Genomic DNA, 57,671 nt, shown 5'->3' with positions numbered 1-57,671 from the left:
TGTCATGAGACCTAATAGTGAAGCTAATAATCCAAGTAGATAGGAACTATTCTACTTCAATAAAAGGGGACAGCATCTTTTTAATTTGCGCCTTTCCAGTATTGGTTTGGTAGGTTTGTCCATCAACGATGTTTTGCGCCTCATTAAAAAACGGCATGAACATATAATTGTCATCCACTGTTTTATGGATAATTAAACTGTCATTTTCATCTATGGTTTTGCGCCAGACTTCTCTTACGTCCGACCAAAACGGCTCTGACTTTTGCCAATATTTGTCGCCCTCGCTAAAATCGTGGTCAATTATTCGTTCGTAACGAGCCAACCCTAACTCTTTAGCTAAATATGGCGTTTGCGCTGCAGCCTTGCCATCGGAATCTAATACAAGTTTAACGTTTTCCTCCTCTTGTACCCAACCGCTGGGTAAAATCGTATGTCGGTTTGTTCCTTCTAATACCTGATAATCATTTCTTACACTGCTTTCACGACGAGGTAATGGACGCCACGTTTTAGCACTCAACCAAGTGGAAAAATTATCGTTATGTTGCCATTTACCAAATGATTCGTATCGAGGTGAGTCATCGACCTGAAATACCGATTGTGACCATGTCCCCTTTACAGTTTTGCGATTATATTTTTTGTGTTGCCATTTATGATTACCCGCATAGACAAATAAATCACGCTTTTGGAATTGCCAATCTTGCCGCCAATGTTTCATTACCATAGGCTCAGAAATAGAACCATCATCTTGGATAAAGTACATCACCATGACGTGTTGCAAACTAATGAAATCCCCTTTGTCTTCGGCCACATATACATATTCGGTCCCCCATGATTGATATGGACGACTAGGTGAATAGTCAGGAGTAAAGCCAACAGTTTCAAGAAAGTCAAAACTGACTCGATAAGGCCCAGCCATCGCTAAAATAGCTCGACGATCTTTTTCATATTCACTGATACCTTCTTGTTGCAAAGATAACCAACCAGGATGAGGTTCAGGATCAAGCATTATAGGTACACCTTTGCTGGAACCACCTCGAGGTTTAAAATCACAATTTTCATTAAATGACCAACTAAAAGTAAACTGGCTCTGTAGGTCACAATTGGTATTTTTATCATCTTTACCAGAATCTGCATTAGCCTTAAAAGCCAACATTATAAAAACAAACAGCAACGCGAATTTATGGATAAAAGATGAGGTTTGACTATTTTTCATGAGTTTTCTCTTTTTCGATGATGTCTCTGATTACGGAATCTTTGTCTAAGATTTACATCAGATATTATTTTGACTATTGACTAAGTTGGTTAATATTCGAATATTTTTAAGTAAATCGTGACGATGAGGGTATTCTGCATGGGTGCGCTGCAATATATCTAAAGCGGCGTCATAGTCTAGCTGATCGATATATAACTGTGCTCTGCCTAATTTCGCTGGCAGCGCTACAGTATTTAATGTTTCCGCTCGCTGATAATAGAGATCCGCCTCTACAAAAGACGCGTTAGCAGCAGTTAACTTTGCCAACGCTAAAAGCGCGTCACCATTTCCTGGATCGGATTTAATTGCGTTTATCCAAACCTGTTTCGCAATCGATGTTTTTTGATTTTTCTGAGCAATGAGTCCTTGATAATAAAGCAATCGGCTGCGCTGGGTATTTGCTGGGTTTTTAACAAGTTCAGATACGCCATGAAGCAAAATATCAAGGTTGTCCCATTCATGTTGAGAAGCTAACCAATTAAGTAATTTATCAGTTTCATCAAAATTTAATTGTTGTTCTTGCAACATAATAAGGCTCAGATCGAGCGCACGTTTATAATTCTTCGACTTTATATTTAATTGCATTGCCATCTGACGGGCTTGCTTGCTGTTATCTCCTAACCTCAAGGCGACTTCTACACTACTAAGTGCTATGTTTTTATCACCGGAGTGCATTGCGAGATTCGCTCTATGCAACCAAAACTGACGATTTTCAGGCTGTTTATCTAGCATCCCTGAGAGTAAATTTCGAGCCGCCCCATGTTGGTCACTTTGTACCAAGGCAAATAATAGTCCTTGACGGATATCGTCGTTTTCAGGCGCTAACATAAGCGCTTGTTGATAAGCAGCGATCGCACTTTGCGGGTCGTTGTTCTGCATATTTAAATAACCTAGTTGGGCAAAGTGAGTTGCCCCTGAAGCCCCTAAACTAATAGCTTGGCTGAGAGATTTTTGAGCTTCTTTAGATTTATGTATTGATTGATAAACTGTCGCTAAGGCAAGGTGCCCACGTATTAAATCCGGCATTTGTTGCAACACCGTTTTTAATAGCCCTTCAGCTTCGTGAAATTGACTTTGTTGCATCCTCAACTGTGCCTCTAACAATAACAAAGCTGGACTCTTTGCCTCTTGATATTGTTCTAACAATCTTAGCGCAGCCCGATAGTCTTCATTTTGTAGGAAGGTTTTAAGGCTTTGTGCTAATGGGTACTCTTGTGCCGTTATTTTTGCTTCGCGTTGCAAAAAGGGGAGATTGATAGAAGGCAGTACAACAGGTATTTGACTAACATCAATCGGTTGGGCATGAAGGTTATTATGAAAGATTCCCCAACTCGTCAACAATACTAAATAGCGCTGCAGTAATTTCATGAATCAGCAAACTCCAGAGGCCAATTGAAACTCGCGCGCACTGCTACCCCATCCTTTTTAGGAATACTAAAACGCGCTTGCTTGACTAATTTCCTAATTGCAATATCAAGCTCAGGATATTGATTTTGCGTTATATTTTTGAGTAACACACTACCACGTTCATCAATGAGAACGGCTAATTTAACTGCGGCGCTGGTAACCCCTTTGCGCTTTAAACTATCGGGAAATTTTATTTTAAGGTCAGTTAATAACCTTGGCATTTCATCCAAATCTGACAATCCAAAGGCTTGCCAATCAAAGCTGAGCATATCCAAAAGGTTACTTTGACTATTTTGAATCTCGACCTCTGGTAATTCAGAAACCTGTAAATCTTGCAACATATCTGTGTACTGAAATTCCATATTTGCCCCTCCCCCATCAACCTTTAGTTGTATGTTGGGGGCACTATTAACATAGGATTTTAGCTGTTGATGCTTAGGGGGTGGTGGTGGCGGCAAAACAGCTAAATTAATTTTTCGAATGGTTAACTCTGTTTGCTGGGCGGTATCTTGTTGCAACACACTTAACGCAAGACTAACTAAACTCGCGATTAATAAAGAAGCTAACAATGGCGCTATCAAAAAGCGTTTAAACAAACTTTTCATAATCATTTCAATCTCCCTGGGTCGCTATATTGACCTGTGTTGCACCAGCTAACTTAGCCTGATCGATAACCTTAACTAGCAGTTCAGTAGTTACCCTTTTATCAGCCTGAATAACCACCGACTTTTGCTTTTTTTGGAGTAATTGAGAAACCGTTGCTCTTACCCCGGTCACGCCAATATTTGCATTGTCATACATCACCTCACTATTGTCGGTAATCGCAATTAAGATCACATTTTGTTTAAGCTGTTGGCTGGAAACAGCTTGCGGTTTATCTACTTCAACTCCGGTTTCACGGACGAAAACTGTTGTGACAATAAAAAAGATCAACAATATAAACACCACATCTAAAAGCGGTGATAGATCGATACTTTGCTGCGGCTGAGCTAATTGTTGTTCTAACTTACTGCGCATTATGCAATTCCATTTGCTGTTGTTTACGTTGCAAAGCAGATAACATTATCCATCCAGGAATAACCATTAACAGACCCACTTCAGTTGTCAGCATGGCATCTGCTATAGAGCCACTCAGCAACTGTTGAATATCCATGTCGCCAGTTGCCATTTGTGCAAATGTTTGCAGCAATCCGATGATAGTCCCAAGCAAACCAAGCAGCGGCAAAGCGCTCAACATTGCTGGTAATGTGTGCAACCAGCTCGCTGTTTTAGATAACCAATCGGGTGTTGTGCCCTTAGCGATGATTAATTGCATCAAAATGCTGTAACACACCAATGCTAACCCTAGAATCAGCCAAATTACCGGGTTGCTTAAAACCTGTTGTGTGGCATTCATGTTCGGCTCCTGTCCATATCAAGCGGCTTGTTCTGTAAACTCAGTTGCATTGCTTTTACCCATTGATAATTTGCCAAGTCGGATAGCCGTCGTATCCAGTTGGGTATTGTGATTACGTATAAAGCGACTGAGTAATGCATGAATAACCAATGCGGGTATTGCAACAACCAAACCTAATTCTGTTGTAATCAAAGCTTTGGAGATACCACCGGAAACAATGGCGGGGTCACCGGTACCAAATAAGCTCATCATTTTAAAGGTTTCAATCATTCCTGACACAGTTCCGAGCAAACCAATCAGTGGAGCAACTGCTGCGGTGATTGCAACTGCGCCTAAGTTTGACTGTAGTTTTTGTCGATATTCCAGTAAAAATGCTAGTAACTTGTTGTCACGTTCTTCACCGGAGGGGCAAGATAATGCGATCTTCACTAATTGCTTTTGAGCACCTTGTAATTCTGCGGATAAGTTTGTCAATTGTGCAGAGGGCTCATTAGATGCTTGCAGTAACTCTATTCGCTCCGCCAACATAGGCTGCAATTTTGGTAAACGATACAATTGAACACTTTTGAAAATACCAATAATTAGCGCAAATAAGCCGAACCCAACAATCGGTATCACCCATATCCCCCCACGCATTAAGTGCTGACTGGGAGTTTCTTGTTGCAGTTGTTTTTTAACCACAGAACCGAGCGTCGGATCGAAGGTAACAATGCCACTTTGCGACTCATGAAGTGCCAATATCTGTGCGGCATTGTCTGCTTCAAAATACAGCTGCACTTTATTTTCTTCGTCTAGCAAACCCGCTTGTTGAGTGTCTTTTATTAAGAACCATTTTACTGGACCGGCTTGCAACACATTGGCGCTACGATATTGTCCACTGGGTAGTAGAATTTGCTGCTCTAACCAATGCAAATTGAGTGAGTCAGCCTGTTGTTGTGCTAAAGTGAGTAAGTAGCCTTGAGAATTCGCTAAACCTGAACTCATTGAAGTCAATTGTTCTGCAGCTAGGCCGTTTCTCTGCGCCACATCCATCAACATGTTATGTTGATAATTTTCTTGTCGTTGCCACTCATCTAGCCGAGACTCGATTTTCGACATTGCTAATGTCTGATCGTCTAGTACTCTGCGTTTTGCCGCAGTTTGTCGCCTTAGCGTTAATACCTGCTTTTGCTGTTTTTGAATTTCTGCAGCCAAAGCTTGTGATTCTCTGGCGATATTCGACTCTAATACCGAGAGTCGTTGTTGTGCGTTCTGGATATCTTTTATTAAACTGTTTGCAACAGATTCTTGTGCAACCACGGCCTGCCCCAACAAAACTGAAAGCAACAACAAACAACTACAAAATCTAATTTTCATTTTGTCTAATACCTGTTGTTAGTGGCAAACGAATAAGCTGTGCTTGACTGACATTTTTAATTGCTTTGACTAAGTCGAGTAAAATAGAAGGAGACAAATCTTTCTCTTGATGTTGCCATTGCCAACCGCCTGGACTGCTGTGTCCACTACCCCAATATTGTCCATCCTGACTAACATACCAACCCTTAGATGTGCCTAAGAACACCTGCTCTACTTGCACTTCAACTTGGTTGGCAAATGTCATACTCGTTTGATGGGTTACGATTCTATGATTGTACTTTTGCATGCTATCAAGCAGATAAAGCTGTTTTCCAACCCGCTCGCTGTTATCTGTCATTGACGTTAACAAAGCCAATTCCGTATCCCATTGTTGCTTGAGTGGTGGCGGAAGTTGAGGGTGAATACGCAAAAGTATTTGCTCAACTTTTTGCAATTGGCTGGAAATTGTATTTTGGGTTTGCTCCAGTTCTGTTTGTTGCCTGAGTAAAGCTAAACGCCGCTTATCAAGCTCATCTGTATCTGCAGTATCTTCAACTAAAAAAGCACTGAGGGATTGATTCTCTGCTTTTAATAACTGTAACTGTTGATTTAACAATGGTTTGCGTTCTCGCCAACTAGCCTTAACATTATTGATCTGTTGTTCTAACTGTACCCATTGCTGTACCAGTTTATCCAGATCTGTGGGGGTTGCGACAACAGCGCAACAAACAAACCAACAGCCTACAAATATAAAGACTCGCATACCGCCCCATTTGTCATTATGAAATTAAGATATTTAGATAGGAATATACTACATGTTAATGATAACGATTACTATTTAGATTTACAATTATTCTATTTATTTTTGCGCACATATAAAACCAAAGCATCCTGCACAATATGACAATCGTAGTCCCTTTCGATTTCTAACTTTAGGTGTTTCCACTGTGGATGATTGAACTCGATGATATCGCCTGTTTCCGAATCGATTATGTGACCATGAGTACCTTGATCCGTTAACTCATAAATTAATGAACTGTCATCAAAATGATGTTTAATTGCTAGGCCACTATCACAAAATTGCGCCAAAATTCTATGTACTGACGCCAAGCTAATTGAGTTATCGTGTCTAACAAGATAGCGAAATATTTGTTCTGCAGACAAGTGGGAGTCTTTATGTTTTTGAAACACTTCTAGTATCACCAAGCGTTGGTTAGTGATCTTTAACCCAACTTTCTTTAACAAAGACTGGTTAGCTCGATTAGATTCGGTTTTTACTGGCATTTTTGTCACATCCCAATATTGAGTTTAGGCTTCCTTGCCCACTAGCTTCCATTTCTCTGTCGTTATAAATGGTGCAACCTTAACTTAAACTTAGAATGCATAACTCAGGTTAACGGCAAATTCCCTACCTGGTTCATTAAAGCGTTGAATTCCATTGTCTGACACACCGCCAAAGAAGCCACCAGTGCCTTCACGGACTAATCTCACCCGCTGCCAAGTTGTGTATTCTTCATTGAATAAATTAGTAACATTTGCGCGTATTACTAGGTTGTCGGTTATTTCGTAAAAGCCACTCAAATCTAAGACGATTGCACTTTCACTGTAAAAAGTAGCGGAAAAATATTCTTGTTCATCTTTACCATCAATGAACCTAGCAAATACTGACCCACCCCAATTTCCTGCTGGTAAGCGATAATTCAGTCCTAACACAGTTGTATCTGGCGCAATACTTTCTAGTTCATCGCCCTTTGAAAACGAAGCGTCTACGTTGCTTTCACTAGAACCTTCCACCGAGTTTCTGTATTCCCCACTTGTGTGGGAGTGGGATAAAGTCACTAACAGACCTTGGGAAAGTTGATAACCAACATCAAGTTCATAACCCGTCACTTTTACTTTGCCAACATTAGTTGGCACTCCCCAAGTGTCTTCGGTAATCTGAGAAACTGTCCAGCATGAGTCGTCGACTACAGCTTCAGCACATTGCGCCAACCACCAATTAGAACTAGCTTGAGTAATGGGTTCATCGAAACTACGTGATTGATTTAAATTGATAATAAAATCATCATAATCTGCACGAAATACTGAAAAGTTTAGGTAGCCATTATCACCTTGCCATTGATAAGCTAATTCGTAATTGGTGGCGGTTTCTGCATCGAGATTAGGATTGGTAACAGTATCTAAGTCAGTTTCCGTACGGCCATTACTCACATAACTTACGCTTCCGTTTTCGTCTACGACACGTTCACTGTCTTCAAACACACTGGTGGCATTGGTATTCAGATACAACTGCTGAGTAGTTGGCGCTTTAAAGCCTGTACCTATACTGGCGGTTATACTGTGATTTGGATTAAACTCGTAACCTAAGTTTAAAGCCCAAGTAAGCGCGCTAAATTCTGCGTTAGCGACGCTATTGCCGGTTTGATCAATAAAGTCATCATCGGTTTTAGGAGTATAGCGAACGTTGTCATAGCGAATTCCACCTTGCAAAGTGAGTTGCTCATTCAATTCAACTTTGTCAGTGACATAAAGCGACCAAATATCACTTTCTGTATTAGGAACCCATGAGGGATCGACTATAGGGTAACCATCACGAAACCCACTATCTTCAGTTTCGCCAATATAACGTTTATCGAATAGTTGGTTATCAACTTCCTTTGTTTCTATTGCGATGCCATAGGCGATAAAATGGTTGGTCTGAGATACAAACGCATCTTTACTGAAATCTAGAGTAAAACTTTCCATTTCCTGATCATAATAACGATCTTCATTCCGTAAATATCCACTGTACAAGAACTTAGTTGAGCCATGAGTATCAACTTCTTGATGATTAATTTTTAGTGCTGCAGTATCAAATAAGAAAGTGTTTCCTTGATAATCATAGAACATGCCTAATCTTGTTCGATTAGATTCATCAAATGTAGAAAAGCTATAATAGCTGGCAGACTCACGAGATAGTGGCGTACCTGAACGTGCACTTTCAAAGTTTTCAAAAACTAAACCAATTTGGTGATTTTGATTTATTTGATAACCGAACTTTGCCAATAGGTTAGTTTTGTCAGAATCCATCGGATCTGCCTGCCCCCTGGCTGATCCCTCCACATCGTCACCATTTTCATGAGTTTTGGTTTCACTGCCATCTCGTTTAGTGACAATTAACAACCCTTCGAAATCACCAATGCGTTTGGCTAACGCTAGGCTAGATAATGTTTCATTGCTACGACCATCAAAACCTAATTTGAAACTCCCCGCGAAATCATCGCCACTGGATTTTAGAAAGTCATCGGCATCTTTAGTGGTGTACATTACAGCACCACCTAGCGCCCCGCTTCCAGCCAAAACTGAATTTGCCCCCTTGATGATTTCAATACTTTTAACACTTTCAGGCTCAATCGCATTGCGAGTAGAACTAAACATACCGTAACGGCTAAAAGTGGTTGGATTGAGACTCTCGCCTTGGGATAAACCATCAATTGTGATAGCAACAGCATCGCCTTCCATACCCCGAATATTAAAGCCATTGTCGCCAAAGCGATTACCGGTGTTATTCACATTTACACCGGGAATATATCTTACAGTGTCATATACATCCTGAATCATTTCTGCATCGATTTGCTGAGCATCAATAACCTTTACAGACGCATCTTGTTGCGCTTCAGATTCATTCCCAACCTTAGTGGTATCAAGTGTCTCTTGCGCAAATAAGGTCGGTGATAAAGCCAGAGTGACGGCAACGGCAACTAACTTAGGGGTAACTTTCATCTTCTCTCCATATTTAAATACTAATGCAAATGATTTTTATTTCATTTATTGGCTATTTTTCTACTCGGTTATTGTTATTTTGTAATTGTTTAATTTTAGATAATTGTAATTTGAGGTCTTACTAATATTATAAATTCGCGGATAATAGGTTTCCGGCGCTTTGACTTATGGTTATTTGACCTAACTCACCTTTTGGCCGTAACTGTATTACATGCTCCATGTTACGGGTATCAAAGCGTACCTTTTGATAATCATGTCCACCACCTTCTCGTGCGGCTTCAATATGCAGAATATATTCACCAGACTTAACCGATTTGCCCTGATCATCTAACCCGTCCCAGCTAAGATGGTATTTTCCTGGTAAACGGGTAGGTCTGGCCACCGCATCGAGTAAACCTGGGAGTTTACGGCCTACTCTTCGCCACCAGCGATTATTTTCTTTCGCCCAACGTTCACTTTCACCTAATAACAATAGTTGGCGAACAGTATTGTTATTTAGATCTGAAATCCACAGAGCTAAATAAGGTCGATGATATTTAGCAGTATCTATACTGGGAATTTGATACTCAATATATACATTTTCCTCATGCTGATAATCCTGCTGCGAGGAGCTAGGTACAAAACGATGCCATCCATCTGACATCACTGCGATACCAGAGCTTCGCACTAAGGCTTCTACACCAGGTAAACTATTCACCCATTCAATACCTTTGCTGGCCTTTTGCGTACTGAGCGCCGTGGCAACAGCATCTGCAGTCGTGGCATCGTTGGCGATAACTATTGCACTAGGGGCACTATCCATTGGCCAACCTTCATTGGGGTCAAGGATATGACTGAATTTTCTGCGCTCTATTTGATAAAAGCGACTCAGATGACCGCTTGCCGCAACCGCATGATTTGAAATTTCAATATAACTATTTGAGTGACTGTCAGTCGAATCAATATAATTGCCTAACCCAACTTTCCAATGGGTTTTGTTCTCAGGTATCCCCCAAAAAGAAATGTCTCCACCAATATCCAACTTGATACCTGTAGCCGAAGGTAATAACTCACGTAAAGTGCGCATGCCAATATCGATAATGTAACCTTTAGCTAATCCTGCCGGATCCATTTGTATGTTTTTAGCTAAATGCAATTCTTCAGCCGTTAATGAAATAGGATTTTCCCGTTTTTGAATGTCTCTAGCAAAATGACGCATTTCAATCCTATCGGGCAGCGTTTGGGTATTCTCAGCCTCAAGCCAACGTTGTCGAATCAGCCCCATTCGACAACTGAATTTACCACCAGACTGTTTATGCCAATTCTCACATAAGTGCAAAACTTCGGTGAGCTCTTTTGACTGATTCGGAATAACCAAGTTTTGATTTAACTGGTTGATAGTGCTATCTAATTGCCACGTCGACAATGTTCCCTCTAGGACCTGAATCTTATTTGACAGTACACCTACGGCGGTATCAATTTGCTCATCTTCAGCACCATAAATAGTGATATCCATTGAAGTGCCCAATACATTTTCAAAGTGATATTGATGGTTGGCTAAACTAGCAAAGCTGCTTAACCCTAAACTCAGAAGCAACGGAGTTCTAACGCTGCATAGCGCATTTTTCAACCGACTAATCACGAGCTGAAGCAACTGTTAAGTTATTTTTGTTTGTCTCGTCACCCCGCTGGCGAGGCTCAGGCATTGCCTCCTCCATACTTACAATATCATCTTGATTTGTATCCCAGCGAGCAAAGCTGCGATGACCTGAGGCTTGATATTCTGCGATCGTCATTTTGCCATCTTCGTTTATATCTAATACTTTGAAACGCACATGGGTCTGTTTAATAGCTGCAGTTCTAGTTTTGGCTATTTGCGTATCTAAGCGGTTTTGATATTCAAAAAGATACTCGTCTTCGCTGATCCACCCGTCTGCATTTTCGTCGGTGAGATTATAGGTAGCTTGGCGCTGTTGATTGTGCTCCTGTAAGGTGACTGTTCCGTCTTGATTGCTATCGTATTTAGCGAGCATCCCTTCTTTATCATGAGTGGTAGGCATTTTTAATATGCGTTGAGCAAAACGCAATTGGCTTTCTCTTTTTTGCTCTTTTTCAGCTTCGGTTAACACCTCTTTTTGTTTATTCTTCCAAGTACTTTTATATTCAGGATCTTGCTCATTTATTCGATTGTCGTTGTTGCTATCGTAACGACTAAAATTACGCTCGCCAGATGCTTTATATTCGTCCCACTCCAAACGCTCGTTTTGATTTTTATCTAACGCTTTAAAGCGTACTTTTGTTTGCCGAATTTGAGATTTCCGGTCATCTTCAAGCTGCTTATCCAGTTTATTTTGATATTCAAATACGTACTCATCTTCACTAACAAATTTATCTTTATTTTCATCGGTCTTATCAAATCTCAACAGTCTTGCTTCATTAAATTCACCTTTAAATAGCTGCCAGTTGCCGTCTAAATCATACTGCTGAACAAACACCATTTTATGATGCGAAGCCGCGCTACTGAATGGATGAAAAAGCATTAACGAAAGCGCTATTGATATTATTAATTTGTTCACGAGATTATTTCCTTAAATAAGTAAATGATTAGGTTTATTCAAAAGCTTCAACAACTAGGGTATAAGTGTTACTTATCTGCTTGGCTTGGGATGAAACGGGCGCCTCACTGCGATGTCGCGCTAGTAGCAGATAAGTACCGGCAGTCTCAGGAGTGAAGATAAACTTTCCGTTTGCGTCTGAATGCAGTTCAACAGTGGCCTTTTCTTGCGTAAATTGGTCTTTGGCTAGAAATACATCTACTTTCAAATCTGCTAGGGGTTGACCATTAAATAAGCTTAACAAGGCTAAGGGTTCACCAACAAACAACTCATTAGGGTGTGAGGTAGCCACAAATTCTAAGCCTTCGCCATGGGGTTGCAGAGCGGCGTTGTTAGGCCCACCTTTACTAACATAGGTTTCTGCTAAGGTTAAAGACTGAAAAAATGAAAGCAACTTTGCGCCTTCAGGAATCGCTTGAGTTGGGTCCTTCATTGCTTTGCGCTTACCATCAAGTTCGTAAAATTTAAATAGGCGCCCTAATCGACGGCCAGTGCTAAATCTGTAGGTTCCATCTTGCTTTAATGCATGCTCTACCACTACTCGCGATTTGAATTGAGCTAACGAATCTGGGGTAGAAGTCTTTCCATCTGGAGCCGTAACGAGATAAATACTGTTGGCAAATGCCACTTCTGGTACAAAAAATTTTTCGGCAAAAGCAGCATCAAGAGTAATTAGGTCGCCTCTCACAGGTTCGAAAGAATGGGGTTTAAAGTAAGGGGTATGTCCAGCAGCCTGCAAACTTAACAAATACAAAAATAAACAGGCCACGCATAAAAGGTATTTCATTGAATTTCCAACATCACAAAGAGTAAATTAAGTCGATGAAATTTATTATATACAAATGATAATGATTCGCAATAGCATTTGCATCTTTTTACAAACAATGGGATACTCGAGTCATGGTATGTAATAGGAGAATTATCTTTGCGAAATCTGGTTAAAGAGCAAGTGACCCACGTTCATCATTGGAACGACAGTTTATTTACGTTTAAAACAACCCGTCAGAAATCCTTAACCTTTGAAAACGGACAATTCATCATGATTGGCTTAGAGGTAGAAGGTAAACCCTTGATGCGTGCATATAGTATTGCCAGTGCAAATTATGAAGATGAGTTAGAGTTTTTCAGTATTAAAGTACCTGACGGTGCACTGACATCTAAACTGCAAATGATACAAACTGGTGACGAAGTAATGTTAAGTACAAGACCCACAGGCACCTTAGTCAGTGGTTATTTGATGCCTGGCAAACACCTTTATTTGCTCTGTACAGGCACAGGATTAGCGCCTTTTATGAGTATTATTCGAGATCCAGACATTTACGAACAATTTGATAAAATCATTTTGGTCCATGGTGTGCGCGAAGTTTCCGAGTTGGCCTATCAAACTGAAATTGAATATGACTTACCTAACAACCCGTATTTTGGTGATTTAGTGAAGCAAAAGTTACTTTACTACCCTACTGTTACCCGCGAAAAGTACCAATACAACAGTTTGAAAACTGAAGATGGGCTCAAACCACATCAGGGCAGAATTACCCATTTATTAGCGACCAATGAACTCACCCAAAACCTAAATATGCCTAACGTCAACCCAGACAATGATCGATTCATGATGTGCGGTAATGATGCTATGTTGCAGGACTTAATGCAGATGTTAAATCAACAAGGTTTTACAAAAGCCACGTCCCGCAAGCAAGGTCATTATGTTATTGAGCAAGCGTTTATTGAAAAATAAGCCTTGTTATTTTTACTTTCATGGGATCGCAAGACAATACAAGTAACCACCAGCACTAGACTTTTCTTGTCGTGCTGGCTTTTTACTATGATTCATTTTTGGTAAGTTTCATAGGATCAAGTAATTCGCTTAATTTGGCTCTTGGAATATCGGTATTTTCCGCTGCTACATCAATGATCGGCCGTTTTTCTTTGTATGCTTGCTTCGCTATTTCAGCGGCTTTTGAGTAGCCGATAATAGGGTTTAAAGCTGTGACTAAAATCGGGTTTTTGTGTAATGGCTTTTCTAGGTTCTCGTGATTCACTTCGAAATCACGAATCGCATTATCGGCCAGAGACATTGCCGCATTGGATAATAACTCTATGCTAGACAACAGATTTAGCGCAATCATAGGCAACATTACATTCAATTCAAAATTCCCTGATTGACCTCCAACCGTTATTGCTGCGTCATTGCCTATTACCTGTGCAGATACCATGGCAACAGCTTCAGGTATAACCGGATTGACTTTACCTGGCATAATTGAAGAGCCAGGTTGCAATGCAGGTAACGCAATCTCGCCAAGCCCAGCTAAAGGTCCGGAGTTCATCCAGCGTAAATCGTTAGCAATTTTCATAAAAGTAACGGCTATAGATTTGCTTAAACCCGACAAACTCACGGCGGTATCTTGAGCAGCTATACCAGCAAAAAAATTGTCTGTTTTAACAAAGGAAATTCCCGTATCTTGGCTTAAAATTTTCGAAAATTCGTCGGCGAAACCGGAATGGGAATTGATTCCAGTACCAACCGCAGTGCCACCTAGCACAAGGGATTGAATAGCATTTTGTAGACTATTTAAATGGCTAATTTGTTGCCTAATCTGCGCTGACCAAGCAGACATGCTCTGGTCCATTCGAATTGGCATCGCATCCATCAAATGGGTACGGCCTGTTTTACAATAACCGCTTAATGTTGCCGACTTTTCATCTATGCTTTTAGCTAAATGAATTAAAGAAGGTTTTAACTTTTTGTGAATCGCCAAAGAAGCGCTGACATGGATACAAGTAGGGATCACATCATTGCTGCTTTGACCAAAGTTAACGTGATCATTGGGATGAATCCGCAGGTCAGATTGCTTCGACGCTAGGTTGGCAATAACTTCATTGGCATTCATGTTAGTGCTGGTGCCTGATCCAGTTTGATACACATCAACAGGAAAATGCAGCATAAGATTGTTGTCTTTTAATAAGTTAGCGCATGCTTGCTTAATTGCATCCGCAGTCTCCTGCTCGATACCGTTAAGATTCGCGTTTGCAGTTGCTGCAGCTGATTTTATTTGGATAAGTGAGCGGATAAATGCTTCAGGCATAGGAGTGTGACTTATCTTAAAGTTATTAACCGCTCTTTGAGTTTGCGCGCCGTACAGGGCATTTTGAGGAACTTCAAGCTCGCCCATGCTATCTTTTTCGATTCGAAACTTAGTCATCTTAATCCCCTACTTCTATAAAAAATACGTTCCTAACAAAGACAGTTCATACTTGAAGTGTCGCGTTTGCGCTTTTTGTTGTTCATTATGATCATATCGCTCCACTTTATTCAGTGGTTGATAAATATTATCTAAACACAAATAACGCCATTGAAAACTTATATTAGTATCACAAATTGTATCTAATAAGGTGCGAAGAACCCGATTTAAAATAGCTCTCTTTATTGTATCATTTTGTTCATCTTCTAAACGCTGGTTGGCCATATCTAAATATTGATAAAGTGCATGAGGGTTATTCGGTTGTAAACCATGGCGAATGGTTAACTCAAGCGATCCGAATGCTAATGTTTGATTCACAGAGCCCCCTAAACAATGAAATTTCAATGTAACAACCCAAATGATAATAATTCCCATTATCATTATGCTATGAGTACTTGTCAACCTTGTTAAACGGTATGGTCAATTCAACCTGCAAAAGGATGTTTTGATACATAAGCGAATTAATCAGTAAATTAGAAAACTAAAAAAGCCCAAATGCTATTGATAATGATTTTCATTTGATATATTGTGGTTCTGCCTGGAATCGTTAAGTTTCACTGGTCCTGGCTTAACGCTACCACACGGGTAGGCATTTTCTCCAAGGTGCCTACCCACCTCCCTATAGCTCGTGAGCGCTAAGAACTGCGCGGTCAGAACAGTTGAAACAGTTTGTTAGCGTCCAAATCGAATTAGCTGAATATTCCGAGAAAATCACGCCATTGTTTTACACGTTTATTTTTGAAAATAGATGGCCAAGCAAATATATCAATAAACGATGTAGAAGGTTTTAGAAGGCAATGCATGGAATCGGCTTAGTCAGAGGTGTAAATTGTGAGCAACCAAGCCTGTAGATTAAGCAATGTGTTCAGAGCATGAAGTTACAAAGCGCTCAGCCTTTTAATAATAAGTAGATAGACACACCTTTAACAATACATGCGACGATTGCGCTCGATTTCACGTAGGTATTGATGTTTTTCGAAGATCAAAGGTGCTAAGTCAGAGTAGTTCCAGTATCCCCCTTGGTCGGATTTACTTTTATCATCTCGATAGGGATTCACCCAGCGATGCCAGATAACATATTCCTGACCAACGTCCTGCTGACAAAAAATATCAACGGTTAAGAACCAGCACATAGGTTCTCCACATGTACAGACATAAGGCACCGCACTATCGGCGGAATCTAAATGATTGATTCCCAGCCCCGGTTGATAAGTACCAGCAATGCGCCCAGCAAAAGGTTTTTCAAAGTCAGTGATGGTTTCTAAATAAGAGTTACCATCAACAAGTAGATCAAAACTCGGGCTTCCGTAATCATTACCGAAATAAGCCAAACCAAAGGTATTTACTATTGCCATCGTTCTACACTGCTGAAAAGAGTAAACCGATTAAATACTTATTTAGAAACGAGGTCAAATCGCAGTCGACATAACCTTTTTAATCCATATTGGCTGGCTTTAATTTAGCTTTTCTCGTCAGCATTCTCGTCAACATTTTTGGTAAATTTTATGTCAGGGATATTATTAAACTTAGTGAACTACTCTTGCATTTATGGTTTAGATGGTTTGAATTTGTCAGCTAAAGTTTGATTGCCTTGACTTGCAGCAATGTCGCTTAAACTACGACTATTGCTATCCTTTAAGTCCACATTAGCACCTTGTGCTATGAGTTCTTCAATAATCTCTTGTCGATCGAATAAGGTAGCAAACATCAATGCTGTTTGACCATTTTGATTGGCTTGATCAACTTCACAGTCCAGCCCCATCAAAGATTTAGCAATGCGAAAATTGCCCTTGAATATAGCGCCCATTAACGCAGTATTTCCTTTAATGTCTTCTTGGCATGGATTGATATCCTCTACACTGAGTAAATAGTTAACGGTTTCAGTTTGGCCATTGTAGGCAGATAAAATCAATGCAGTATAACCTTTTTCGTTAGCGATATTGACTGATAGACCGGCATTGTAAAAGGTCGATAGTAATTCAATATCACCGTTTCTAGCAGCATCAAAATAAAGCTTTTTAAGTTGACTGCTTCGTTCACTTTTATGGGCGAATGATGGATTAGACCCGAATACAACAAGCATAATCAAACAGACATGAATCAAGGTTTTCATAACTCTTTCCTTCAAAAGCCACTGCCTGGTTTAACAGGCAGTGGCGGGTTTTATGCAGCGAATCAATTAAAACAACTTGCTTAATTTAAGGGCTATCTTCTCACCTTCAGCAGCCAAGGCTTGTTGCTCGGCCATTAGCGCTTTAGCTCTGGCTTTCACTTTACTCAAGTTAGTACCTGAACGTTTCGCGATAGCGGTGCCGTAATCTTTATCTGCGTTGTACATAAATGCACTGATATTGATTCGAACTAGCTCTTTATCAGATGTTGCTAATGCGCCACCTAACACTTCAATAAGTCTAGCTTGTTCGTCTGTAGTAAATGAACGATACAAATCACCAGCTTGTCTAAAGTTTAATTGCTTGTAGAAAGGTATTTGTTGATAGCTTCCTAACAAAGGCATGGTTGAATACTTGTATTTTGTATCTTCTGCTAAATCAAGGTACTCACTTGGCTGATAATTAACCTCACGCTGGGTATTGGTAGGACGTAATTTACCGTGTTGCATGTGGTTGTTTATAGCCACATTTTTAGGTGCGTTAATCGGAATTCGATATGAATTAACACCTAAACGATAACGTTGGGTATCTGCGTAAGCAAACACTCTACCTTGTAATAATCTATCTTCTGATGGCTCGATACCTGGAATCACATTACTTGGCGCAAAAGCAGCTTGCTCAGTTTCTTCAAAAAAGTTGTCAGGCACTCTATTTAGCACCATTCTGCCAACTTTACGCAGCGGCAATTTGTCTTCAGGCCAAATTTTAGTGGCATCAAGAGGGTTAAAGTCAAAGTTGTTGACATCTTTTGGCGACAATACTTGAATATATAGGTCCCAAGTAGCCGTTTCACCTTTTTCACCAATACGTGTATAAACATCTGTGGTATGAGGCTGCATATCTTGACCTTGTACGGTCGAAGCTTCTTTGTAAGTGAAGTTCTTTACACCTTGGTTGGTTCTCCAAGTAAATTTCACATAGTTCATTTCACCTTTAGCATTCACAAATTTATACGCATGAACACTAGATCCGTCCATATTTAGGTAACTCTTTGGTGTGCCGTAGTCAGAAAACAACATGGTGAGCATTTGGGTTGATTCTGGTACATGAGAAAAGAAATCGAACACTCTTGATGCTTTTTGCACATTGTCATAGGGCGATGGCTTTAAACTGTGAACCATATCTGGAAACTTAATGGCATCGCGAATAAAGAAGATCGGGAAGTTGTTACCGACTAAATCCCAGTTACCTTGTTCTGTGTAAAACTTCACAGCGAACCCACGAGGATCACGCAATGTTTCAGGAGATTGATGACCATGAATTACCGCCGAAAAACGCGTAAATACTTCAGTATTTTTACCTTTTTCTTGAAATGGGGCCGCCATGGTTAAATCGGATAAATCGGCGTAATTTTCGTAGTAACCATGAATACCAGTACCACGTGCATGCACTACTCTTTCAGGAACACGCTCTCTATCAAAGGCTGCTAATTTTTCAATTAGGTGACTGTCTTGGAGTAATACGCCGCCCCAAGGTCCAGCTGTTTGAGAGTTTTGGTTGTCACCGATAGGCGCACCGTTTTGTCTTGTCATGGTTGTTTCAGCAAACGCGCTAACCGATAACAAGATCAAACTTGATAGGGTTATTAATTTTTTCATTTTCATTTTACATCCTATTTATCTACAACATGGGAAGCCCCAATAGAGTGCTAGGATAAAAACTCGGTGAAAATTAGTACATTTGATAAAAACGAAGTCTAGATTCTATTTTTTAGAACCAAGCTTGGATGGCATCAATAACGTTATACTGCCCATCAACTATTAACATTTTTCGCCATTTATCGAAGGTGGTACATGGGTGAGAAATGCCAACAGCAACCATATCTCCGGGCGCTAAACTGTCATCAATAGGTACCTTTAAAAAACAATGTTGATCATTAATTCGGGTTATTTGGTAATTTGTGTGATCAATAGGGGTTATCTTCGCAGTCAATTTCGATTTGGCATACAAGGGTTTTGGCAATCCTTTGTCATAGGAAAAATCTCGTTTGCCTGCACCTAAAATAACGACTCCGGGTTCTGGTTGAGACAACACATAACACCAAACTTCAATTGCCGACTCAGAAGCAGGCAAAGTCAGTTGCGCGCTGCCTAACCTGTCATCAATAGCCATGGAGGCCTTTTCGTAGACGCCAGAGTCACTGAATAAGTAACACCCACTTCTAAGCACAATTTTTGCGTCATACTCGTGTTGCAAACGGGCAAATGTTAGCGCACACATATCGTAGTATTCAGAACCACCAATACTGATAATCAACGACTGCGCAGGCACTATGGTTTGCTGTTCTATAAATGCACAGATGGTGCTATCAAGTAAGCTCAAAAAGTCCTGAACGCTACTTTGTTTTTGCTCATCAGAGCCCTCAAAAACGGCTTCATACGCGCTGAAGCCGGCAATTTCCCATTGATTAGTGTAAATGGCCTCGATTAACGTTTTAGCCGTAGCGGCTTCTCGTACGCCGCACCGTCCACCATAAGCCCCTAATTCGATTAGTAATTTTAGCCGACCACGGTTTTTTATATTCGCCGCTTTTAACAATTCGAAAGCATCTAAAGAATCGATAAAAAGGTACATAATTAAATCAGGGTATTCTGCCAGTAGTAACTCAACCTCTTTGATATTTGCTCGGCCAACTAACTGATTGGCAAATATTATATGTTTGGCCCCCATCTGTGCAGCTAACCTTGAATTGGTCACGTTTGCCACCGTTAAACCCCATACACCATCGGCTAACTGCTCAAAAATCAACTCAGGACTCATGGTCGTTTTGATATGTGGAGCAAGCAACAAATCGTTGCGCTCAAGCCATTGATTCATCCGCAGACTATTTTGTAGCAACGCATGTTTTTTAATTATTGCACAAGGCAGAGGCAAATCTTCTTGCAGAATATTCCAGCCTGCATTGGCTATTTGTTCACGACTAAACTGTTGTGCGTGAAAAGGTATTCCCTTAAATAGCGGTTTCGGTTGGTAAGAGTCCATTAGCGTCCTTTGAATTTCAACGTTACTAAATGAATGTTAAGGGTGAGTAATTATTCTATGTTTAAGTTCTATAGATGTTAATCAAGGTCAGTTCAACTGGGAATTTAATAATTCAAATACAGCATCTGCCCCTTGAGGTTGATGGAATAGATACCCTTGGTATAGATCGCAGCCCATATTTTGCAAAGTGTTAAATTGAGAATGCGTTTCTACCCCTTCGGCAACCGTCATCAAATTTAGGCTTTTGGCTAAATTAATAATGGTAGCGCAAATCTCTGCGTCTTCGGTTTTAGAGTCACACTCATGGACAAAAGAGCGGTCTATTTTCAGAATATCTAGCGGCAATTTTTTGAGGTAGCTTAGGGAAGAATATCCTGTGCCAAAATCGTCAATGGAGACTTTAATGTGAAGGCCTTTTAATTCCTGCAAAATGGCGATGCAACTCTGTATATCTTGAATCAAGATACCTTCAGTAATTTCAAATTCGAGCAGTTCACCGGGTATTGAAAACTGCTTTAGCAGTTGTTTAATGTGACGAATAAAATCCTCAGCAACTAATTGGCGACCTGAGATATTGATAGCAACAGGCACCACATTCGAATTATGGTCGAGCCAATAACGTAGTTGTTCAAGGACTTTAGTCATCATAATTTCACCAATTTGCACAATCAAATTACTTTGTTCGGCAATCGGGATAAATTCGTTCGGGGATATTTCATCCGAACCTTTTTGCTGCCATCGAATCAAGGCTTCTAATGATAATATCTCACCATCTGCTTTAACTTTCGGCTGATAAACAACACTGAATTCATCTTGTTCGATGGCTTGTCCAATTTTTCTTTCAAAGCTCATCTCTTGTTGTGCTTTTTGTCCCATTTTTTCAGTGTACAACTTGAAATTATCACGGCCATAAAATTTTGCGTTGTACATGGCAATATCCGCTCTTTGGATTAATTCCTCTGTGCCCAGTTCGCCGTTGGTAGATACTGCAACACCAACACTAGTGGCAATTTGATAGTTTTTACCATTCAAGGTAATGGGTTCTCGCATGATAGACAGAATTCGCTGCGCTTTTTCAGTGATTAATTGTTGATTCAGCTCCCCGGTCATAACCACGATAAATTCGTCACCACCAAGGCGCGCAATAATATCTTCCTCACGACAAATTTCTTTTAAGCGATTGGCCACCTGACACAATAGGTAGTCACCGGCTTTGTGCCCCAAGGTATCGTTAATCTTTTTAAATTTATCCAAATCTAAAAAGAATAGCGCAATAACCCCCATGTGTTTTTTCGCTTTTGCCACTTGGTAATTTAATTCAGTGATCAAATGGGTGCGATTAGATAAATGGGTTAACGGGTCGTGATATGCCAAAAAATTTAATCTAGCTTGAATTTTTTGTTGTTTGGTGACGTCTCTTATATGCAGAGTAAATTCATTAATAAGACTATTATTTAATTTACTACTTGTAATAGTCACTTCAGCGGGAAACGTTTGCCCTGCGGCACGCTTTAACTCTATTTCACTGCGCCGGTTAAGTACTAAGCCATTCGCTGAGACAAACTGCAGTTTTAAGCTCTCACTAAACTCCACTATATCTTTATCTAGCGCAAAACTATTAATAAAACTTTGCCCCATGACTTCGGCTTTCAAGCAGCCAAATGTTCTCTCTGCTGCAGGGTTAAACTCAATAATGTTTCCCTGCCAGTCAATAGAGACAATACAATCCATTGATGAATCTAGAATGGCACTCTTACGCCTTTCACTTATTTTAAACTGATTTATTGCCTTTTCACGCTGGGTCATCTCTTTTGACACTTTACTGATGACTTCGTTATATTTGCGCGCTATTTGACCTACTTCAGTAAATGGCTCTTCTTTTACTTGAAGGGTGAAATCGCCTTTATTTTGATGATTTTGCATATCATCCAGCAAGTCTATTAATTCAGTGGAAGCTTTATGTTCACTGATATTCAGGCCACTAAGTTCATGTTCTCTGGTTACTCTTAATGGCGATATTTTATTCAAAATTAAGAGTATGAAATAACAGCTTAAAAAACTAAATAAGCCAATCACCACTACCCCCAAAAGTTGAATTGTGAGCTGCGACATAAATGATAAGCCAGTACCTAACTTAGCTTGTTCGCCAAAAAAGGCGACCGCCAGAGTTCCCCAAATGCCGGCAAATAGGTGAGTAGGAATAACGTTTAAGGCATCATCAACTTTAAGCAAGTCCATTAATTTAGAACCGTAATGCACGACTATACCTGCTACAACACCTATTATTGCGGCGTCCACAGGTGCTACCGCATGACAACTCGCCGTTATCGCGACTAAACCGGCAATAATGCCATTTAAGCTCGCCCCCATATCCACATATTTTTTGGTTCGCAAATGAATAAATGTGGCTGTTAACCCACCCCACATAGCAGCAAGACAGGTGTTCAGAATGATATAAGGAACTTGCTCATCAAATTTCAAAGTACTGCCGCCATTGAACCCAAACCATCCAAACCAAATAAGTAAGGTTCCCATGGCAGCCAAAGGTAAATTGCTACCTGAAGGAAATTTGCTATTTGCTTTAAACCTGTCGATTCTTGGCCCAACAATTAAGACGCTGGCCAAAGCGACCCACCCACCTACCGAATGCACCACCGTTGAGCCAGCAAAATCCACAAATCCCAAAGATTCAAGCCAGCCTCGATTATCAGGATTGTATACACCAGCCCAAGCCCAATGCCCTACAAAAGGGTAAATTAGCCCGCTTAAAATCAACGTGATATACATATAGCTGGAAAACCGAGCGCGCTCAGCAATAGCACCAGAAGTTAAAGTCGCTGCGGTGCTACAGAACATCATTTGAAATAAGAAGAAGGTGATTTGAAAAGAAGTATTCCCCTCGCCAAAAGCAAAGTCGCCAGTTCCAGCCCATCCCCCTAGACTTGGACCAAACATAATACCAAAGCCAAACAACCAAAAAATACTAGCGGATACAATGAAGTCACCAATATTTTTTGCAGCGACATTTATACTATTTTTGCTGCGCGTTCTGCCGCTTTCTAGACACAAAAATCCTGCTTGCATTAAAAACACAAACATCGCTGACAAGAGCAGCCAAAAATTATCAGACAACCGATGACCCTAAAAGTAGTATATTTCAGTTAGTAAACGGTCGCTTTTGCAAGAACTATTCCCGCTATATTCCCTTAGCAAAGTCCCATTTAATGCGGTTAAACTGCAATACACCACCAAAACTGTGCAACCAGTGTTCAAGTTTTGTGCATTACATCCAAATTAGTGCGCAACAAGATGCGAGAGAATTTCACGTATTTTAAGATTATCGAAAACTGACTGAACAGGTAATTTTTGAAGACTGCCAAGTTAGCCAATACTGTCACTTTTTGACGTAGACCGCATTGGCGAGTTTTTCAGCAACAATCTCTCTAAAAAATTGCCCAAGTTCGCGAAAGAATACCCGACCTGGCGCGGTATTTCGCCAGATAAAATGTTGCACACGAGTAATTGGCGTGTCTAACAACTCACACACATGAAGTTCATTTGGACGATGTAATTCAGAGTGCACATATAGCCCAGGTAAAAAAGCGACACCCACTCCCATCACGACCATTTGTCTGAGCGTATCTAAACTTGTGCCCTCGTAATCCCGATACATCTGTGCACCAATTTGAGCACAAATAGTTTGAACTTGATGATGGAAGTGATGGTGACCTTCTAACGTCAGCACCTTTTCACCTTGCACATCAGAGGGTTTTACAAACTCTTGACCTGCCAAAGGATGATCTCCAGGCATGACCAACTTTAGCGGTTCTGTAAATAGCTCAGAAACGATGAATTGCGTGGATTCATGAGTTGACGGTGATATAATTAGGTCGTATTGACCGTTAAGTAAACCTTCTTCCAACTGTTGCGGAAACTCTTCTCGCACGTAGAATTTTAATTGACTAAAACGCCGATGTAATTCAGGCAATACAAATGGTAACAAATAGGGTCCCAACGTAGGCGGAACGCCCAAGCGATAGGTAGTTGAGGCTCCATCAATGAGTTCACGTGCAGTGTCGTTAAAACGTTGACCTGCGCGTAAAACCTCTTCTGCAAGCGCAAGTAAAGTATTCCCCTGAGGGGTCAGTAAAGTGCCGCTTCGATTGCGTTCAAATAAACTCAAGTTCATGTTTTTTTCAAGGGCTTGAACTTGTGTAGTTAAAGTAGGTTGACTGATTCCCAACGATTGTGCAGCGCGTCGAAAACTCAAACTTTTGGCGACTGCCACAAAGTATTTTAGTTGATTTATGGAGGGATATTTATTGTCTGTAGTCATTTTGTAACCTGTTGGTATTAATGAGTTCTCATGGAGTTCTCTTAGAGACCCCTGATAGCAAAAAGCTATCGCGACAACAAGTATACTTCTATCTGACTATCAGGTAAAACTAAAAACGTTGTTCGATTCGTAACAAGTATTTTTAAACATTTTATAGGAGTGACTTTCATGGACCACGTAATTTCTGGTGTTGCTAAATTTCAAAAAGAAGTCTTTCCTGATAAGAAAGCAACTTTTAAAAAGTTAGCGAATGGGCAAAACCCTGAAGTATTATTTATTACCTGCGCCGATTCGCGCATTGATCCAAATCTATTAACTCAAACTGAACCTGGTGAACTTTTCATTTGTCGTAATGCGGGCAACATTGTCCCTCCTCACAGCAATGTCACCGGCGGAATAACCGCATCCATTGAATTTGCAGTAGCAGCGTTAGGTGTTTCACATATTATCGTCTGTGGACACTCTGATTGTGGCGCAATGAAAGGTGCTTTGTACCCTGAAAAACTTGATGGATTACCCCACGTAAAAGAATGGTTATCCCATAGTCGCTGTGCGTCGGAAATAGTCAAAGAAAAATATGGCAGCCTATGTATGGACCATTTGGAAAAGTTAACTGAAGAGAATGTAGTACAACAATTACAACATCTTCGTACTCACCCATCTGTTGCGGCCAAGTTAGCCACCGGTCAAGTGAAACTGCACGGCTGGGTTTACAATATCGAAAGCGGTCAAGTCCTTAGTTATGATCCACAAAGCGCTAAGTTTACACCATTGGGCCAGACACAAACCGAAGCCAAATTGTCTATAGCGTAAAGACATACAAGGTACTTATATGAAACTAGATTTATCCAATTTGAAGGGTGATATTACCGGCGGTCTTACCGCTGGTATTGTTGCTCTTCCACTAGCTTTAGCCTTAGGTGTCGCCTCAGGTTTAGGGCCAATGGCAGGCCTTTATGGTGCTATTGCCTTAGGCTTTTTTGCCGCCCTGTTTGGCGGAACACCTTCACAAATATCAGGTCCAACGGGTCCGATGGTAGTAGTGTTAGCGGGTCTTTTTGCCAGTTTATCTGGTGATGCTGCGTTAATTTTTACGGCTGTTATGTTAGCTGGCCTTTTCCAAATTGTGTTTGGTTTATTAGGGGTCGGTCAATACATTCGATTGGTTCCCTACCCGGTAATTTCTGGTTTTATGACTGGAATTGGCGCAATTATTATTATTCTCCAACTCGGTCGACTGTTGGGGCATGAGCCTCCAAGCGGGACTATTGGTGCATTAAGCTATATTCCGACAGCTTTGGCAGACATTAACATTGCCACTTTGATATTAGGTATAGGTACCTTACTCATCGCTTACAAATGGCCGCCAACTTTAGGTAAATACATACCTGGACCATTAGCGGCACTGGTAATTGGAACGCTAGCAAGCTTTGCTTTTTCCAACGTACCAGCACTAGGTAATATCCCTACCGGACTACCGAGTTTGCATCTGCCGGTTTACGAACAAAGCCAATTCTTTCTAATCTTAGAAGCCGCTTTCATACTTGCTATTTTGGGGGCCATAGACAGCTTGTTAACCTCTTTGGTGGCTGACAACATGACTCGTACTCGCCATGACAGTAAAAAAGAACTTATTGGTCAAGGTATAGGTAATACGGTTGCTGGCTTAATTGGTGGTATTGCTGGTGCTGGCGCAACAATGCGTACTGTTGTAAATATCAGAACCGGTGGTAAAACCCGAATCTCTGGGATGGTTCACTCCCTTGTATTACTTGCTGTAGTGCTAGGATTAAGCCCACTTGCCGCGAGTATCCCCCATGCAGTTTTAGCTGGGTTATTGGTGAAAGTAGGTCTGGATATTATTGATTGGAGTTACCTAAAACGAGCTCATAATGGTCCTCGTTGGGACTTTGCATTGATGATTCTTGTATTGGGCCTAACTGTATTTGTTGACCTTGTCACAGCTGTGGGTGTGGGAGTTGTATTGGCGGCATTGGCATTTGTTCGTCAAATCGCTCAAATACAGATCGAAGATTTAAAGAAAATCCCCGACACGCTGAACGACCCTAAAGAAAATGCGCTACTTACACAAGCTGACGGTAGAGTAAGTATCTTTAGTTTCGGCGGACCGCTTAGCTTTGGTGCTGCGGCCGATGTTGGACACCATGTGCGTGACAAAGTAAAACCAGGTTCACAGGTATTAATCATGGACTTTACCCGAGTCCCCACAGTTGATGTATCAGCTGGGATGGCAGTTGAAACGGTTGCCACCGATGCTAAAAGTGCTGGTAGAAAGTTGATTATTTGTGGTGCTAATGATGCGATTAAAAAGGTGTTGAAAGGAATTAATGCCGCGCAAACAGACGTTGAGTCTTTTGATAATTTGCTGGGCGCATTGGAATATGCAGTCGAAATTATTAATAAAGACCCCAACTCACCTAAAGCGTTATCTAATTCTACAAAGTTAGCAGGAGCTCAATAGGCTGACAGCAGGATAATTAGACTTAACCTTAAAGGTAAATAATAGAAAAGCGCTGCATCCTTTGGATCCAGCGCTTTTTTTGTTTATCCGTATACCGGAAATTTAGCGGTAAGTTGAGCAACGTTAGCCTTAACTTTTTCGCTTATGCTAGCGTCTTCAGGATTATCTAATAAATCACATATCCAATTTGCCAAATCGGTTACGTGCTCAACTTTAAACCCTCTAGAGGTCACTGCCGGCGTACCAATGCGAATTCCACTGGTCACAAAAGGTGATTGTGGATCATTGGGCACGGTATTTTTGTTAACGGTTATGTTCACCGAACCAAGCAACGCGTCAGCTTCTTTTCCTGTCATTCCTCGGGCAATTAAATCCACTAAAAATAAATGATTGTCAGTGCCACCAGAAACCACACCATAACCACGCTTTAAGAAAACATCCGCCATCGCCCGCGCATTATCAATCACTTGTTGTTGGTAAGTCGTAAATTCAGGGGCTAACGCTTCTTTGAACGCCACTGCTTTTGCGGCAATTACGTGCATTAATGGGCCACCTTGAATACCGGGGAAAATTAAAGAGTTAAACTTCTTTTCCAGTTCAGGGTTTGACTTACACACTATTAAGCCACCACGGGGGCCACGAAGGGTTTTATGAGTAGTAGTAGTAACTACGTCTGCGATTGGCACAGGATTAGGATACAGACCCGCTGCAACCAAACCTGCCACATGGGCCATGTCTACAAACAAGTAGGCACCAACGCTTTGTGCGATATCTTTAAATTTCTGCCAGTCAACCACACGGGAATAAGCAGAAAATCCTGCAACAATCATTTTAGGTTGATGCTCTTGCGCCAATTCAGCCACTTGTTGATAGTCAATTTCACCGCTGTCGGTATTTAAACCATATTGGATCGCGTTATATAACTTTCCAGAAAAATTCGGTTTTGCACCGTGGGTCAAATGACCACCGTGATCCAGACTTAAACCTAAAATTGTATCGCCGGGCTTAAGTAGTGCCATGTAAACAGCGGCATTTGCTTGCGAACCAGAATGCGGTTGTACATTCGCGTAGTCTGCTGCAAATAGTTGTTTAGCACGCTCGATTGCTAACGTTTCCGCTTTGTCGGCAAATTCACATCCACCGTAATAACGTTTGCCAGGATAGCCTTCAGCATATTTATTGGTTAACACGCTACCTTGTGCTTCCATCACCGCTTTACTTGTATAGTTTTCTGAAGCTATCAATTCGATATGCGCTTCTTGTCGTTTTTCTTCATCTTCGATTACATCGAAAATCTCAGGGTCTACAGCTTTTAACGGGTTATTTAGTTGCATCATTATATGTCCATTGCCTTTCCAGAAACTCTATGCTAGAACTACACAGGCAATAAATAAAATTAATAATAAATATGAGCTCATAAGATTTTAATATGGCTTTAATAAGGCATAAACTAAAAAAATGCCACCCCACTTTACAGGAGTGAAGCCATGAAAAATTTATCTATCGATTTTCTACGTTCATTTGTGACTATTGCGCAAACAGGCAGCTATACCATGTGCGCAGAGCGGCTTAAACGCACGCAACCTGCTATCAGTTTGCAGATAAAAAAACTTGAAGAAGTTGTTGGTGAAAAACTTTTTTTGCGTGAAGGGAATCGACTTACCCTAACGTTAGCCGGCAGTAAGCTATTAGAATTTGGCATGAAAATACTTATGCTAAATGATCAGGCAATGGCCGAATTTGGTAAACCGCAAGTCAGCGGAAACATCAAATTGGGAATTCCAAGTGAGTTCTCCACAACTTTGATGCCTAAGATAATTCGCCGATTTACCCACACTTACCCGGAAGTCTCCTTAGAAGTGCATTGTGCGCTAAGCAAAGACTTGGTTTGTGAGCCCCTTAAAAGTCAATTTGATCTAATATTATCCCTACAGGAACAACCCGATCCTGATCAGGAAGGTTTTATCATTACCGATCAGTTAGTTTGGGTGGGCAGCCAAAGATACGTTAATAAAGTGCCAAATAAACTTCCGCTTATTGCAGCCCCCGCCCCTTGCATTTATCGCAAACGGGCAACGAATGTTTTAGGCAAGTGCAAAAAACAGTGGCAAATTGTGTATACCATCTCCGATTTAAACGGTATTCAGGCGGCAATTAACGAAGATTTAGGTATCACAGTATTAGCAAGAAGCACAGTGCCACCCGGCCTTTTTGTGTTGCCACCGCAAGCCGATTTACCTGATTTAGGTTACATTGGCGTATGCTTGTTGAATCCACAGAAAGTGCGCTCCGAAGCCATTGAGTTACTGGCCAAAGATATGGTTGCACAATTGGCGATTTAAACAAACTGAGTATTTAGCTTGATGAAAGTTGATGATGATCGCAGATTAAAAGTAATTATCTAAAAAAACAGCACCTCAAGGTAAACCTTGGGTGCTGGAAATTGCTCTAGGGAGCACACACACGAACACAAATTGCTATTATTATTTATCTACCACACTTTCCTATCAGACCTAACTAGGGTTTAGCTTTAACGGTTGGATATTTCACACCAAGCTGGTCCATATAAGTTTCATATTTATCCGCATCATAGTAATAAGCCCGCATTTTCGCTCGATAACGCTGCATAATCTCCTCGTTTAGCTGAGTTTGCGGTTTGTCATCTTTGCGCAGTAGCGACTGGTATTTAACCTCTTTCGTTTGTACATCGGTAAAGTAGTCAGACACCTCTTTCATTAACTGCGGATCAGTAAATAGATCGATCATGGTCATCCCGTGGGCTTTCGCTCCTGCAATAATACCTTTATGAGCGATTGGCGTAGCCATCGACACGGCATTAGACCAATGATGACCTGGCAAATTAGGAATATTAGATGGATACAACATAAAGATTGTAGGTACACTCCAAGAGACATCACCTACATCATCAGATGGGCCACCGGTCGGTACTCTGGGTTTGATGGGCTCGCGAATCGGCATTATGTTGTTAGGCAACCCCACAGCATCGGCACCAATTTCAATCTGTACCGCTTTTGCTAAGGTAATGTCATCGGCAGACCATTGAGGCATGCCAACTGCTTTAATATTCTCATAAGCACGCAGTGCCATAGGTTTATTAAAATGACCTGGCCAAGCCGTTCCCATAACAACTGAATCCCAGCTGGTGTCAGTCATTTTTGCAGCACCCTCGGCTATCTGATCACCCACTTCCCACAATGCTTTTATGTGGTCATAATCCATTTCACGAAAATAGTACCAAGCTGAGGCTTTAGAAGGCACGACATTAGGCTGGTCTCCGCCATCTACCGTAATCCCATGAATTCGTTGTGCCAAACGTAAATGTTCTCGACGGTAATTCATACCAACACTCATCAGCTCTACTGCATCCAAAGCGCTTTTACCTCGCCAAGGAGCACTTGCGCTATGGGCCGATTCACCGTAAAAATTGTACTTAATAGATACCAAGCCAGACATGCCGACTTCACCATAAAAAGTTCCAAAACCACTGCCTACATGGGAGTAAAGCACCGCATCGACATCATCAAAATAACCGTCACGCACATAATAAGCTTTGGTAGCAAGTTGCTCTTCAGCGACCCCTGGCCAAAGCATAATAGTGCCTTCGATTGCATGTTCAGTCATATAATCTTTCAGCGCCAATGCAGCAATGATATTCACTACTTGGCCTGAATTATGGCCTTCACCATGACCAGGCGCCCCATCAACAATAGGTGCATGGTAAGCAACACCCGGCTTCTGAGAGCCTTTTGGGATGCCATCTAAATCAGTCCCCAAAGCAATGACCGGCTTCCCTGAACCCCACTTTGCTATCCATGCAGTAGGAATATCAGAAATGCCCGTTTCAACGGTAAAACCTTGTTCGCTTAGAAACTGAGTAAGGTAAGCCGAGGTTTCCACCTCTTGAAAACCCAACTCGCCAAAGGAATATAGCGTGTCATTCATAACTTGCGCTAACTTCCCTTGGCTATCGATTTTAGCCACAATTTGATCTTTAGCCGCTTGACGCTCGCTGTCACTTAAACTCGCCGCCGTACTTTGACTGATTCCAGCAATTAAAATTGCCATCACACTCAAGGTTGTCGGTGTTTTGCGGTTCAGAAATTTTGAGATAAAGCGACTTTTCATTATTTTTTCACCATTGGGTATTCAATACCTAATTGCTCTAGGTAAGTGTCATACTTTTCAGGATCGTAATAAAAAGGTCTCATCTGTTCACGAAACTCGCTCATGATCTCTTTATTCAAATGAATTTGCGGCACATCGGTATCACGTAAAAATGATTGATACTTAGTATCTTTGGTTTGTACATTATCGAAATAATCTTTCACTTCAGCCATTAACGCAGGGTCGGTGAATAAATCGATCATGGTCATTGCATGGGCTTTTGCTCCGGCAACAATACCTTTGTGAGCAATAGGCGTTGCCATTGCTACCGCATTTGACCAATGATGTCCGGGCAAATTAGGAATGTTCGATGGATATGACAACCACATTGAAGGGGTTACCCAAGATATGTCACCCATATCATCAGAACCACCACCGGTCATAGTTTTAGGATCAGGTGGCGCAACGATTGGCATAACGTCTGACGGTAAACCAGTTTCTGGCGCGCCAATCTCTTTTTGCAGTGATTTGGCAAGGGTAATATCAGCTTCAGACCATTCAGGCATACCCACTTTTTGGATATTCTCAAACGCTCGCATTGCCATAGGTTTATTGTAATGACCTGGCCATGCTGTGCCCATCACCGTAGAATCCCACGTGGTGTTAGTCATCAACGCTGCGCCTTGGGCAATCTTATCACCCACTTCCCAAAGTGCTTTTACATGTGGATAGTCTAATTCTCTAAAATAGTACCAAGAAGTTGCTTTAGAAGGCACTACGTTTGGTTGATCGCCACCGTCTACAACAACAGAATGGGTGCGCTGTGCGATGCGTAAATGTTCTCGACGATAGTTAATACCAACGCTCATCAGCTCAACAGCATCTAATGCACTTCTGCCGCGCCAAGGCGCTCCAGCACTGTGGGCAGATTCGCCATAAAAATTGTATTGAATTGACACCATACCTGAGAAAAATGGATTGCCATAGAAGGTACCAAAACGGTTTCCAACGTGAGAGTAAAGAACCGCATCTACATCGTCGAAATAACCTTCACGCACATAATAGGCTTTAGTGGCAAGCTGCTCTTCAGCTACCCCAGGCCACAGCATAATAGTGCCTTCTATATTGTTTTCAGACATGTATTCTTTTAATGCCATGGCGGCAAGAATATTAACGACTTGGCCGGAATTGTGCCCCTCGCCATGGCCGGGTGCGCCTTTGACGATAGGATCATGATAAGCCACACCGGGTTTTTGTGAAGCTTTAGGGATGCCATCCAAATCAGTCCCTAATGCAATAACGGGCTTACCAGAACCCCAGGTCGCGACCCATGCTGTGGGAATACCAGCAATACCCTTTTCTATTTTAAAACCTTGTTCAGCTAAGTGATTAGTCAGATAAGCGGATGTTTCAAACTCTTGAAAACCAAGTTCCCCGAATGAAAAAATCATGTCGTTCATGACTTGCGCAAGTTTTGCGTTTTTATCGACTGCAGCGACAACCTGCTCTTTTGCTGCTTCGCGCTGTGCTTCGGTGAAAGTGGTGGCGAATGCGCCTTGTGAAAAAATTAAGCCAAGCAATACTATGCCTGTCTTTTTGGTGAAATTCTTTGTACTGAAATTTAACATGTTGAAGTGCTCCGAGACCTTTGCTAATAGTGATTAATGAAGATCACTACTGTTCGAACAAAATTTTCATTGGCAGCGTTACCACTGCCAATGAATGACTTGTTTTACGGCTTTTTAACGGTAGGATATTCGATACCTAATTGTTCGAGATAGGTATCGTATTTGTCAGGATCGTAGTAGTACTTTTCCAGTTCAGATTTGTACGTCGCCATAATTTCTTTGTTTAAATGAATGGCGGGCTTATCTTCTGGACGTAACAAAGGAGTATATTTGTCTTCTTTGGTCTGCACATTTTTATAGTAGTCCCACGCCTCATCCATCAATGCACTGTTAGTCAACAAATCGAATAAGTTTAGGGCTTGAGCTTTTGCCCCAGCCACTATTCCTTTATGCGCGATTGGGGTTGCCATAGCGACTGAGTTAGACCAGTTATGACCCGGCAAATTAGGGATGTTAGCTGGATAACGCAAGGTTATTGTTGGTACTTGCCAAGAAATATCACCAATGTCATCTGAGCCACCGCCTGTAAGTTTGGCAGGATCGGGTGGGTCTAATAACGGATTGAGTTCGGTTTTCAGACCTTCTGGCGCAACGCCAATTTCAGACTGTAAAGCTTTAGCCAGAGCAATATCATCAGCAGACCAATCAGGCATTCCCACCATTTTGATATTTTCGTAAGCATCTTCAGCTATGGCTTTGTTCATATGCTGTGGCCAGGCTGAACCTAACACAGTAGATGACCAAGAGGTATTACTCATAAGAGAAGCCCCTTCCGCCATTTTGTCACCAATCTCCCACAAGGATTTTATATGTGGAAAATCTGTCTCTCTAAAGAAGTACCAGATACTTGCTTTAGAGGGCACAACATTGGGTTGGTCACCACCGTCAACGATAATAGAATGTATACGTTGTGATAAACGTAAGTGCTCTCGGCGATAGTTCACCCCAACACTCATTAATTCTACAGCATCCAATGCACTGCGACCGCGCCAAGGAGAACCAGCACTGTGCGCTGATTCACCAAAGAAGTCATATTGCACTGACACTAGACCGTTTCCACGACCGGCACCCCAACTCGTGCTGAAACTATTGGATACATGTGAAAACAATACTGCGTCAACATCTTTAAAGTAGCCGTCACGGACGTAATAAGCTTTAGTCCCTAACTGCTCTTCAGCCACACCAGGCCAAATTTTAATGGTGCCGTCGATGTCATTTTTTTCCATATACTCCTTCACCGTTAACGCCGCAAGGATGTTAACGACCTGGCCTGAGTTATGGCCTTCACCATGGCCAGGAGCACCTTCAATAATAGGATCGTGATAAGCCACCCCAGGCTTCTGAGAAGCCTTAGGAATGCCATCAATATCTGAACCTAGAGCGATGACAGGTCCGCCATCTCCCCAGGTTGCCATCCATGCAGTTGGAATACCGGAAATACCGCGTTCGATAGTAAATCCATTGTCTTCCAATATTTTGGTCAGGTAAGCAGAGGTTTCAAATTCTTGAAACCCCAGCTCTCCGAAACTGAAGATCATGTCGTTCATGACCTGCGCTTGTTTAGCTTTAGCACCTACTGCATCAATCAGTGTCATTTTTGCTTCCATACGCTCAACCTGAGACATATCTTCGAAAGCAGCGGCAGACCCAACAATAGACGCCATGGTTAAACCAATTACGGTGTTTAAAACTGTGCGTTTAAACATGCTTTTGTCCTTTTTGATTAACTTTTTGTTCATTACATTTCGACTCTAAAGCCAACTTTGAACTGACGACCCAATACGTCATATAAACCACGGTTTGTTTCTAAATAACCTGGGCGGTTTTCTGAACCTTGAGATGCAGGAAAAGCAACGTCCGCGGGGTCGGTATCAAACATGTTGCGAATCGATAGATAAAATTCAGCTTCTGCGTCATTACTAAAGGTAACGGTTTTAGCTGCATATAAATCAAAGTAAACTTCGCCATCAACGCTGTTGTCGTTAATGGTGTAGTTTGGCGCAATGCTCTCAGGGCAATTTGAAGCGCATTCAATGTACGCATTACTCAATACGCCATCACTCACACCACGAGCAGTAAGATCAAAGGTCATATCTTCTAATGTGTAAGTAACTGATGCGCGGTATTTCCAATCAGGTGTGCTTGAAGCATTTGAACCAGCGGAATCAATCGCAGTTACGCCGTTATCAGTTATATTTTCTAGGTAGTTAGTGGCTAAGAAACGCAGTTTGACACTACCTGGGGCATCTGAGGACAAATCACCTAAATCAAAAGAATAGGTTAAGTCATAATCGATACCGCGAGCGGTCATAACGTTTAGGTTGTCGTATAAAAGGTTGATCGTTTGTAGTGTTCCTGATTCATCATAAATCATGTTGTCACAGTATTTTTGCACACCAAACTCAACACAGTATTCAGCCGTTGAATCAGCCGTTACGAAGCTGATAATACCGTCAATTTCCACATCATAATAATCAATTGCGGCAGAGAAGTTTTCTAAGAAACTAGGACGCAAAATCACCCCAACTCCCCAAGAATCAGCTTCTTCTGGCTTAACATCTGGGTTACCTTGAAGATTCTGGATCATAGGTACAGAAGCACCATCGATAGTGACAGAGTTACTACGGGCAGTACCTGCAGCGTATAACTCACTCAAGTTGGGCGCACGAATATCGCGAGACTTGGTTAAACGTATAGTTGCATCTTCAATTGGTTGATAGGTTAAACCTGCTTTCCAGGTGGTTACGCCACCAGAGGTACTATAATCGGTATAACGCACTGCACCGTTAAAATCCAAATCATCGGTAATTGGAACTAATGTTTCAACATAGGCTTCAACAACATCGTAATCGCCTTGAGTGACTTTATAGTTACCGTATTTCCAGCCAGTTTGATACTGTTCTTCAACATAACCATCCATTTCTTCTTTACGGTACTCAGCACCAAAAGCGACAGAGATTGGGCCTGCCCATCCCTCAAAGTCACCAGTACTAAAGTTAATCGCAGCAACATTTTGAATAAACTCTTGCTCACGACGAGGGCGACCTAAAACATAATCTAATGCTTCGTCACTCGCTACACCAACACCAAAGCGGTTCAATGGCACGCAACCATCGCTTGGATCAGTCAAGGTAGAACGACAAACAATTTCGCCAGTAGCAGAATCTACAACAGCATCTGTGGCTTGAGTTAAGCGCGCAGAATTGTAGGTTGGAGTCATGTGCTCATCAGTGTTGGTTTTACCGTATTGATAATAGGCATCCCAACTAAAGTATTTGCCGCCCATTTCAAATTCACCGTCGGCACCTAAAACGATTCGAGTGGTGTCACGTAAGTTGTTAGCACCCGATGCTGGCATATCAACGTTACTGGTATTTAAGCTGAAACTTTCTAGCCCTTGGTCGGCCATTTGACTTGCTACTGCATCTGGTAAAAATGCGTTGTCAGCATAAATAGTAACGCCTTTAGTAGTAGGATTGATGTAGTAAGCTAAACCTTCATATTCAGCGTATGAACCTTGAAGATAAACTTCTGTTTCACCCAGCATATAGCTTAAGCGGCCAAACAAGTTTTTACGCTCTTCATCGGCAGCTAAAGAATTGGTTCCGACCATACCTGAAGAAGTATATTGCCAATCACCGCCTTGCATCCACTGACCAGATACGTCACCGTAAGCCAATTGATTAACAGCGCCATCGACACCAAAATAAGTACCCGCAAGTGGGCCATCGGCAATTAAACCACCGGGGGTATAGTTAGAAATACCGATGTTTTCATCTACTAAATAAAACGGAGCGCCTTCGCTAGTATCAGGATTAATCATCCCAACATAACCTCTTTCTGCCCACTCACGAGTCGTATAGTGAATGCCATTTGCTGAGTAATATTCACCACTTAATAGTAAGTGGCCGGCACCGTCGGCTAATTCAGTACCATAAGTAAGTACCACTTTACCGTTTTCTCTGTCGCCGTAGGTGGTTTCACCATATTCAGCCTGAGATTTAAAACCTGTATATTCTTTATCTAGAATAAAGTTCACAACCCCACTAATTGCATCAGAACCGTAAACAGATGAAGCACCACCGGTTACGACTTCAACGTTTTTAATTAAAGATTGAGGAAAGGTATTCGTATCAACTTGACCTGTTGATGCAGAAACAACGTTACGCTGGCCGTCGAATAGTACCAAGGTACGACCCACACCTAAGGCTCTTAAGTTCAATGCGGCGATACCCGAAGCACCGTTACTCAGTGAGCCTGAAGAAGTAGAAGCTGTGCTACTACCAGTTACAGAAGGTAAAGTGTTGACGAATTCAGCCACGCTTCCTGGAGCGTAAGCATTAATGTCATCTTGAGTCATTATGGTCACTGGTGCTGGCGTATCATAACCGTCCCTTGCTACCCGTGATCCTGTAATTTGTATCGATTCCAACTTGGAATCTTCACTCAAACTGTCGTATTCACTAGCTGCTTCCTGAGCAAGAGCGGTGTTCACTGCCAACATGCTAGAAATCAATGTAGCCAGATAAGTGACTCTATGCGTTTTTGATTTAATGGGGCTTTTCATGTGTTCTTCTCCTGTACAAAGGATGTAATAGTTATTTTTATTTGCTAATTATTTTTGCGACTTAAAACATAAATGCGTTTTCACGTCGTTACAGTTGCAAAGAGTTAAAAGCACAAGTCGTACCTAAAACCTTGATTTAAAAAATTATTATTAGATTAATTTTGGGAAAGCTAAAAATTAAGTGAAAATACAAGTAAAAAAACCGAGTGATTACAGGGGCTTGCAAAACATAAAAACATCTTATTTACAAACTGTAACATATAAGAAAATCTTATCTGAAATCTCTAAGTAAGATAAGAAAAATTAATATTTTTAAATCTTGATTAAAATAACTTATGCAAAAATAAACTTCATTTATGCAAATTTCGAACTCGCACTATTTCGATGCAATTAAATAGAATTACGGGTATTAATTAGGCATTTGCGGACTTTTTTACCCAATATCAAATTATAATCATCCTAATTTATGACATTTAATATGATAAATTTTTCTAAAAATGCTTTATTAGTAACAAAAAGCAATAAACAACTCACCATCCGAGATTCACTCCAAAACTAAACAAAATGCGCAGTAGAGCTAGTTTTAGGTGACCTAATATGATTAAAAACGCCCCTAAAAGTGAATAACTATTCGGCACTAATTGGAGTTGCACCAATTTGGAATATGTAACATTTAGAGAATTGAACAGTTGCCATTCAAATTTGAAACTCAACAACAATATACTCGCCCATTCGATTATCAATGTTGTTGCGAATCAAGCATGATCACAAAGGTTGCTGGATGAATTGACTTTTTACTATTCAAATAAATTATCAGACAGTGATTCCTTGCCGATTTGCTAGTTATCGATAGTTAAAACAAGCGAAACGTCTTTTTATACATTTGATTGTTTTTCCTCAGATCAATAACAAAACAATTTACAACGTAAAGTTTCTGTAAAGACGCCTCTTTGCACTGAACTAAATGAAATTAAAATCAGTCCGAATCGCCATTGTGAGAAACATGACCGCTTTGATCAGTACCTCACTTTTCCTAACAATAATTAAAGTGGAGATTCCATGAAGTTCAGTAGTACACCCCTTAAATTAACGAATTACCCTTGGGTATGTTTGGGTTTAATGTTATTCGTTTTAGCAGGCTGTGGCAGTGACGACGAAAGTTCCGGTTACATTAAATTCTATAATGCATCGACTAATGCACCTGGGGTTTACCTCACTGTGGATGAAGATTTAGACAATGACGATGACGATGAAGTAGAGCTTACTTATAGCGCCGTAGAATTTGCTGAGGTAAGCGCGAACAATGAGCTGGACACTGGAAGCTACTACGTTGAATTAGCTTGGCAAGATGAGGAAAGTAGTGATCGAAGCGATTTGGAAATGGTCTATCAGGAGCAATTAAGTATCAATTCTGACAGCATCACTTTTCTTGCCATGACTGGTGATATTAGAGATCCCGAGGTGCTGAAGTTTGATATTGCGGTAGTCGATGACGATGATGACGACGACGATGACTTGTTTAACCTTAGGTTCTTAAATCTGCACCCTGACTACCAATATGTTGACGTATATATGTCTGCAGATAATGAAACTTTTAATGAAGCGGTATTTGTGACTAGTAGCAGTTATACCGAGTTGTCTGAAAATATAAAAATGGATCAAGACCAATATATTTTCTACATCACCGAAGCTGGCAGTGATGAGGTTATCTATACCTCTACGGATCAGTCGTATACCACCGTGAGCCAGTATGTCATCGTGTTACGTGAAAACGTTGGGGTAGGCTCTTCACCTTTTGCTATCGATAGCATTGGCACCAACGGCGTGACCCTATTAAATGATGTGGACTCAGAAGCCTCCTTTGGATTTTATAACGGTGTTGATGAATCCGATTATTTACCTAACTATCGTGGATACATGAATATTGATGTCAAATTAAATGATGATTCAGAGGTATTGATAGAAGGTTTAGCCACTGGGGAATTCAGTACTTCAACAACCACTGCAAATGGCGATTACGGATTTGATGTATTAGACACTTATACCGAAGACACCTTTATTAGTGATGCCTTGTTAAGCCTTGAAGAAAATGCTGACAGTACTATCTTCATTTATAGCAAAGTTGATCCTATTGATGATGACGAAGATGATGACATCGATGAAAATAGTGATGGTGTTGTAGACGGTTACGAAGCCACCATAAAATCACTCACAATTACCAAAAGCAACAGCTCAAGTATCTATAGTCATGGTATCAAAGTGGTTAACTTGTCTGATTCTGATGACTTTAGCCGTGTGACTTTTTACTTTGTATTGAGCGACGAAATAATATCAACGGCTGAAAGTAAATTATCAGTTTTAGAAACCAGCAGTGGTTCAGTTTCATTGCTCAATAATACCTACGATATTTTCGCCATTGCCACTATAGACGGTACCGACGTCATAATGGACAGCTTAACGATGACATTAGATGAAGACAGTGTTGAGCAATTTCTGATATTCGCAGAAAATGAGTCTATGCCCTCAGGTTATGAGATGACCTTAGTTAACCAAAAATCTGACGAGTAATCTGACAACTCCTCGCAAGTAAAATTACCGTAATTCCTTTATAAGTGCAGGCACAATTTAATTGTGCCTGCCATAAGAGATGCGTGAAATCTGCATGTGAGCGTAGCTAAAAAGCAGTAAACAGGAAATTCAATGAAAACAATCCGACTTGTACTAGCGCTGTCTTGCTCCTTATTATTGGGTATTAAGGTCTATGGGGCGCAATACAAAGTAGTAGAATTACCAGTAGCCGAATTAGGAGAGAATTCGTCTCCCACGGACATTAACAGTATTGGTGAGGTCACCGTCAATCTAGTGACTAAATATAATCCACCGATAGACATATCGCTACTCGACTTCGATTCATTATCTAGTTATTTAACAGACGTAGAATCAGCAAAAGTAGGTGATTTCAATGATGATGACTACGCATTTCTATATAGCTATATTCAATCTTTCGCTGAGAACCAGTTATACCAACAAATTTCCACACAAAACGGCTTTATTGCCACCGAGTCAGACAGTCAAGAGTTACACGGTTTTGACAGTATTGATTCCTCCACCGATGACTATAGCAATAGTACCTTTGTCGATCTGCAAGGGATTAACGACTTTGGTTATGCCGTAGGATACGGTTTTGACGGATTTTACACCCTCGATTATATCAATGAAGATATTGACGATGTTACCTATGTACTAAATGACTTTTATGTCAGAGGTTTTGCCTATATTGATGGCGATACAGTTGCCCTGCCTCCTCCTGACACCACGGCTGGCGGTCTAAGTTACGCCTTCGACATAAATGATAGTAACCAAGTTGTTGGCTATGGAACCACTGAGTTGGTATCAGATGAGTTTGCGCAAAGTGTAGAAGACTGTGCAGATGATGAAGTACGTGCTGATGTGCCAGAAGAATCCTGTTTACGCAGCTTGAGCATTGAACTGAACAGCAGCGTCACCACAATATCACAACGCCGAGGAATTATATGGCAAGTAGATGAACGCGGGAGCGTAACTGACACTTATGTTTTACCCATGCTAATCGAACCCGATAGCAGTGATGAAACCGTATATAGCAGCACAGCGGTAGCAATCAATGATTATGGGGTTGCCGTGGGAGAATCCCCTGATTACTACTTAGATACCACAACCCTTATTACATCGGCGGCTATTTATATAGATGATGAAGTCACTACAATTAACCAAGATGAGAGCGTTTATTCCAGTTCTGCTGCGGCAATTAATAATGACAACATAGTGGTAGGTTATGCTTCAAAGTTAGTTCAAGGCAGTTTAGTCAATAAGTTTTTTGTTCACGATGTGGATGCTGACGTCACCGAATACCCAGATGATTTTTATACGACTGCCAATAGCTATGCTACTGATATCAATAATCAAAATATGATTATCGGATACGGAGATTCGGAACTCACCACTTCGGGTACAAGTCGTACCGGCGCTTTTCTATACGATTATCGAAATGACCTTTTCAATGAGATAAATACTTTGCTTGAATGTAATAGCGAGTACAACATCGTAGAAGTTCACGGCATCAACGATGACAATACCATTGTTGCCACAGCCACAGTAACAGAGGCGAGTCGCAATCTATCTGGCGAGATTATCTATGATGATTATGGCGCTGAAATTGAAACCACCCATTATGTGGCGGTAAAATTAGAACCAATTTCAGGCGGCTCTATAGATAATTGTGATGCGCTAGAAGCGGAAGTTGAGCGCCAAGGCGGCAGTTTATTCTGGTTATTAAGCATTACTCCATTGGTAATAATTAGATTATTCCGTACAAAACAACTGTAAAACTTACCCTAGCCTGCAGGCTTAAATCCTTAAGCAGCAGGCTCTTTATAACCGTCAACAATCTGTTATTACTTGCGCAAAATTAACTCAGTGTTAACAACGTTAAAAGTGCTAACCAAGCTCCCAGTGCTAATTTATCCAGACCTGTGAGCTTCCCACCTCATTTATCTTTAACTTTTTAATTACATCTTTTACTTTTTTTAATCTCGCCCTACTGTTTTAAGTTGTTCGCTAGATAGGTACTGATTTACCTGTTACTTTCCATAGTTAAGCGGTAACTAAAAGAATTATAAAAATATGAATAATATCGACCTAACAGAAGACTCGTTAAACAAAGCACCTATTGCTGACAAATTATCGATAGTAGAGAAAGTTGGATACAGCCTAGGTGACTTAGCTGCCAACCTGATATTTCAAACTTTTGTTACCTTTATTGCTTTTTTCTATACCGACGTTTACAAAATTCCAGCACAAACAGCAACCATGATCATTTTCACTGGCGGCATGATTGGCGCATTTTTCAGTCCGGTTATGGGAATTATTGCCGATAGAACCCAAACCCGCTGGGGCCGTTATCGACCTTGGATATTATGGACATCCATCCCTTTTGGAACCTTAGCCTTATTGGCTTTTACAACTCCTGACTTTGCGCCTGAAGGTAAGGTGTTATATGCGTTTATTACCTACATCGCCTTAGTACTGGTCTATTCCGCTAATAACTTGCCTTATTCTGCACTAAGTGGCGTCATTACTGGCAACATGAAACAGCGCAATAGTATGTCAGCTTATCGCTTTGTTGCAGTTATGATCGCGCAATTTATTATTCAGGTTTTGTTACTGCCTTTAGTACTTATTCTTGGTGATGGTGACAAAGCGGTGGGATTTGAAAATACCATGATGATATTTTCAATTGTGGGAATCGTGTTTTTCCTCATCACCTTTATCACCACAAAAGAAAGGGTCATTACCAAAGTCGAACAAAAATCATCGATAAAACAAGACATTGTTGATCTATTAAAAAACAAACCTTGGGTGATTATGTTGATACTCACTATTCTTGTTTTTATTACCCTTGCCCTTAAAGGCGGCATGTATATCTATTATTTCCAAAATTACGTCGACGAAGCCCACCTTGCTCAATTTCACCAGAATATCGGTTTTAACAATCTCATTGCAGGGCTAAACAGCTTATTAACCAATGCCGGATTGGCTGAGTTCCAATGGCCTAAGGACACGGCAATATCAGGCAACAGTATTTTTAACGCCTGTGGCATCATTTTTATGATAATTGGAATTGGTTTTTCTAAGCCACTAGCAGACAGATTTGGCAAACGCGATGTATTTGGTTGTGCATTGTTTTTATCCACGTTGTTCGTGCTGTTTTTCTATTTTTACTCGCCAGAATCTATCGCCTTGATGTTTGGCTCGCAAATTTTTCATGGTTTTTTCTACGGCATTACCACCCCAATTTTATGGGCAATGATTGCCGATGTGGCCGATTACTCTGAATGGAAAAATAATCGTCGAGCTACGGCAATTGTCTTTTCAGCTATGTTATTTGGTCTCAAGGCTGGGCTGGCAATAGGCGGTTCGTTAGTGGCAGGCATCTTGGCCTATTATCACTACAACGCAGACTTGGTGGTACAAGCTCCAGACACAATTAATGGAATTAAAACTGCAGTGAGTATCTATGCCGCCATACCTTTCTTACTCGGCTGTGGATGCCTATTTTTCTATGAGATAAACAAGAAGATGGAACAGCGTATCGAAGCTGATCTCAAACTATCCCGAGGCTAGTCAAATAGCCGGTTCGGGGTCATTCAACATACAATCGAAAACGAATATGTATCGCTATTTGGAGCCTTCATGAGCAACCACAATGAGCAGCCTCTCAGTCCACTCGAAATTGAATTGAGTGACGCGCAGAGCAAACAGCAACAAGATTTGGCTCGCGCTCAATCTTTACAGCCGAAACACCGACCATTAGTAGAGCATATTTATACCGCAGATCCTTCTGCCCATGTATTCAATGGTAAAATTTATATCTATCCCTCCCACGACATTCAAACCGACGCTGAGATAAATGATAACGGTGAACAATTTGCTATGCGGGACTACCATGTATTGTCGTTAGATAGGGATACCTTTGAGGCGACAGATCATGGTGTTGCCTTGAGTGTTGAGGATGTGCCTTGGGCTCAAATGCAAATGTGGGCACCTGATGCAACCAGAAAAAATGGGCGCTATTATTTTTATTTCCCGGCTCGTGCGTACGACGGTATTTTTCGTATTGGTGTTGCCGTTAGTGATAGTCCAACAGGCCCTTTCACGGCGCAAGATAATTACATTGAAGGCACATACAGTATCGACCCTGCGGTGTTTGCAGATGACGATGGTAGTTACTATTTGTATTGGGGAGGAATTTGGGGAGGACAACTACAAAACTGGCGAGATGGTCAATTCCATCCAAGGGATATCTACCCTGCCGATGATCAACCTGCTTACGCTCCGTTAGTCGCCAAATTATCTGACGACATGTTATCCCTTGCTGAATCGCCCAAGGATATACTTATTTATGATGAAAACGGCAAACTACTACGCGCTGGCGATAACCAACGACGTTTTTTTGAAGCATCATGGTTACACAAACATAATCAGCAGTATTACTTTTCTTATTCAACAGGCGACACCCATAAAATAGTTTATGCCACCGGAAAGAGCCCTTACGGCCCATTTACTTATCAAGGGGTCATTCTCAACCCTGTATTGGGTTGGACCAATCATCACTCCATAGTGCAATACAACAACAAGTGGTTTTTGTTTTATCATGACAGTACCTTATCAGGCGGCCAAACCCATTTACGCTGTGTAAAAATGTCAGAATTAATACACGATAGTGAAGGTAAAATTCTACCATTACAGGCCTATGAATAAACCTCTCAACAACAAAACAGTCGGCTATCGCAAGTAAATAATGTTGATTCGAATATACAAACAAAACGGCGTATGAGTTCCACCTTGTCGCCACATTTTGTGTAAAATCGGCAATAAATACATTCAACAACGAAAAAGCCAGAACATGTTTAAACATTGCCCTCAATGTAAAAGTACCGAGATTAGTTTTGTAAGTCAGCGATACTGGAAATGTGCCAACTGTGACTTTGTTTATTTTCATAACACCGCCGGTGGCGTTGGCGCAATTATAAGTTGCCACAACGAGTTACTTTTTACAGTTCGTGCTAAGCATCCCTGTAAAGGAAAACTCGATCTACCGGGTGGTTTTGTGGATTTCCATGAAACTTTAGAACAAGCATTAAGTAGAGAATTAATGGAGGAGTTAAATGTATCGATTGCTCCGTCACAGTGGCAGTATTTATGCTCTTTTCCGAATCAATATCTTTATAAAAATATCAATTACAACACCATAGATAGCGCGTTTGTTTGTGAGCTAAACGAAAAACCGAAGATACACTTAGAAAAAACTGAAATACTGGAAGCTAAATGGATAGCAATAGAAGATGTTGATGTCAGTGCAATCGCATTCCCATCGTTAGCCAATGCTGTTGCTAAATTTATAAGTGCAAGCTAAAAGCGTATTTTTTCCTGTCTCATGAGCTCATAAATTCTAAATCAAACATGGATTTATGAGCTTCAATGTAACTTAGGAACTCGGCGAGCTTATTGGGTTTGTTAAAACCTTGTCGATAAACCATATAAATGGGTAAACTGGGACTTACCCATGCAGGCAAAACCTGCCGTAATTCACCAGACTTAATCCCATCACGAACTAAAAACCAAGGCAATTGAGCAATCCCTAAGTGATTTTTCACACAGTTTAAAACCGCTACAAAATCAGCACATTGAAATGCCACAGGAACGGATGCATATTCAGTTTTTTCACCATTTTGCAGTGTCCATGTGTTTTGTGTTGGTTCAAAAAATTGAACACTTCTACACGACGTTAAGTCTTTAACGGTTTTGATTGCATGGTGTTTAAGATAATTAGGCGAGGCTACTAATACTCTATTTGCTTTACCGATTTGCCGTTGAATCAGGTTTTCATCTTGATTCTTGCCCATCCGAAACGCCAAATCTAAGCCTTCCTTAAATAAATTTTCATATTCGTAAGAAAGTTTAAGGCTTAGGCTAACTTGAGGCCAATCTTTCAAAAAGTTAGGCAAAAGACTATTGCTTAATACCCTTCCCAAAGCCGGAGGTGCAGCTAAACTTAACTTTCCTGACACACTACTATTCAGTGTTTTGATATCATTTAACAGATGATTTGAGTCTTCTAACAGCACCAGAGCACGGCTATAAAGAATTTTCCCAGTTTCAGATAAACGCACAACGCGAGAAGAGCGCTCAAACACTTTACTGCCCAACTCCCCTTCGAGTTTAGCAATATCCTTACTCAACTTAGACTTGGTTACGTTAAGTATATTAGCCGCTTCGGTGTAACTCAGCGTTTCCGCAGTTACCACAAAATGTCGTAACAGTTTTAAATCGATTACCTGATTATTCGTCATTTAGATATCTTCAAAGCTTAATCAACTGATTTAGGAATTTTATTTTCGAAGATTTTACAACATTGTTTCCATATTGGAAACTCAGAGTTTCTTTTCAATGGATTGTCACTTCTTAATAAATCCATAAAATAGTCTCATCGATGCCGTTTACTAGGCAATAACCACTTAAATGCGAGGAATTAAAATGATTAAAGCGTATGCAGCTAATGCCGCTGGAGACAAATTAGAAAAGTTTGAATACGATCCAGGTCCTTTGAAGCACGATGACGTGGATATTACCGTTGAGTCTTGCGGTATCTGCCACAGTGACCTAAGCATGTTAGACAATGAGTGGGGCTTTACCCAATATCCTTTCGTTCCTGGACACGAAGTTGTTGGAATTATTAACGCTGTAGGTGAAAACGTTAGCTCATTGAAAGTAGGTCAACGGGTTGGTCTAGGTTGGCAATCAGGTTATTGCAATACTTGCAGAACCTGTCAGTCTGGCGACCATAACCTATGTTCATCGGCTGAACTGACATTAGGTGGTCGACATGGCGGATTTGCTGATCGTGTGCGCGCTCAAGCAAGTGCAGTTGTGGCGCTGCCAGATAATATTAATCCAAAAAGCGCCGGGCCATTGTTTTGTGGTGGCATCACGGTATTTAATCCTTTATTACAATTCGATATCAAACCAACAGACAAAGTTGCGGTGATAGGCATTGGTGGACTGGGTCATTTAGCTTTGCAATTTCTGAATGCTTGGGGATGCGAAGTGACAGCCTTTACTCGCAATACTAAAGAACAAGACGAGCTAATAAAACTGGGCGCACACAAAGTGCTCAATAGCAGTTCACAAGAAGAGTTAAAAGCAGCAGCAGGCAGCTTTGACTTAATTATATCGACGGTAAATGTAAAACTTGACTGGAATGCTTATGTGGCAACGCTAGCGCCAAAGGGTCGTTTGCATTTTGTTGGAGCGACAACAGAACCACTAGATTTAAGCTTGTTCCCATTAATGGCCGGTCAGCGCTCAGTATCTTCATCGCCAGTTGGAAGCCCAGCGACAATCAAAACGATGTTAGATTTTGCAGCTCTGCATAAAGTTGAGCCAATAACTGAATATTTCCCATTCGACCAAGTCAATGAGGCCCTTGACAGATTACGCAACGGTAAACCTCATTACCGCATCGTATTGCAGCACTAATAGCAACCTTGATACCTTGGGTTAATCTACCGCCACGACAAAGTTGTGGTGGTAGATTGCTCAATATTCTAAATAAACACGCATTACTCAATTAATTAGTTTGCGTTAATTTACTGGCTTGTATTGCCAGTCCCTCACAGACTGAATTAAAAGCATCCCCTTCCATCACGGGCAGGTGAGGTAACATCACTTCTTGCAGTTCTTTTCTAACGATGGGCGACAAACTCATGCCACCAGTGATAAATAACATTTCAGGCGGTTCACTGCTATTTTCCAAACACTGAGTGACTAAACGTTTTACTCTGCGCATCCAGGTTTGCATTGAGCGGTTTAAATCTGCCAAGGTAATTTCTACATCATAGTCTGGTTCAATATAATATAGCGGTAACGTCACTTCATTTTTAGATGACAACAATTCTTTGGCTAATCGAGAAGAGTTAACTAATCTGGCTGATAATTTTTGTTCTTGTACAATTAACAATCTTTCTAATAGCCTAGGCTCTTTGGTAATAGACATGGTTTGTGCGATTTCTAAGCCGTAATCTTCAGAAAAAAAGCGGTTTAGCTTTGAAATATCATCAACCGCGCACATATCAGAAAAGTAAGTAGGTGGAATCGGTAAACCATTTTGCGTTAATAGCTCCTGACCCATAGTCGGTGCAATAGATTTCACAATCAGGTTTTTGTCACATTCCATCCCCCCTAAGCGGGTTCCTGTTACAGCCAGTACATCTTGCTGACGATCTAAGTTTGCACGTTTTTCAGGGGATAATTTGATACAACAAACATCCGTTGTGCCGCCGCCAATATCAACCACCAACACATTAGTTGGTTTATCAAGAGTACGTTCAATTTGATAGGCTGCCGCAATGGGCTCCTCGAGAAACTCCACCTTATTGAAACCCGCTTTTTGAGCGGCTTGGGTCATAATATCGATTGCTTGGTTGTTGCCCGCATCGCCGCGTGTACCATGGAATTTAACCGGACGGCCAATGACAGCAGTGTGCACAGAAGTTTGCAGTTGTTTTTCGGCACTGAGTCGGAAGAACTCAAGTTGTTTAGCGATAATTCCCACAAACGCTTGTTGCTGACCAGCGATTAAAGTCGCCCCAAGAAAGTTTTTGGGTGAGTAAATAAGACGGCCCTTATCAGGCATTTTTAAATAACGCTTAAACCCTTCTTCGCCAAATGCAAACTTGCCTGTTTCAACCAGTTGCTGCAAAGATAAATCTTGCACGGTCATGTCTTTTAGCAACAGCTGAATAGCTTTGCGTTGCAAGGCTGGCAGGTTGTGTAATTCACCTCGCAAGTCGTCTATTTTTTCACTGTAAATTCGCTGTTCTCTTGGATCGACAGCCTCGTAATAACCTTGCTTGGCTTTTTCAATCTGGTCATTTATCGCACGTTTAATTTGCGCAACTTTTGCTTCAATAATCCCGACCGGTGGCAATGGCAAATCGTCTTCATAATAAATAAAGACTGAGGATCGAATTTTATTAGCTGCATCAAGATCAGGGTCAAGTTTAATAAAATGATGTTTCTCACCATCAAAATAAACCACCTCTGAGTTTGAGGTTCCGTAATCTATACCAATCGCTGCCATTTGTGCCCAACACTAGTGAAAAATAAAGTCGCGGATTGTAATGTAAAATCCGCGACTGTTCATCAATTGTTTGTGACTAAGAAAATATATCTAATGGCATTCACCCTATTGAGACTTAATCAAAATAAGTTCTTGCTGAGGAGGAATTAAATACTCAGCACCATCGTCAGTGATTTCTACCATCTCTTCAACCGAAATGGTTTTTGGTTGCCCATCATCTAATGACCAACTATAAAAACCGTCAAAGGCGAATGTCATTCCTTTCGACAACGTTCTTAGTGAAGACGGTCTAACGCTAACCGCACGGGAGCCACCTAGATTCGGACCTGTGTCATGGGCAACATATCCAACCGGATGACCTGTACTCCACATCAAAGGGATTGAGCCCGTTGCTTCCATCACTTTACGCTGCGCAGTATCCACATCAATCCCTTTCACGCCAGGCTTCATTGCAGTGAAAGCGGCATGTTGGCCTTGCTTAGCATTTTCCCAGTAGCTTTGAATGTCTGCTGGTGCCGTGTTTTCACCATCTTTGAGTACATAGGCAAAACGTTGGATATCCGTCACCCAACGGCCATAAACGCGGATACCAAAATCAGTTTGAATCACATCCCCAGGCTGAATAATTTTTTCCATTGGATGAGAATGACCGCGATCTGTTCCAGAATTCACATTGGGATTTTGTGCTGCAGCCCAACCATCGGTCACGCCAGCTTCACGCATTTTCTGCTTAAGAAAACGCGCCACATCTGCATCGGTAGTCACACCAGGAATGACTTGCTCATAAGCCTCAATCTGCCACTGCGCTGTTAGCGCGGCCGCCTTACGCATAATATCAATTTCTGCGGGCAGTTTAATCGACAGCCATTGATAGATCACTTCTTCAGCTGAGGTTAAACGTTGACTGAATTTAGTTCCTAATGCTTGCGTAAGTTGCTGATATTGGGTGAAACTAATACCATCAGCTTGCGCATTTTTAGTCGACATATTAATTGCAATATTGGCAAAATTTTTGTCGATAATAAAATTCGCTGCAGTTTGAATAGCAGAACCACTTCGCTCTACTGATACAACTTCATCAAGCAAGTTCACGTCTTTGAGAGCAGTAGATTCGCCAGCCGGAGAGAACGCCATGGAGTGAAATTGATTATTGTGGTTATAGAATAAAAATACCGCAGTTTGTCCCGCATTTTCACACCCCACATGGTCAGCCAGCGGATCATTGTTGTTCTCGCGACAAATTACCAACCATGCATCCACCTTTGCCTTAGTCAGTGCCGATGGCAGTAAAGTAGCAATTCTTTGCTTGCGTATTTCCGGCCATGGAGATGGATCAGAAAACTGCGCAGATGCCATGAAAGGCAAAAATATGACTAATAACACACTGATTAATTTCACTTTTTATTACTTCCTTTTTTTTAATTAGTAGTGAGAAAATTTAACCTGCAGAAGCATAAATACAATAACAGCACTATGCAACCAACATAGATTGGATTGCTAATTTATAACAACCGAAGATTAGCTGCGCGTTTGATTAGCCAGTCAAGGTTTGTTTATGACTAGTAACCAGCCCCGCTTCTTGTAAAGACTTTGCGAGTAAGTCAATAAAGGCTGGCACATCAAAATACGAAGTATGTATTAACTCTTGCCAATTGAGGCTATCACTCAATTCTGTGCGAATGTCTGGTGTCGTGCCGGCATTTTCAGACATGCCTAACACTAAGCGCACTTTGTGCAGGGTTTTAATCGCATTTTTTTCGCTGTGTTTGCGCAGTGGATCTGCAATTGAATCACAAAGAAAATCACACTTGTGTTTGAACTCAGGAGGATGCGAGCTGATTGCATGTACATCTTCTTTTAGTAAATCATCGCCCCAAGCGCGTTTTTGAATGGATGCCCACACAACTTTATTCAGTAGAAAAGCCAGTGGTCGACCAAACAAATGCGCGAATAAACTTAATAATTTGGTAAGAACCCAGGTTAACGGTATCCAAATAAGTAAAATTTCGAATGCGATTGAGAAAGTAATTCCGCCCACACTGAAACCTTCAGAGCCATCTTCAGAGGTGACAAAATAGGTTAATAGGTCACCGCCATTAACAGCCAAATCAAACGAAAAAATCAACCCAACCAAAATAACTAATCCAAACTGAAAGCCGGCAACTACAGGGAGAAGAAATGTGTTCGGAATAATCGGTGCACTTATATTTTGCACGTTGCTAAGTGCACTAATCGCTTCGTCTTCTTTGTGCCACAAACCGCACCACGATGCCCTGTAAAGTTCTTCTACTTGCTGCTTTTGTTTTTTAGTAAACCAACTCTTTTTTCGACGTTCATACAACCAAAGAGATGCATAAGTAATAACCCCATAAAGTGTCATTGAATAACCCAAAGTCACTATATTTTCATTAAACTCAGATTTAAAAAACGTCATAAGCATGATCCATATACCCAACACTAATGACACTAAACCCGTAGTGTAAATGGTCAAGCCTATGCTTTTGAGACGTTGAAATAGAAACGTGTTTGGTCGGTAATCTAAAAAAGGGGTGCCAACTGTGCACCACAGTTTCAATCTTTCAAAAGGCGCTTTATTCGCAACTGATTTTAATAAGGCGTTATAGATAACCGTGCCCCCATGGCTATGCCCAATTAAATAATAGTCTTGCTTAGCTTGGTCATAGAAGTGTAATTGTTCAGCTAGTTCAGCCCCTGCTTCTCGCCTTTTACTTTCACTATTAGGGCCGTTTTCCCATTGAAATGGCACAATTTCTACTTGCGTGGGATCAAGGGATAAGCGCTTTTGCAGTTCATCCATAAACACACTACCAAGTTGCCACCACTTATCTCCTGAACTAGTGACATCCCCCGCCCCAGTACCATGGACGGTAACTAACTTTATGGGCGTATCATTTTGACTTACTTCGTCTTTAGACTCTTTTTTATTATTATTAATGGACACAAATCATTCCTTAATTAGTTTCCAAAGCCCGTACTAGCGCTATGGCTATTGTCTGACTGTACTATTTTTAATCTAAAACTAGCAGTTTTTTATAATTTAGCCAGCGATAACCCTGCTACAGCAAATTATTGAGACACCCATGTTAAGAGCGGTACAAATTATTGAGACACCCATGTTAAAAGCGGTGCAAATTATTGAGACACCCATAAATTTTTTACTATCAAGACACCCATTAAAATCAATAATTTCACCCTCGTTTGACCCTGCCTGTGCCAGTATGCTGAAGTCTATTATCGATGAAGACTCTGTGACTTTAAGGGATGTAGAGAATTGGTAAGTGACCCGCAAAGCATGGTGATAATTTTCACTGTTATCTTTAATTGCAATGGCTATGAACTTTGTGCTGATCTAAGTAACTTAGTTGTATAAAAAATATTTCAAACCATCCTATAAATAAAAACCAGAGTGAATTCACTGATTCACTCTGGTTTTTAAAAAAATGCTTATTTGTCTATCAAATAAATACTTAACTGTATTTATCGACGTTGTGCTTTCTGACGTCTTGTAAACGATACAAATAACAATGCACAGCCCAACAACATCAAGCCTTCTGGCTCTGGAACGGAAACGGAAACGGGAGCCACTTGTAGGTTATCAAATGAACTATAACCATCATTGTTCTGAAGTTCTACTTTGTAAACGTTGTAATAATTCATTGCAAACGTACCAATACCAGTATAGTTGTCTTGAGCACCGATTTGATTGCCTGCTTTATCAAAAGCTCTTACGTTCCAACTCGCGTTACTTACACTATTGCTAAACCATCCAATATCTAGACCAATGAGGTCAAACGCAAACCCTGAGTTAAGTGTTAACGAAAACACTGACGACGTATTCCAAGTTTCAAGGAAACGCCCATCTGCTCCCCAGCCAGCTGATGCAGTAAGAGCACCAAAACCACTCATTGCTTCCTCAGTAGAAAACACGTTGACGCAATTGCTACAATTAACTGAAATGTTAAATCCAGATTCAGAATAAGAAGGAAGGTTTTCAAATCGATAATTTGCAGAAATATCGTTTAGCGTTAAGATTGTAGCGTGACTAAATGCACTGAAAAGAACAAGTGAAAATGTGGTAGCTAACGTACCGATTAACTTTTTGTATTGCATGTTTTTTTACTCTTTTGTTTTTATTAATTGGTCAAATACAATTTTCAGGCCAAAATTTAAAACAAATAAAATCAAAAGGTTATGTAAAAAAAATATTCTTTCATCATCAAAATGTAAAAATCATTGACAATTGACACCTCCTTTAATTGTTCAAATTTTTGTCGTTTCAAAACGCTAACCAAGCTGCTTTAAGCTGTCTACTAGTTGCTGAATTTCATCGGCACTTGTAAATACTTGCGGTGTAATTCGAATACATGCACCTGAATCTAAACCTTTACGAATAACCGTAAAAATTCCAAAATCGTTTTCCAAGCGTTGTTGCAGTTTATTCGCATCACCGACTGTGGTTTTTCCTTTAATCCGAAATGAACTCATGCCTGTGGAAGACATACTGTCTTTTCCACCTAACACCTCGATATGGTTCATGGATTGGGCTTCTGTAAACCACAAGTCTCGCAAATAGTGAAGTCGCGCTTGTTTGTTTTCGCCACCAATGGCCTGATGAAAATCCAGTGCGGTCGGTACCGTTAAAAATGCAGCGAAGTTAGCCGTGGCTGTGTGCACACGGGTGTACGCTCGGCTGTTATCAAGGTCATACTCGCCAGGATAAGGCGCAATTTTATCCAGCGCCCCTTTTCGCATGTACAAAGCCCCTACTCCGACCGGAGAACCGATCCATTTATGTAAATTAAACCCTGCCCAGTTAACCTTAAGATCGGTAATTTTATAATCAATTAAGCCCCAAGATTGCGCGCAATCACAGATAACATCAATGCCTCGCTTATGTGCTTCTTCGACAATGGCTTTTACTGGAAAAACTAAACCATGTTGGTTGCTTACATGGGTGAGTAACATAAGCTTAATGTTGGGTTTGCGATCAAAAGCATCAACGTATGATTGTAATAATTGCTGCTGATCAGCCAAAGCCGGTGTTATCACTTCAACACTTTCGACTCCCTGATCCTGCTCTAGCCACCGCATAATAGTTTTAAAGCTTGGATAATCACTGTCGGCGAATAACACCGCATCACCTGCACTTAGACCTTGATATTGACGGATTAAATTATGGATGGCTTCAGTGGCATTGCGAGTTAACACTATTTCTCCCTCTTGGGTACCAAGAGCTTGTCCCACCCGACTCATTGCATCACGAATATCAGCAGGGAAGTGTTTGCGTGCGTAAAATGAATTTTGGTCATTTACCATCTTAGTGGCGCGCTGATATGCCTCTATTACCGGCTTTGCCATTTTCCCCCAATAACCATGTTCTAGGTTAATAATTCCTTGAGTGCGATTGTAATAGCTCGCAATTTCAGCCCAATATGCTTCATCTGAAGCTAAACTATCGGCCGTTCGATTGCTCAAAGAAGGCAGCGCAAGGGCTGAATTTGCGGTTTGAGCTGTCGCCGAAAATGATGAAACAACAGCAGTAGTGGCAACTCCGGTTAACAAATTACGACGGCTCAATGAAAATTTAGAGTGATTCATGTGCTTTCTTATTATTTTAAATCAGACGGTTAGGATAAATGTAATTTATGACACTTTGATAAAATAAGGAATCTGAAATCGATATTTGATCTGCGAGAGTTTATTTTACCAAAAGTTAAAATCCAATAAAATCAAACACTAAGTATAAATAAAACTGCCATTTTTCCTTAACCATTTTGTCATTTAAACGTGCAACAGTAGCGCCCATCAAAATTCACATCTAAATGATATTAGGGTTTAATTTATGTTTACGTTGTCAAAAATTTCTCGTTCTGTATGTCTTGTTTGCAGTATTAGTGCCGCAATTCCGTCTTTAACTCAGGCTCAGCAGGCACCTGATGCCGCAACAAATAAAAACTTAGAAAGTATCATTGTTACAGGAACTCGTTCTTCAGAAAAAACCGTATTTGATTCCAGCGCCCCAATTGATCTAATTGCTGCAGATGAATTGATGGCAACAGTATCGGAAGACTTATCAGATACCCTCGCTCAATTGGTGCCTTCTTATAAAGTACAAAGATTACCTATGGCCGATGGCCAAGTATTTGTTCGCCCCGCGTCTTTACGGGGTTTATCAGCCGATCACACATTGGTATTAATCAACGGTAAACGCCGCCACCGTTCAGCCCTTTTAGGCGGCAATGGTGCACAAGCGCCCGACCTATCGCAAATTCCCGCTTCAGCAATTAAACGAATTGAGGTTTTACGCGACGGTGCATCGGCCCAATACGGCTCTGATGCGATTGCAGGGGTAATTAACATCATATTGGATGATAGCCAAGGACTTGAAGGCTTTGTCCAATACTCTGAATATGCCGAAGGAGACGGAGAAAATATCAGAACAGGTATTAAAGGCGGAATGGAATTAGGCAATGATGGTTTTGTCACCATCAGTTTTGAATATGCAGATGCGCAGAAAACCTCCCGCAGCCGACAACGTCCTGACGCGATCCAGTTCGCAGCAGATCACCCTGAGGTGGAAGTCCCTAATCCAGTACAAAACTGGGGACAGCCGGAGACAGAAACCTGGCGAATCGCATTGAATTCAGGTTTAGACACCCAAATCGGCATGACTTATTTGTTTGCAACTTTTGGTCAAGGTGAGGGCTTAACTGATTTTAACTGGCGTAATCCAGACAGCACCAGCGCTTTTAATTTAACTGATGTCTTTCCTGACTTTGATCTAAGGGAAACCTATCCTGCCGGCTTTTCTCCCCAGTTTGGTCATGAAGACAGCGACCACTCAGTTAATCTTGGAATCAAGGGCACTTTATCTAACGATATTGATTGGGATCTTAGTGTCGGTTTTGGACAAAACCGTATCGAATATAACATGTCCAATAGTATTAATGCCTCGCTAGGCCCAGCAAGTCCAACCGATTTCTATATTGGTGAATTAAATCAAACCGAAACCAACGTTAATGCCGATTTTAATTATCTATGGGCTTCATCCATGTTAAATGACGCAGCGAATATTGCATTTGGCGCAGAATATCGTAAAGAAACTTATGAAATAAAACCCGGTGATTTGGCCTCTTATGAAATAGGCCCAGGAGCAGTTGTGGGTTTGCCGTCTGGATCAAATGGTTTCCCAGGATTTTCGCCAAATCAATCAGGAGAATCCAGTCAAAATAGCCAATCAGTTTATGTGGATATAGATTTACCAATAAGCGAACTATTAACGATTGGCTTAGCCACACGCTATGAAAAATATTCAGAATATGGCAACGGTAAATTGACCGGTAAACTCTCTGCGCGCTATGAAATCAATAGTGACTTAGCGCTTAGAGGAACTGTATCCACAGGATTCAAAGCGCCTACACCAGGGCAACTATTTAGTGAGCGTACTTCCCAAGGACTAGACACCAATACCCTAAATATTTTCACAACCGGACGTTTTTCACCTGAAGGTGATGTGGCAGCGGTATTGTCACAACGTGAAGACGTGACAATCAACCCCCTTGAAGCGGAAGAATCAAACAATCTGAGCGCAGGAATAGTTTATCGTCATGACAGCGGCTTTCACTCATCATTAGATTTCTATCGAGTAGATGTAGATAATCGCTTGAGCACCTCTTCTACTTACACGGTAAGCGATGAGGAAAGAATACAATTTGCATCTTTAGGTGTACCGGGTGGCGAGAGTATTACCCGCGTTAACTTTTATCAAAATGACTTTGATACGCGCACCACAGGGATAGATGTAGTAATAGGTTATACCACTGATCTAAACCAAGGTGTTTTATCGGTAACCTCAGCGCTGAATCACAACAAAACTGAAGTACTTAATGGAAGTCTAGTTGGCAACGACACCACCCGTAACCGTTTCGAAAATATCCTGCCGCAAAATACCGCGAACCTTAGCCTAAATTATCAAATGGACGTCGTTAGTGTGATGGCGCGAGTTCGCTACTACGGCTCTTGGACTGACTATTCAGGGAACAGTGATGGAGACGTTTTCCAAGATTTTGATGGCGAGTTTTTCACTGATATATCGGCCTCTTATAATGTGAGTGAAAAACTGACGTTAAACTTTGGGGCAGAGAATATTTTTGACTCATATCCACAAGAAGCGGTTTATCAAGCAAACCGAGGCTTAATATATTCCCGTAACGCTCCATACGATACCGATGGGCGCAATCTATACATTCGTGCATCGTTTCAACTTTAAAGCTAGTAGATATTTGTAAACTTTGTATACATATAAACCAGTGCTCTTGCAGCACTGGTTTTTTGTTTGCGGCTAGCAGTATTAACAATAAAAGGTATTAAACAAATCAGCATAGCAGATGACTAATCTGGCTCTTCTTGGTGTTTGATGGGCAGTTTCGCTTCTATCGTTTTTTTAGGTTCTTTATCCAAACCCAAAAAATAATCAGCAAACCTTGCCATATCACAAGGTGAAGAACTAACATCAACTGCATCTTCCACCTTTTGTATGCTTTTTTTCAGCTTTTTTATTTGTCTCGGGTTCATAGTCACACTCACATTAGAGTAAGTTAATTACTCACAACATTGTGCTTAATAGTATAAGACAATCTAGGATTTTTTCTGTTCAGTAAAGACGATAACGTTAACAAACTCTATGCTCTCGAG

Annotated in this window: 44 protein-coding genes (1 of these 44 only partly in view); 11 read left to right on the top strand and 33 right to left on the bottom strand. The window is 41.0% G+C overall.

The features are described from left to right. The 13 genes from ABWV72_RS12890 to ABWV72_RS12830 all read right to left on the bottom strand — a co-directional run. A protein-coding gene (locus ABWV72_RS12890) for a DUF6942 family protein (RefSeq protein WP_353370985.1) crosses the window boundary here: on the bottom strand, positions 1-6 show its start. 531 nt of this gene lie to the left of the window's left edge; 6 of the gene's 537 nt are visible here — the first part of the coding sequence; the start codon lies at positions 4-6; the stop codon falls past the left edge of the window. Between the two features lie 40 nt (positions 7-46). Next, positions 47-1,213 (bottom strand): DUF6607 family protein, encoded by a 1,167-nt coding sequence (locus tag ABWV72_RS12885; protein ID WP_353370983.1) that lies wholly within the window; start codon positions 1,211-1,213, stop codon positions 47-49. 57 nt (positions 1,214-1,270) lie between these two features. Then, positions 1,271-2,620: a tetratricopeptide repeat protein gene (locus ABWV72_RS12880; RefSeq protein ID WP_353370981.1), complete on the bottom strand. Its 1,350-nt coding sequence runs from the start codon at positions 2,618-2,620 to the stop codon at positions 1,271-1,273. Further along, entirely contained in the window at positions 2,617-3,270 is a 654-nt protein-coding gene (locus ABWV72_RS12875) for an energy transducer TonB (protein WP_353370979.1), read from the bottom strand. Before ABWV72_RS12875 ends, ABWV72_RS12880 begins: the two co-directional genes overlap by 4 nt. Before the next feature lies 1 nt (position 3,271). Further along, the gene (locus ABWV72_RS12870; RefSeq protein ID WP_353370977.1) at positions 3,272-3,676 is read right to left on the bottom strand and encodes an ExbD/TolR family protein; all 405 of its coding nucleotides are present in this window, start codon (positions 3,674-3,676) and stop codon (positions 3,272-3,274) included. Beyond that, positions 3,666-4,055 carry a MotA/TolQ/ExbB proton channel family protein gene (locus ABWV72_RS12865; RefSeq protein ID WP_353370975.1) on the bottom strand — a complete coding sequence of 130 codons (390 nt, stop codon included), beginning with the start codon at positions 4,053-4,055 and terminating at the stop codon, positions 3,666-3,668. The genes ABWV72_RS12870 and ABWV72_RS12865 overlap by 11 nt, the downstream gene beginning before the upstream one ends. A gap of 18 nt (positions 4,056-4,073) precedes the next feature. Then, entirely contained in the window at positions 4,074-5,411 is a 1,338-nt protein-coding gene (locus tag ABWV72_RS12860) for a MotA/TolQ/ExbB proton channel family protein (RefSeq protein ID WP_353370973.1), read from the bottom strand. Then, a complete protein-coding gene (locus ABWV72_RS12855) occupies positions 5,401-6,153 on the bottom strand; it encodes a DUF3450 family protein (RefSeq protein WP_353370971.1) in 753 nt (250 codons plus the stop codon). Before ABWV72_RS12855 ends, ABWV72_RS12860 begins: the two co-directional genes overlap by 11 nt. Positions 6,154-6,245: 92 nt before the next feature. After that, entirely contained in the window at positions 6,246-6,674 is a 429-nt protein-coding gene (locus tag ABWV72_RS12850; RefSeq protein WP_353370969.1) for a Fur family transcriptional regulator, read from the bottom strand. Between the two features lie 90 nt (positions 6,675-6,764). After that, positions 6,765-9,152, bottom strand: a complete 2,388-nt coding sequence (locus ABWV72_RS12845; protein ID WP_353370967.1) for a TonB-dependent hemoglobin/transferrin/lactoferrin family receptor — start codon at positions 9,150-9,152, stop codon at positions 6,765-6,767. A 127-nt stretch (positions 9,153-9,279) separates the two neighbouring features. Next, positions 9,280-10,728, bottom strand: coding sequence for a DUF2271 domain-containing protein (locus ABWV72_RS12840; RefSeq protein ID WP_353370965.1), 1,449 nt, complete (start codon positions 10,726-10,728; stop codon positions 9,280-9,282). Positions 10,729-10,765: 37 nt separating this feature from the next. Continuing rightward, positions 10,766-11,707 (bottom strand): hypothetical protein, encoded by a 942-nt coding sequence (locus ABWV72_RS12835; RefSeq protein ID WP_353370963.1) that lies wholly within the window; start codon positions 11,705-11,707, stop codon positions 10,766-10,768. Between the two features lie 34 nt (positions 11,708-11,741). Further along, positions 11,742-12,533 (bottom strand): DUF4198 domain-containing protein, encoded by a 792-nt coding sequence (locus ABWV72_RS12830; RefSeq protein WP_353370961.1) that lies wholly within the window; start codon positions 12,531-12,533, stop codon positions 11,742-11,744. A 138-nt stretch (positions 12,534-12,671) separates the two neighbouring features. Between ABWV72_RS12830 and ABWV72_RS12825 the strand changes: the two genes are divergently transcribed. Further along, positions 12,672-13,481, top strand: a complete 810-nt coding sequence (locus tag ABWV72_RS12825; protein WP_353370959.1) for a ferredoxin--NADP reductase — start codon at positions 12,672-12,674, stop codon at positions 13,479-13,481. 85 nt (positions 13,482-13,566) lie between these two features. Here ABWV72_RS12825 and ABWV72_RS12820 read toward each other — a convergent pair whose 3' ends face one another. The 8 genes from ABWV72_RS12820 to ABWV72_RS12785 all read right to left on the bottom strand — a co-directional run bounded on the left by ABWV72_RS12820 (position 13,567) and on the right by ABWV72_RS12785 (position 24,474). Beyond that, positions 13,567-14,946 carry a class II fumarate hydratase gene (locus tag ABWV72_RS12820; protein WP_353370957.1) on the bottom strand — a complete coding sequence of 460 codons (1,380 nt, stop codon included), beginning with the start codon at positions 14,944-14,946 and terminating at the stop codon, positions 13,567-13,569. Between the two features lie 15 nt (positions 14,947-14,961). After that, positions 14,962-15,303 carry a hypothetical protein gene (locus tag ABWV72_RS12815; RefSeq protein WP_216047096.1) on the bottom strand — a complete coding sequence of 114 codons (342 nt, stop codon included), beginning with the start codon at positions 15,301-15,303 and terminating at the stop codon, positions 14,962-14,964. Positions 15,304-15,908: 605 nt separating this feature from the next. Then, on the bottom strand, positions 15,909-16,340 hold the full coding sequence (locus ABWV72_RS12810) for a hypothetical protein (protein ID WP_353370955.1): 432 nt from the start codon (positions 16,338-16,340) through the stop codon (positions 15,909-15,911). 191 nt (positions 16,341-16,531) lie between these two features. Continuing rightward, positions 16,532-17,098, bottom strand: a complete 567-nt coding sequence (locus ABWV72_RS12805) for an ankyrin repeat domain-containing protein (protein WP_216047098.1) — start codon at positions 17,096-17,098, stop codon at positions 16,532-16,534. 66 nt (positions 17,099-17,164) lie between these two features. Further along, positions 17,165-18,760, bottom strand: coding sequence for a catalase (locus ABWV72_RS12800; protein ID WP_353370952.1), 1,596 nt, complete (start codon positions 18,758-18,760; stop codon positions 17,165-17,167). 106 nt (positions 18,761-18,866) lie between these two features. Further along, on the bottom strand, positions 18,867-20,138 hold the full coding sequence (locus ABWV72_RS12795; RefSeq protein WP_342804918.1) for an alanine racemase: 1,272 nt from the start codon (positions 20,136-20,138) through the stop codon (positions 18,867-18,869). 87 nt (positions 20,139-20,225) lie between these two features. Next, a complete protein-coding gene (gene amt, locus ABWV72_RS12790) occupies positions 20,226-23,270 on the bottom strand; it encodes an ammonium transporter (protein ID WP_353370950.1) in 3,045 nt (1,014 codons plus the stop codon). 262 nt (positions 23,271-23,532) lie between these two features. After that, complete coding sequence (locus tag ABWV72_RS12785; RefSeq protein ID WP_353370948.1) at positions 23,533-24,474, bottom strand: hydrogen peroxide-inducible genes activator; 942 nt, start codon at positions 24,472-24,474, stop codon at positions 23,533-23,535. 168 nt (positions 24,475-24,642) lie between these two features. On the opposite strand from ABWV72_RS12785, the gene ABWV72_RS12780 reads away from it, so the two are divergent. Both ABWV72_RS12780 and ABWV72_RS12775 read left to right on the top strand, forming a co-directional pair. Further along, positions 24,643-25,287, top strand: a complete 645-nt coding sequence (locus ABWV72_RS12780) for a carbonic anhydrase (protein WP_216047103.1) — start codon at positions 24,643-24,645, stop codon at positions 25,285-25,287. A 19-nt stretch (positions 25,288-25,306) separates the two neighbouring features. Next, entirely contained in the window at positions 25,307-26,956 is a 1,650-nt protein-coding gene (locus ABWV72_RS12775) for a SulP family inorganic anion transporter (RefSeq protein WP_353370945.1), read from the top strand. Between the two features lie 83 nt (positions 26,957-27,039). On the opposite strand, the gene glyA is transcribed toward ABWV72_RS12775, so the two are convergent. Beyond that, positions 27,040-28,293: a serine hydroxymethyltransferase gene (glyA, locus tag ABWV72_RS12770; RefSeq protein WP_303500834.1), complete on the bottom strand. Its 1,254-nt coding sequence runs from the start codon at positions 28,291-28,293 to the stop codon at positions 27,040-27,042. A 150-nt stretch (positions 28,294-28,443) separates the two neighbouring features. On the opposite strand from glyA, the gene ABWV72_RS12765 reads away from it, so the two are divergent. After that, positions 28,444-29,298 (top strand): LysR family transcriptional regulator, encoded by an 855-nt coding sequence (locus tag ABWV72_RS12765; RefSeq protein ID WP_216047106.1) that lies wholly within the window; start codon positions 28,444-28,446, stop codon positions 29,296-29,298. 175 nt (positions 29,299-29,473) lie between these two features. Here ABWV72_RS12765 and ABWV72_RS12760 read toward each other — a convergent pair whose 3' ends face one another. The 4 genes from ABWV72_RS12760 to ABWV72_RS12745 all read right to left on the bottom strand — a co-directional run bounded on the left by ABWV72_RS12760 (position 29,474) and on the right by ABWV72_RS12745 (position 37,276). Continuing rightward, complete coding sequence (locus ABWV72_RS12760; RefSeq protein ID WP_252728819.1) at positions 29,474-31,102, bottom strand: amidohydrolase; 1,629 nt, start codon at positions 31,100-31,102, stop codon at positions 29,474-29,476. After that, the gene (locus ABWV72_RS12755) at positions 31,102-32,709 is read right to left on the bottom strand and encodes an amidohydrolase (protein ID WP_216047107.1); all 1,608 of its coding nucleotides are present in this window, start codon (positions 32,707-32,709) and stop codon (positions 31,102-31,104) included. The genes ABWV72_RS12760 and ABWV72_RS12755 overlap by 1 nt, the downstream gene beginning before the upstream one ends. Before the next feature lie 104 nt (positions 32,710-32,813). Further along, positions 32,814-34,415: a peptidase dimerization domain-containing protein gene (locus ABWV72_RS12750; protein WP_216047108.1), complete on the bottom strand. Its 1,602-nt coding sequence runs from the start codon at positions 34,413-34,415 to the stop codon at positions 32,814-32,816. A gap of 32 nt (positions 34,416-34,447) precedes the next feature. Beyond that, positions 34,448-37,276: a TonB-dependent receptor plug domain-containing protein gene (locus tag ABWV72_RS12745; RefSeq protein ID WP_353370942.1), complete on the bottom strand. Its 2,829-nt coding sequence runs from the start codon at positions 37,274-37,276 to the stop codon at positions 34,448-34,450. 1,059 nt (positions 37,277-38,335) lie between these two features. On the opposite strand from ABWV72_RS12745, the gene ABWV72_RS12740 reads away from it, so the two are divergent. The 5 genes from ABWV72_RS12740 (at position 38,336) to ABWV72_RS12720 (ending at position 45,230) form a co-directional block, all read left to right on the top strand. Beyond that, positions 38,336-39,844 (top strand): DUF4397 domain-containing protein, encoded by a 1,509-nt coding sequence (locus ABWV72_RS12740; protein WP_216047110.1) that lies wholly within the window; start codon positions 38,336-38,338, stop codon positions 39,842-39,844. A gap of 132 nt (positions 39,845-39,976) precedes the next feature. Next, the gene (locus ABWV72_RS12735; protein ID WP_353370939.1) at positions 39,977-41,641 is read left to right on the top strand and encodes a DUF3466 family protein; all 1,665 of its coding nucleotides are present in this window, start codon (positions 39,977-39,979) and stop codon (positions 41,639-41,641) included. 297 nt (positions 41,642-41,938) lie between these two features. Continuing rightward, positions 41,939-43,438 (top strand): MFS transporter, encoded by a 1,500-nt coding sequence (locus ABWV72_RS12730; RefSeq protein ID WP_353370937.1) that lies wholly within the window; start codon positions 41,939-41,941, stop codon positions 43,436-43,438. Positions 43,439-43,507: 69 nt separating this feature from the next. After that, positions 43,508-44,575 (top strand): glycoside hydrolase family 43 protein, encoded by a 1,068-nt coding sequence (locus ABWV72_RS12725; RefSeq protein WP_353370935.1) that lies wholly within the window; start codon positions 43,508-43,510, stop codon positions 44,573-44,575. Between the two features lie 145 nt (positions 44,576-44,720). Beyond that, positions 44,721-45,230 carry an NUDIX hydrolase gene (locus ABWV72_RS12720; RefSeq protein WP_216047114.1) on the top strand — a complete coding sequence of 170 codons (510 nt, stop codon included), beginning with the start codon at positions 44,721-44,723 and terminating at the stop codon, positions 45,228-45,230. Between the two features lie 19 nt (positions 45,231-45,249). On the opposite strand, the gene ABWV72_RS12715 is transcribed toward ABWV72_RS12720, so the two are convergent. Beyond that, positions 45,250-46,167 carry a LysR family transcriptional regulator gene (locus ABWV72_RS12715; protein WP_303500842.1) on the bottom strand — a complete coding sequence of 306 codons (918 nt, stop codon included), beginning with the start codon at positions 46,165-46,167 and terminating at the stop codon, positions 45,250-45,252. 184 nt (positions 46,168-46,351) lie between these two features. Between ABWV72_RS12715 and ahr the strand changes: the two genes are divergently transcribed. Then, positions 46,352-47,353: an NADPH-dependent aldehyde reductase Ahr gene (ahr, locus tag ABWV72_RS12710; RefSeq protein ID WP_353370932.1), complete on the top strand. Its 1,002-nt coding sequence runs from the start codon at positions 46,352-46,354 to the stop codon at positions 47,351-47,353. Positions 47,354-47,444: 91 nt separating this feature from the next. Here the strand turns inward: ahr and ABWV72_RS12705 are convergent, their stop codons facing one another. From ABWV72_RS12705 to ABWV72_RS12685, 5 genes are all read right to left on the bottom strand, one after another. Next, positions 47,445-48,956, bottom strand: coding sequence for an Hsp70 family protein (locus ABWV72_RS12705; protein ID WP_353370930.1), 1,512 nt, complete (start codon positions 48,954-48,956; stop codon positions 47,445-47,447). 105 nt (positions 48,957-49,061) lie between these two features. Further along, the gene (locus ABWV72_RS12700) at positions 49,062-50,354 is read right to left on the bottom strand and encodes a M24 family metallopeptidase (RefSeq protein WP_353370928.1); all 1,293 of its coding nucleotides are present in this window, start codon (positions 50,352-50,354) and stop codon (positions 49,062-49,064) included. Positions 50,355-50,490: 136 nt separating this feature from the next. Then, the gene (locus tag ABWV72_RS12695) at positions 50,491-51,918 is read right to left on the bottom strand and encodes a lipase family protein (RefSeq protein ID WP_353370926.1); all 1,428 of its coding nucleotides are present in this window, start codon (positions 51,916-51,918) and stop codon (positions 50,491-50,493) included. Between the two features lie 536 nt (positions 51,919-52,454). Then, positions 52,455-53,087: a PEP-CTERM sorting domain-containing protein gene (locus tag ABWV72_RS12690; protein ID WP_353370924.1), complete on the bottom strand. Its 633-nt coding sequence runs from the start codon at positions 53,085-53,087 to the stop codon at positions 52,455-52,457. Between the two features lie 174 nt (positions 53,088-53,261). Further along, the gene (locus ABWV72_RS12685; protein ID WP_353370923.1) at positions 53,262-54,575 is read right to left on the bottom strand and encodes an aminotransferase class V-fold PLP-dependent enzyme; all 1,314 of its coding nucleotides are present in this window, start codon (positions 54,573-54,575) and stop codon (positions 53,262-53,264) included. Between the two features lie 244 nt (positions 54,576-54,819). Between ABWV72_RS12685 and ABWV72_RS12680 the strand changes: the two genes are divergently transcribed. Next, positions 54,820-57,246: a TonB-dependent receptor plug domain-containing protein gene (locus ABWV72_RS12680; protein ID WP_353370921.1), complete on the top strand. Its 2,427-nt coding sequence runs from the start codon at positions 54,820-54,822 to the stop codon at positions 57,244-57,246. A gap of 122 nt (positions 57,247-57,368) precedes the next feature. On the opposite strand, the gene ABWV72_RS12675 is transcribed toward ABWV72_RS12680, so the two are convergent. Further along, positions 57,369-57,551: a hypothetical protein gene (locus ABWV72_RS12675; RefSeq protein ID WP_353370919.1), complete on the bottom strand. Its 183-nt coding sequence runs from the start codon at positions 57,549-57,551 to the stop codon at positions 57,369-57,371. Positions 57,552-57,671 lie beyond the last annotated feature (120 nt).

It is taken from the genome of Aliiglaciecola sp. NS0011-25 (assembly GCF_040370605.1).
Classification (GTDB): Bacteria; Pseudomonadota; Gammaproteobacteria; order Enterobacterales; family Alteromonadaceae; genus Aliiglaciecola; species Aliiglaciecola lipolytica_A.
The sequence above is the reverse complement of the archived record's forward strand: the minus strand, read 5'-3'. Positions and strand labels throughout refer to the sequence as shown.

Coding starts and splice junctions, on each gene's coding strand:
- ABWV72_RS12785 (WP_353370948.1), bottom strand. CDS start 24,474: ATGACTACAGACAATAAATATCCCTCCATAAATCAACTAAAATACTTT.
- ABWV72_RS12855 (WP_353370971.1), bottom strand. CDS start 6,153: ATGCGAGTCTTTATATTTGTAGGCTGTTGGTTTGTTTGTTGCGCTGTT.
- ABWV72_RS12740 (WP_216047110.1), top strand. CDS start 38,336: ATGAAGTTCAGTAGTACACCCCTTAAATTAACGAATTACCCTTGGGTA.
- ABWV72_RS12870 (WP_353370977.1), bottom strand. CDS start 3,676: ATGCGCAGTAAGTTAGAACAACAATTAGCTCAGCCGCAGCAAAGTATC.
- ABWV72_RS12780 (WP_216047103.1), top strand. CDS start 24,643: ATGGACCACGTAATTTCTGGTGTTGCTAAATTTCAAAAAGAAGTCTTT.
- ABWV72_RS12830 (WP_353370961.1), bottom strand. CDS start 12,533: ATGAAATACCTTTTATGCGTGGCCTGTTTATTTTTGTATTTGTTAAGT.
- ABWV72_RS12745 (WP_353370942.1), bottom strand. CDS start 37,276: ATGAAAAGCCCCATTAAATCAAAAACGCATAGAGTCACTTATCTGGCT.
- ABWV72_RS12795 (WP_342804918.1), bottom strand. CDS start 20,138: ATGGACTCTTACCAACCGAAACCGCTATTTAAGGGAATACCTTTTCAC.
- ABWV72_RS12725 (WP_353370935.1), top strand. CDS start 43,508: ATGAGCAACCACAATGAGCAGCCTCTCAGTCCACTCGAAATTGAATTG.
- ABWV72_RS12690 (WP_353370924.1), bottom strand. CDS start 53,087: ATGCAATACAAAAAGTTAATCGGTACGTTAGCTACCACATTTTCACTT.
- ABWV72_RS12730 (WP_353370937.1), top strand. CDS start 41,939: ATGAATAATATCGACCTAACAGAAGACTCGTTAAACAAAGCACCTATT.
- ABWV72_RS12675 (WP_353370919.1), bottom strand. CDS start 57,551: ATGAACCCGAGACAAATAAAAAAGCTGAAAAAAAGCATACAAAAGGTG.
- ABWV72_RS12880 (WP_353370981.1), bottom strand. CDS start 2,620: ATGAAATTACTGCAGCGCTATTTAGTATTGTTGACGAGTTGGGGAATC.
- ABWV72_RS12810 (WP_353370955.1), bottom strand. CDS start 16,340: ATGGCAATAGTAAATACCTTTGGTTTGGCTTATTTCGGTAATGATTAC.
- ABWV72_RS12755 (WP_216047107.1), bottom strand. CDS start 32,709: ATGTTAAATTTCAGTACAAAGAATTTCACCAAAAAGACAGGCATAGTA.
- ABWV72_RS12800 (WP_353370952.1), bottom strand. CDS start 18,760: ATGAAAATGAAAAAATTAATAACCCTATCAAGTTTGATCTTGTTATCG.
- ABWV72_RS12775 (WP_353370945.1), top strand. CDS start 25,307: ATGAAACTAGATTTATCCAATTTGAAGGGTGATATTACCGGCGGTCTT.
- ABWV72_RS12860 (WP_353370973.1), bottom strand. CDS start 5,411: ATGAAAATTAGATTTTGTAGTTGTTTGTTGTTGCTTTCAGTTTTGTTG.
- ABWV72_RS12715 (WP_303500842.1), bottom strand. CDS start 46,167: ATGACGAATAATCAGGTAATCGATTTAAAACTGTTACGACATTTTGTG.
- ahr (WP_353370932.1), top strand. CDS start 46,352: ATGATTAAAGCGTATGCAGCTAATGCCGCTGGAGACAAATTAGAAAAG.
- ABWV72_RS12720 (WP_216047114.1), top strand. CDS start 44,721: ATGTTTAAACATTGCCCTCAATGTAAAAGTACCGAGATTAGTTTTGTA.
- ABWV72_RS12885 (WP_353370983.1), bottom strand. CDS start 1,213: ATGAAAAATAGTCAAACCTCATCTTTTATCCATAAATTCGCGTTGCTG.
- ABWV72_RS12865 (WP_353370975.1), bottom strand. CDS start 4,055: ATGAATGCCACACAACAGGTTTTAAGCAACCCGGTAATTTGGCTGATT.
- ABWV72_RS12750 (WP_216047108.1), bottom strand. CDS start 34,415: ATGTTTAAACGCACAGTTTTAAACACCGTAATTGGTTTAACCATGGCG.
- ABWV72_RS12850 (WP_353370969.1), bottom strand. CDS start 6,674: ATGCCAGTAAAAACCGAATCTAATCGAGCTAACCAGTCTTTGTTAAAG.
- ABWV72_RS12735 (WP_353370939.1), top strand. CDS start 39,977: ATGAAAACAATCCGACTTGTACTAGCGCTGTCTTGCTCCTTATTATTG.
- ABWV72_RS12685 (WP_353370923.1), bottom strand. CDS start 54,575: ATGAATCACTCTAAATTTTCATTGAGCCGTCGTAATTTGTTAACCGGA.
- glyA (WP_303500834.1), bottom strand. CDS start 28,293: ATGATGCAACTAAATAACCCGTTAAAAGCTGTAGACCCTGAGATTTTC.
- ABWV72_RS12820 (WP_353370957.1), bottom strand. CDS start 14,946: ATGACTAAGTTTCGAATCGAAAAAGATAGCATGGGCGAGCTTGAAGTT.
- ABWV72_RS12805 (WP_216047098.1), bottom strand. CDS start 17,098: ATGAAAACCTTGATTCATGTCTGTTTGATTATGCTTGTTGTATTCGGG.
- ABWV72_RS12765 (WP_216047106.1), top strand. CDS start 28,444: ATGAAAAATTTATCTATCGATTTTCTACGTTCATTTGTGACTATTGCG.
- ABWV72_RS12705 (WP_353370930.1), bottom strand. CDS start 48,956: ATGGCAGCGATTGGTATAGATTACGGAACCTCAAACTCAGAGGTGGTT.
- ABWV72_RS12845 (WP_353370967.1), bottom strand. CDS start 9,152: ATGAAAGTTACCCCTAAGTTAGTTGCCGTTGCCGTCACTCTGGCTTTA.
- ABWV72_RS12680 (WP_353370921.1), top strand. CDS start 54,820: ATGTTTACGTTGTCAAAAATTTCTCGTTCTGTATGTCTTGTTTGCAGT.
- ABWV72_RS12760 (WP_252728819.1), bottom strand. CDS start 31,102: ATGAAAAGTCGCTTTATCTCAAAATTTCTGAACCGCAAAACACCGACA.
- ABWV72_RS12875 (WP_353370979.1), bottom strand. CDS start 3,270: ATGATTATGAAAAGTTTGTTTAAACGCTTTTTGATAGCGCCATTGTTA.